The following is a 57,671-nucleotide window of genomic DNA, read 5'->3' as shown; positions in this document are numbered from 1 at the left end:
GACCGCCTTCCTTGTCACCGGCTTTGGACCTATCGCAATGGTCGTCGCGTGCCTTCTGATGCAGGCGCAGCGGCCCGCGCCGAAGACGGGACGCCTCTTGAACTTCGCGCCCGTCTTCGCCAACCGCGAGGCGCTCGGATACATCTTCGGCTACGGCGCTCATTGCTTCGAGCTCTACGGCATCCGCACCTGGCTGGTCGGGTTCTGGACCTTCGTCGTCGCCCACCAAGGCGCGCCGTCATGGTTGAGCCCCGTCGTGCTGAGCTTCTGCTTCGCGGTGATCTCGATGCCGGCCAGCATCCTCGGCAACGAGGCCGCGCTGAAGTTCGGCCGCCATCGCGCGATCAAGGTCGTGATGATCGCGTCGGCCTGCGTCGCGCTCATCATCGGCCTCAACGCGACAGCGCCGGCATGGGTGCTCGCGCTGCTGCTGCTTGCCTATGGCCTGACCGTGCCGGCGGATTCGGGCGCATTGACCGCCGGCATGTCGGCCGCGGCTGTCTCCGAACATCGCGGCGCGACCCTGGCCCTGCATTCGACGGTCGGCTTCGGCCTGTCGGCGGTCGGCGCCTGGGGCACCGGCGCCGCGCTCGACGCAGCCGGCGGCCCGCAGAGCGCGACCGGCTGGCTCTTGGCATTCAGCGTCCTCGCGGCTGGTATCGCGTTGGGTCCATTCGCGCTGCTGTGGGCGCGGAAGGGCCAGTCTGCTCGGGCGCAGTCGATGTGAGGTCGCGCAATTCTATTCGGCAGTGGAAAATCGATCGAGGCGCAATCGATGGCGATGATCGGTGAGAAGGCGAGCGCCTCCCATCACGGCAGCGAGCGTTCCCAATCCCGTCCCGCCGGCGATCAAGAACATGATCAAGAGCTGATACTTGACGGCGTCGATGGGTTCGACGCCTGCAAGGATTTGGCCGGTCATCATCCCCGGCAAAGAGACAAGGCCGATCGCAGCCATGCTGTTCATGATTGGCATGAAGCCGCTTCTCAATGCGTCCCGCAGGACCGGCAGCAACGCCTGATACCGGGTACCGCCAAGAGCAAGGCAAGCTTCGACAGCGGCCCGTTCGCGCACCAGGCTATTCGTCAGCACGTCCAGGCCCAGGCTTATTCCCGTCATGGTGTTGCCCAGGATCATGCCCAACAATGGCAGCGCATAGCGCGGATGATACCACGGATCCGGGCGTAGCTCCGTCAGAAGCGCGAACATCGTGACGGTCCCGGCCGCGAGCAACATGCATCCCGCTCCTAAGCCATAGCTCCAGATACCCGGCAGGCGTCGCTTTTGCCGAGCGACGATTTCCCGTGATGCGAAGAGAACCATGATGAAGGCGGCGAGGGCGGTCCAGAGCGGCGACACCGCGGCGAACAGGAACGTCAGTACGTATCCGACGAGCACCAGCTGAAGCACCATCCGCACGGTGGCGATGGCCAGTTGCTTTTCAAGCTTGAGGCGGAGAGCAAGCGAGAGAGCGCCGTCCATGACGACAAGGAGCGCGGGCAGAATCAAATCGCCGTATGCCAAGTGAATGTAACTCACGGCCGATTTTCCTCGATTCCACCGTCGACATTCATCACAAGGACCCGCGACCCGACGCGGCGGGCCTGGGCGTTGTCGTGAGTGCTCCAAACGACGCTCGTTCCATTCGAAATGCGTTCCGCGATCAAGGATTCCACGGCCGCCGTTGATGCCGAATCGAGGGCCGATGTCGGCTCGTCCAGGAGAAGAACCCGCGACCGCAGCATCAGCGCCCGCACCAGCCCCAGCCGTTGTCGCTCGCCAGTCGAAAGTCTTTGGATCGGCCAGGGACCGCAACTGCACGGCAACCCCAGTCTCGTGACCAATGGTAAGGCATCATCCCAGCCGCTGAAGTGATCTTGCACGGTCTCTGACCACCAGCCCGGCTCGGCAGCGACATAAGTCACTCGCTTGCGCCAGGCCGGGGCGGGCATCGCCTCCCTGAGCGTTCCGTCCAGTTCGACCATTCCTGCGTTGGGATCGAGATCCGCGATCGAGCGAAGGAGCTGGGTCTTGCCTACGCCGGAGGCCCCTTGCAGGGCGACGCATTCGCCGTCCTGCAAGTCGAATGAAACGGAGATGTGCAAGCGCTTGAGCGCGCGGACCGAGAGCATGTGTCAAAGCTTGAGCCGGAGCCGATCGACGACTCGCCTGGCGATCTCCGCCGGCGCCTCGTCCGGATAAGGATGCACCGAGCTGACATTGATCTCGCCGAGTACATAGCTGTCGGTCCCGTCGGGAAGGACCGGGCCAAGCATGAAGTCGGCGTCCCAGATCATTGGCAGGTCATGTCGCGCAATATCCAGCAACGAGGTCAGCTCCGGCGTCCACTCGTCCTCCATCAACCGACGCAGCCGCTGGAAGCGCGGATCTGCGTTGGACGAATAAAGCCGAGGTCCGGCCCCGGAACTGGCGGCCGGCGAGTCCACCAGAGCTTTGACTTTGTGATAGCCGAAGCCGGCGCAGCGATCGCCTGCCATGTAGCAACGTACGACGCCCTCGCTCAGGCGAGGCTGGAATGGTTGGTCGATCACGCTACCGTTCTCGAAATACTCCGCGCAGCGACGGAGAAAATCATCCAGCGTCAGTTCCTCAGGCGCGTCCTTGGTGGCGTCCAGCACCTTTATCATGGAGGAGGTCGGCAGACTCTCGACCTTCCAGACGCCTTGGCCGCCATTGCCCCGGTTGCGCTTGATCACGCGCGGACCAGCGGCGAGCCGCGTCGGCAACTCGGCGCGCATCGCCTCGGCGGTTTGATATAACGTCGTGTCGCTTCCCCAGCCCATCGAGCGGGTACGATACAGTACCTCCTTGGTGCCCATCTTGAGAATGACGTCCGGATGAGCGCTGACCCACACGCCCCGTGCGGCAACGTCGCGCAGCAATGCGTCGAGACCGGCGCGATTTCGACCGTCTTGAATGGGGTTGACCCAGACGAGCACGCCGTCCACCCCGAGCAATTGTTCACGGACGTCCTCGGCGAAACTTTCATCGTAGATCGCCGGGCGCGCCTCGATACCGACGGCGGCGAGGGCTTCGAAAAGCTGTGCGAAGCGGCTGTTTTGCGCCGTCGCGTCCCGCCGCGCGGCAGCGTCGCCTCGCGAGAGGATGGCGACGGTGTGTTGGTGAGAAGGGTGTCGTTCGGTGTCCATGCGCAAGCTCCACGAATGGCGTGCTGCGCAGAGCTTGGACCGAGGCCTCACGGGGAGTCTGCTTTGTCCCCATGCAAAGGAGACTAACGAGCCCGTCCGCGAGTTTCAAGACGTGGCTGGCGCGGTTCCGCGGAGCGGTGAATTCTTCGTGACGTTCGCCGGCGGCTTTGGTGGGCCACCCGAAGCCTACGCCCGTTGACAGCTGCCGCCCTCGGGTTTTTACTTGGGGCTCGGGGATGTGCGATCTCCCCGTGAGGCGACATGCCCAAGCATCGCGTCCTGATCACCAAGGGCGCAGCATGTCATCATACATTCCCTACTTCATCCGGCAGATGGGCTTGATTTTTCGGCTCGGCTCCCGTGCCGACCGCAGCACCGCTGCGCGCGTCGATGCCCGCGCTTTGTCGCGCCTCGTGGGCGTGATGTAGGGGAAAGATCGCGAACCGGACTTCACCTGGGGCGGGTCCGTCGTCGACAGCGGCGACCGGGTCAAACAGCGAAACCAAGCCTAAGGAGTAGCGCGATGAAAAGAATCATCTGGGCCGTGGTCGGCATTGGTGTCTGTCTTCTTGCATTTCGTTTCGGCCCCTTCATCCCGGCATATGCTCAGGATGCCGACTGGCAGAAGGTGGATGAGACCCTGGGGCGCAAGCCCGCCGTCTCGGACGACGTCCGCCGTTACGGCTTTCCCCGCAGCGATCTCTCCGTGACGTTGGATGGGGTTGCGATCAAGCCGGCGCTGGCTCTTGGCGGCTGGATCGCGTTCAAGCCTGCGCATGGCGGTGCCATGGTCATGGGCGACCTCGTGCTGCTCGAGACCGAGATCAATCCCGTCATGGCGAAGATGATCGCGAGCGGACTCGAGATCACAGCCGTGCACAATCATCTGCTGCGTGCAAGCCCGGCAACGTTCTACATGCACGTCGCCGGACACGGCGACCCCGTCAAATTGGCCTCGGCGATCCATGATGGGCTTGCCGAAAGCAAGACCCCGCTGACGGTCACGGCGCCGGCGAACCCGCCGCCCGCCATCGACCTCGACACGGCGAAACTCGACCAGATCATCGGAGTGAACGGGAAAGCGAATGGCGGCGTCTACCAGTTCAACGTGAAGCGGCGCGACCCCGTCACGGAAGACGGCATGCTGCTGACCCCCGTCGCCGCAATGGGCGTTGCGATTGCCATCAATTTCCAACCGACGGGCGCAGGTAAGGCCGCCATCACGGGCGACTTCGTGCTGACGAGTGACGAGGTGAACCCGGTCATCCTGGCGCTGCTGACCCGCGGCGTCCAGGTAACGGCGCTGCACAGCCACATGCTGGACGAACAGCCGCGGCTCTTCTTCATGCACTTCTGGGCCAACGACGACGCCGTCAAGCTCGCGGAGGGCCTCCGTGCGGCACTCGACAAGACGGCGAGCACGAAGGGCTGATGCATGGACAAGCACGTGGACAAGCTCGTGGACAAGCTTGCGCTGGCATCCATGCTGGCTTTGTTCGTGGGAGGGAACGCCATGGCCGAGACCTTGAATTTCGACAACGCTGCTGCCGGAACTTCGCCCGAAGGTTGGACTTTGACGATGACCGGCAAGGGACAGCCGAAATGGACCGTCGAAGCCGAGTCCACGGCGCCAAGCCAGCCGAACGTTCTCAAGCAATCCGGACGGGCGACGTTTCCCCTCGCCATCAAGCGCGATAGCTCCATCCGCGACGGCTTCGTCGAGGTGAAATTCAAGGCCGTTGCCGGCTCCGAGGACCGCGCCGCGGGAGTCATTTGGCGTGCGAAGGATGCCGATAATTACTACGTGGTCCGGGCTAATGCGCTGGAGGACAATGTCGTTCTCTACAAGACGATCAATGGCGTCCGAACATCACTTGAGATCGTGGGTCGCAGAGGCGGCTATGGCGTCGGCGCGCCGGTGTTATCAGGGCAATGGCACGTGCTGCGCTGCGACTTTGCGGGAAGTCGGTTCAAGGTGAGCTATGACGGAAAGCAATTGTTCGAGGTGGAAGACGCCACCCTTCCGGACGCCGGCATGATCGGCCTGTGGACCAAGGCAGATAGCGTGACCCTGTTCGATGATCTGACATATGGTGAGATCAAATAGCGTTTGGTCACCCTTGCCGGAGATTGCCATGAACGTTCGATGCCTGTCGGTCGCGACGGCCCTGCTGATTGCGTCCATCTGTCCGGTACGGGCGGAGGAAGGTCTGGTCGCCTACAAATCACTCGGTCCGGAACTGGCGCTCGATCTTGCGCGCGCTGCGTTGGCGAACTGCCGCACCCGTGGATACCAAATTGCAGTTGCCGTCGTCGATCGCTTCGACGTCACGCAAGTGATGTTGCGCGACCGTTTCGCAGGCCCTCACACGCCCTCGACGGCAGCAGGCAAGGCGTGGACAGCTGCCTCGTTCAAGACCAGCACGACCGAGCTGAATGCGATCAGCCAGCCCGGCATGATGCAGGCGGGCATTCGCAACCTTCCCGGAGCGGTCGTCATCGCCGGAGGACTGATCGTCGAAGCGGGCGGCTCCCTGGTCGGAGCGGTCGGCGTGTCCGGCGCGCCGGGCGGCGACGCGGACGAAGCCTGCGCGAAAGCCGGAATTGACGCCATACGCGACAAGCTGGACTTCTGAGGCGTAAGGATCGCGGTTAAGAAGTCCGTTAGCCTTTTCGCTGGCTTGGCGGCCGTCTGATCCGCAAGGATGAACAGACGCGCCGCCTGTGCACGCTCAGGTGTGGCCGCTCATCGACAGGATATGACGATCACCGATCGTCGCGCCAACCTGAGAAGTAACACCGTCGAGCTTCCCCAACGATTGTTCTCGATAAGCCGATGTCCGCGAGAAGGCGGTCGTCCAGTTCGAGAAGCTCGTCGTATTGGCGGCGTCGTATGATGCCGTCCAGCAGCGCGAGCGTGAGTTTCCAGAACCATCCAGGGTTTGGAGAAGGAACGAAGGCTGCGTTGGATGTGCAGATTGAGCCAGTGGTGCTGTCGCAAGACATGTTTCACCTCCGTAATGGAGCGAAACAACGCTTGGCTCGAAAGCTGGTCGGGCGGTTGTGTTTGACCCGATGGCTCCTGCTATCATGCTCGTCTCTGCCGCACAAGCGATCCGCTGATCTGGAAGCTGGAGGCGATAGGCCGATCGGAGACATTACCGGCGCAATTGATCACCTCGTCGGCGGCGAACAACTGGGCGGGCAGATCAAAGCGGGCACGCGGGCTCATCGTTCGCGCCTTGGCTCGTTTGCTTTCGGTTGCACGCCAATGGCACCGGCGTTGGGGTGACGATCGTCGGCAGGCCCTCGCTGCCTCATGCCGTCGCCCCGCATCCGTCCATCAAATAGGAAAGGCTGAGTTTCATACGCGCTGGCAGCGGCCGGCTCGTGCGATCGTCCGGACGCAGCATCTTGCGCGGTGGCAGAAGTCACAGAAAGTGCCGACATTAACACGATCGCTAATCTCGACATAACGGCCTCCTTGGCGGGGAGCAGGAACGCGCACTGCGATAACTCGGTCGAAATCGTCGAGAAGGAGCTGGGCACCAAGATGGCGGCGAGACTATGCCGAGACCATGCAACCTCGAGAGGGGCCTCTTCGGCTACGCCATCCACCGAGGCAACCCTAGTTCTTCGTCAAGGGCTTGAGTGAGTGTGTACAATCGCACGGCCGCGACTTGAGACGTCTGACTTAACTTACGCGCCTTATTCGGACACCGCGAGAACGGTCAGGCCCCTGGTGCGCTTGTGGGGCGTCTCGAAGTCGATCCGCTGCCCTGGCGATAGGCCGATCAAGGCCGCTCCAACAGGCGTCAGGACCGAGATCCGATTGAGCTCAATGTTTGCCTCATGCGGATACACCAGCACGATCTCTCGGCTCGCACCCGTCTCGTCGTCGCGATAGGTCACTTTCGATCCCATCCTGATCACGCCTCGCAAGTCGTTCTCGTCCGTCACCGTGGCACGTTCCATCTCTCGAGCCAGAAAATGGGCCACTCGCGGAAACAGATCCATGCTCGAATTGGCCAAAGAACTGAGGCGCCGTGATTCGTCCTCAGTGATCTTGATCGGCGGCAACGCCGGCTGTTCTCGCCGGCTCTCGGCTTCGAAATTGCGCATTGGTCGCTCCTATGCTGCAGTTGGTCCGGGATCGTCGTCGCACGGGTTGCCTGACCGCCTCGGCCCTCTCCGGAAGAGTGGGACGACCTTTGAATCCGATGGGGTCAGGCTTTGGACCCTGACGACATTCAGACATCCGGCGACGAAGTACGGCATCTGATCGCCGACCTGCAGTCCGATCAAAGCTGTACCCAGCGGGGTCAACACCGAAATGCAGGCGGGATCCGACCAGCACTCCTCGGGCCAGACCAGTTGCACAGTACGACGCGGAACGCCCCAATTCGTGCAATGGGTGACCCATGATCCGATCGTCACGAAAGGACGGACGTTGTCCGCTTCGTCCGGGACGATATCGGCGCGGTTGATTTCGCCCATGTGGAATATCCCGTCCAAATCTCCTTTTTGGACGGAGAAGCGGGCGAGCTGTTCGAGCCGCGGATAGTCTGATGAGGTCAGTGCGATTTTTGGAAGAGGCAGCACGGCGCACTCCTTCTGCTTCAAGACGACCTATCGAGTGGAGGTCACGAAAGCTGGAAAAGAGCCCGGACGGCGCGAACACCGTCCGGCTAACCGCCTGCTTGGAGGCGGCCGGCGTGAAGACCAAAACGCGCGGTGCGCGCATCAATGTCGATGACGTAAGCCATGATGATCTGATTATAGGAGTTCATTTCCCCGGAAACATTGCGACGAAACCGCACAGCACCTGTGCACGTGAAATATCGAGAGGGGACAAAGGAACTTCGTTGAAGTGAGACGATAGTGCTTCTCCGATCATGGCAACCTGCGCTCAACCCCATAGAATGGGTGGCATCCGACTGAAGAGCGGTAGGATTGGCGAACACCGAGCGGCGAACAGAGCAACGCGCTAGCGACAGATCAGGGCTCCGACGCAAAGAACCAGCATCGTCAGGCTAAGCGCAACGGTAACGAGCGCGCGCTCGGCTTTGCTGGTCAGCTCCTCTTCGCTCACGACAACTCTCCCTGCCGCAAGGTCAACCTGCATGCCTTGACCTTGTTCCCCGCGCTAGCGGGACGCGATGCTTGGTGGCTCCGACCTGATCCATGTACATGCTGCAGGAGGAAGTGCCGCCAACGTGAACCGCTCTCTGCCGCTTGTGTGCACTAGTGCGCCGACGGAAGCTTCCACCAATATCTACGTTCCGACGTCACCGCCCGATCAGCGGCTGTTATCGGTGATGAGAACGCTGCTTGCGCTCCCGCCTCCTCCGGAACGGATCGTGCAGTGAGCCAGCGGCGCAAGTTCAATGAATCGCACGAAGAGGGGCTTGCAGAAATGGCCGCTCGTCTTCGCTCAGCCGCGGAACTGCTCCCGCCAGGGCCAGTGAGAGATGCCGCCCTCAGACGCGCACGCTGGGCCGAAACAAGCTTGTCCCTGGATCATTGGCTCAACTCGCCAGGGCTACAACCACCGACCTGAGGGGGCGCCGCGCTCCAGGCATTCAGGTCATCTTCGGTTTGAGGCACAAGCATGAAAAAACCCGCGGCGGATTGCTCCGCGCGGGTGAACTTTCGATGCTGCCATTCTGCCAGTGTTTTGCCCGACGAGTCAAAGCTGAACAGCGCGACGGGCAGGGATGTATCGGTCCGGCAAACGCCTATTTGGTGCAACAAAAATGGCTAATGATTTCAATGCCAACGCTACTGTGCATGGGGTTGTTTTTCAACTTTTTGTTTTGCGGCTTGCCGAAGCCGCGCCTCAGCGCCGTCCGCGCGGTGCTTCGGCCTTCGCCGGCGGCTCGGTCTGCGGTCCGCAACTCGCGGCCGCAAGCGAGCCTTGCGCCTGCGGCATCAGGCCGGGCTCGGGGGCGAGCGCCTTCATCACGATCAGGCCGGTCGTGCTGGGGGAATCGATGATCAGGCGGTCGGCCGCGGTGATCTCTTCGTCCTCCGGCAGCTCGTTGTGCTGCGGCTCGGTCATCAAATCGAGCTCGATCACCTTCTTGCCGGCGGAGCGATCGTTGATGGCGTAATAGGCGATCTCGTTGCGGGTGTAGAACGACACCGAGGTGTAGGCCTGGCTCACCGGCACGGTGAGCTTGATCGGCCCGTTCGACAGATCGTAGCGGCAGATCGCGAGCGCAAAGGCCGGGTCCATGAATGGCATCGGCGAGGTCTGCGGATCGGCGAGCGGAAGCTGGGTGACGGCGTTGAGCTTCGTCATCGGCGTCAGCCGCGAATAGGCGTCCTGGGTCGCGATCCGCGGCAACGCCAGCACGCTGACGAGATGGACCACGAGGCCCAGCACCACGCCGGCAACGATGGTGAACAGCAGCCGGATCATGAGCAGCCCGCCGTCGTGATGGTGGGCATCGGCGCGTCGCGCTGGGTGCGTGTGGCAACGCCGACCGGGGTGTCGTAGAGCCGCAGCATCAGCGCGTAACGCTCGATGCCGCCGGTCGGCAACCAGTTGCCGGCGCGCGAGCGCGAGGCGATGCGGATCTCGAACGAGCCGTCGGACTGCCGCACGATCTCCTGGCTGGTGAAGCCGTAGCGCTGCAGCGAATTCGGGACGAGATGACCCTTGCGGTCATAAAGCGTCAGCGTCCAGAACCGCGCCGGCGGCGTCACGCCGGAGACCACGACGTCACAGCGGCCGTCGAGCACCTTCTTCTTGTCGTCGGCGGTCGCGGTGAAGGCAACGCCGTCGCCGGTGCCGATCGGCAGCTCGCCGTTGCGCACGATGGTGGCGCGCGAATAGGGATCGACGTCGGCGGTGCCGGTGCGCGGACGCGCGGTCCACGGGCCGATGGTCAGCGCGCCGATCTCGGTGCCGCGCGTCGTCGTCATCCAGGTCGCGCCGACGCCCACAACGGTTGCGAGCAGAAGGGCCGTCAATGTGATCAGGATCAGCCGCACTTGTTTCGATCAGTTCTTGTTTCGATTAGTTCTTGCGCGGGGCGGATGCGTTCGCATTCTCTTCCGCATAGTTCTGCGGGAAGGCGAGCGCGCTCGTGGACGATGCCGGCTTGGCTTGCTTGGGATCGGTGGCGGCTGATTTGGTCGCGGTCCTGGCCGCGTCATCCAGCAGCTTCTCGACGCGCACCAACACGTCGGCGCCGCGCTTGGTCAAGACCGGCGGCGGACCGGGCTTGGTCTCCAGCACCTTCGGCGCCGCATTGGCCTGCGCGTTGGCGATCCGCTCGGGCGGCAGCTTCTGGCCCATGCCGATGCCGGCGATTTCCCGCACCTCGACGCCCTGATGCGCCGCGAGCATGATGTCGTGCCAGGTCTGCGCCGGCAGCGAGCCGCCGGTCATGCGGTTGGTCGGCGAATAGTCGTCATTGCCGTACCAGACCGCGCAGGTGAAATTGCCGGTGTAGCCGACGAACCAGGCATCGCGATACGCATTGGTCGTGCCGGTCTTGCCCGCGGTCGGAATGCCGTCGAGGGCGGCGCGGCGCGCGGTGCCTTCGCTGACGACGTGGCTCATCATGCCGGCCATGTCGGCGGCAACGGAGGCGGGAATTGCCTGGCGCGGCTTCGGCCCGTCGCGGTCCCAGCGCCAGACCGGATCGCCGGCGCCGGTGCGCACTTCCAGCACGGAATGCGGCGTCACCGCCTTGCCGCGGTTGGGGAAGGTCGCATACGCCACCGCGTGCTCGAGCACGGTGACTTCGTCCGAGCCGATCGGCAGCGACGGCGTGTCGGGCAGCGGCGCCTTGAGGCCGAAGCGGCGGGCGACCTCGACGATCTTGGCGCGGCCGATCTTGGCCGGGTTCGGCGCCTTCGGCTGCTCCTTCTGGCCGATCGCGATCGACAGCTTGACCGGCACCACGTTGATCGAACGCGTGATCGCCTGCGTCAGCGTCACCGCGCCGGAATAGGAATGGCCATAGTTCTGCGGGCACCAATTGCCGATGCAGACCGGGCCGTCGACCACGATCGAATTCGGCGTAAAGCCGTTGAGGAGCGCGGTGGTGTAGACGTAAGGCTTGAACGACGAGCCCGGCTGGCGATAGGCGTCGGTGGCGCGGTTGAACTGGCTGGCGCCGTAGTCGCGGCCGCCGACCATGGCGCGAATGCCGCCGTCGAGATCGGAGACGACGGTCGCTGCCTGGGTCGCGTGATAGTCGCGGCCGAACTGGCGCAGCTGGTTCTCGACCGCGTCCTCCGCGGCCTTCTGCACATTGGTGTCGATCGCGAGCCGGACCACGAAGACGCGCTCGGTGTAGGATTTCGGGAAGGTGTCGACCAGCTTGCGCATCTCGTCGAAGGCGTAGTCGAGATAGTAATTCGGCGACGCCTCGTAGCGGCGGTCGACCGCGAAGGCGGGATTGCGGCGGGCGCCGAACACCTGGCCCTCGGTCATGAAGCCGGCGTCGACGAGGTTGTCGAGCACGACGTTGGCGCGGGCGCGGGCGGCGGGTAGGTTGATGTGGGGCGCGTATTTGGTCGGCGCCTTGAACAGGCCGGCGAGCATCGCGGCTTCGGCGAGCGTCACGTCGCGTGCCGATTTGTTGAAGTAGAAATGCGCGGCGCCGTCGACGCCGAAGGTGCCGCCGCCCATATAGGCGCGGTCGAGATACAGCTTGAGGATCTCGTTCTTGGTCAGGCGCCATTCCAGCCAGACCGCGAGGAAGGCTTCGTTGACCTTGCGCTCGATGGTGCGCTCGTTGCTGAGGAACAGGTTCTTGGCGAGCTGCTGGGTGATCGAGGAGCCGCCCTGGCGGACGCCTCCGGCCTGGGCGTTGGTGACGAGCGCGCGCGCGGTGCCGGCGATGTCGATGCCGAAATGCTCGTAGAAGCGGCGGTCCTCGGTCGCGAGCGTCGCCTTGATCAGCACGTCCGGAAAATCTTCCAGCGGGATCGAATCGTTGTGCTTGATGCCGCGGCTGCCGATCGGGTTGCCGTAGCGGTCGAGGAAGGTCACCGCGAGATCGGACTTCTTCAGCCAGTCCTCGTCCGCGGTCTCGCGGAAGGCCGGGATGGCGAGGGTCAGCATCACAACCAGGCCGCCGAGGCCCAGCGTCGCAGCCTCCGACAGCGGTTCGATGAACACCCAGCGCTTCCAACGCCCGACATAGAAGCGGTCCATGAAGGTCGAGTAGCGCTCGTAGAGCTCGCGGATGCCCTTGGCCGAGGAGAACAGCGAGGAGTCGATGCGCGCATCGAGGTCCAGGAAGAAATTCCGGATCCGGGCCTTCCAATGCGGTGGTATGATCTGGCGCACCTAGAACCCTTGCGGCTTGGTTCGAAAGCGTTCAAGCACCCGGCCGGGGCGGCATCGAGACGTCTTGCGGGAGTGTTGCGGCAAACCCAAGGCGCCCGGCCAGCGACGGTGGGGACTTGCTGTTCCTTCTAGCCGAGCAGGGCCTATAAACCAATGGTCACGCTTGCGATTTTGAACAACAGGCCTAATTGACCCCGGTTCATTACGGGCCTCACGCGGGCGTTGCTTGCAGCCCCGCGGCCGCACGCCCTAGATGGCACCAGCCGTAGCTCTTTCGAACTTTTGTTGAGGCGCATGACCGCAGCTCCCAAACGACCTTCAGGCCAGGAAGGATTCTTCTGGAAAACCAAGACGTTGGAAGAGATGTCGGGGCCCGAATGGGAAAGCCTGTGCGACGGCTGCGGCCGCTGCTGCCTGAACAAGCTCGAGGAAGAGGGCACCGGCGACATCTACTTCACCCATGTCGGGTGCAAGCTGCTCGATGGGGTGACCTGCGGCTGCAAGGACTATGCGAATCGTTCCGACAAGGTTCCGGACTGCGTCCGCCTGACGCCGGCCAATGTCCGCACCCTGAACTGGCTGCCGCCGAGCTGTGGCTACAAGCTCGTTGCGGAAGGGCGCGACCTCTATTGGTGGCATCCGCTGGTGTCAGGCGATCCTGACACCGTGCATGAGGCCGGCGTCTCCGTGCGCGGACGGGTCGAAGGCAGCGAGGTGGAGATCCCGGACGATGAGCTCGAGAACCACATCGTGCAGTGGCCGGCGCAGCTGCCGAAACGGGCCCGCCTGAAGCGACGTCCGAAGGACTGATCCGCCTGTAAGATCGAGGTCGCGCCGGAGCGGATGCCCAGCCCCTGGCGCAGCATATTGATACAATCTGAGATTGTGATATGCTGGCGCCGTTTTACGGCTCATTTTTTTCTCTTGCCTTCTGTTTTCAGTCCCCCACCCGGGGGCGTAAATCTTTGGAGAGCCATATGGCAAAGTCGCAAAAGCAGGCGAAGAAATCTCCCGTGGTCAAAGGTCAGGCCCGGCCATTTTGTCAGAACGGCCCGAGAGTCCCGCCGCAGCTCAGTCCGGCTGTCATGGCCGACACCCTTCGCGCACGTGCGATTATCTCGAGCCGATCCAAGTGGGTGAACGGCACGGTCCTGCACTACTGCTTTTTCACCTCGGGTCACTTTGAAGTTCCCAGGCCCCAGGCGGACGCAATACGCAAGGCCTTCGCGAAATGGAAGGCGGTAGGCATCGGCCTCGAATTCCAGGAGGTCTCCCAACTCGCTGAAGCCGAAGTGCGAATTGGCTATTCAGTGCCAGACGGATCGTCGGCCTCGCAGGTTGGCAGGGACGTGCTGCAGGTATCCCAGACCGAGCCGACCACCGTGTACGGTTGGGATCTGACCTCGCAATATGGCAGCGGCACTGCGCTGCACGAACTCGGACACGTGCTTGGCATGGAGCACGAGCATCAAAACCCCTTCGCCGGCATCAAGTGGCATGACGAAGCTGTTTACAAGTCGCTGGGCGCCCCGCCCAACAAGTGGAGCCGCTCGACGACGTTTCACAACATCCTGGAGAAGCTCACCCCGCAGCAGGTACAGGGTTCAACATGGGACCCGGATTCCATCATGGAATACGAGTTTGAGCCGGGGCTGATTGCGGAGCCGAAGCCTTACGAGACCAATGGTCTGGTTCCTCCGGGGACGCTCTCCGCCGGAGACAAGCAGTGGATCCGCCGCTGGTATCCGCCGCTACAGCCGGCCTTGACGACGCTTCAGCCCTTCCATCCGGCCGTGGTCGATCTCGCCGCTGGTCAGCAGATGGACTATGCGATCAAACCCAGCGCCTCACGCAAATATACCATCGAGACCAAAGGGCCGTCTGACGCAACGCTGGTCCTGTTTGAGGAGGTGAACGGAACGCCGCGGTTTCTCGTGGGTGACGATGATAGCGGCGAGGATCGAAACGCGAAGATTTCCTACAAATTGTTCGCCGGCCGAAGCTATATCGCCCGGCTGCGACTGGTGCATCCAGGCCCCTCGGGCAAGACGGCACTGATGTTTTCCTAAAGGTGCCCTGGAACGTCGCAGGGCTGCCAGCAGCGACCGGGGTCCTGCGACTCTCACCTGGGTCCGTACGCCAATCGTCGCGATGGCCCGACTTTGGGATGCACCCATGCGCCGCGGTGCCTGCCTGGGAAGAACTTTGCTGTCTACATTGGACTGCATAGAACGAATCCTTCGCGGCGTTGCGCCGCCTCATGGCTTCCGATCGAGATGAACAAGTTCGAGCGGCAGAGCAGTTCTGCCGACACCCAGACATTGCCAGACGATATCGCCGAGGAATTGTCCCGCCTTCCGAGCGAGGTCTTGAGCGTCGATGACGCTCCTTCGCTCGCGCCGCGGGCGCCGCTATCGCAGGACGAGGTCCGCACCATCGTCATCAGCCTGATGTTGACGATGTTCCTGGCCGCACTGGACCAGACCATCGTTGCCACCGCATTGCCGACCATCGGACGCCAGTTCCACGATGTCTCCAATCTCTCCTGGGTCATCACCGCCTATCTGCTCGCGTCGACCGCGGTCGCGCCGGTGTTCGGCACGCTCAGCGACATCTACGGCCGCCGCGTCATGATCATCATCTCGCTCAGCCTGTTCGTCGCGGGCTCGGTGCTGTGCGCGATCGCGCCGAACCTGCCGATGCTGATTCTTGCACGCGGTCTCCAGGGGCTGGGTGGCGGCGGCATCATGCCGGTGGTGCAGACCGTGATCTCCGACGTCGTGAGCCCACGCGAGCGCGGCCAGTACCAAGCCTATTTCTCCAGCGTCTGGATGGTGGGCGGCATTCTCGGCCCGGTCATCGGCGGCGTGTTCGCCGAGCATCTGCACTGGTCGATGATCTTCTGGATCAATGTGCCGCTCGCGGCCGCGGCGATCGCGCTGCTGCTGCCCCGGATGAAGAAGATCCCGGTGTTCCACCGCAAGCGCAAGGTCGACTGGCTCGGCGGCGTGCTGCTGATGGCCTCCGCCGTCGTCTTCATGCTGGTGCTGACCTGGGGCGGCACGCGCTTCCCGTGGCTCTCGCCGACCGTGCTTGCGATGGTGGGCGGCGCGGTCGCACTCGCGGTCACTTTCGTGTGGCATGCGCGCCGCGCCGACGAACCGTTCCTGCCGCTACCGCTGCTCGGAGGATCGGTTGTGCCGTTCGGGCTGACGGCCGGCGGCTGCGCGCTCGGTGCGATCACGGGCCTCACCGTGCAGCTGCCGCTCTATTACGAGGCGGTCTATCACCTCAGCGCCAGCGAAGCGGGCCTTGCGCTGATTCCGCTCGCGGCGGTCTCGACCGTCGGCGCGGCCGTCGCCGGTCGCACCATGGCGCGCGCCAAGCACTACAAGCGGGTCGCCATCGTCGGAACGTCCTGGGCCGCGCTGTGCGGCCTCGCCCTCACGTTGACGACGTTGCCGCTCTGGGCACTGCTGACACTGATGGCTGCGTTTGCGCTTGGCCTCGGCACTACCTTTCCGGTCTGCGTGGTCTCGGTGCAGAATTCGGTCGCCCGTCCGCAGGTCGGCACCATCACCGGCGCCTTGAACTTCTTCCGCTCGCTGATGTCCTCGTTCACGGTCGCGGCGTTCGCGGCCATCCTGCTCATCGCCCTCGGTGCCGATGTTCCGCTCGCCGGCGAGCATCACGGCGCCGTCAACGCGATCCCCGCCGACGACATGCGGCATGCGTTCCGCTACGTTTTCGGCGCCGCCACCGCGCTGATGGCTGGCGCCGCGCTCTGCTTGATCATGATGGAGGAGCGGCCGCTGGCCGGTCCGTCCACGACGCAACCCGTCGAGATGGCGGAATAAGAACCGCTAGCCGCGGCCTCCGCCCGGAAAGCTGCTGTTTCGCGGCAATCGAATCGTGAACTCGGTGAACGCGCCGGGCTCCGTCGCGACGTCGATGGTGCCGCCGTGCTGCTTGACCACGATATCGTGGCTCATCGACAATCCAAGGCCGGTGCCTTCGCCGGCCGGCTTGGTGGTGAAGAACGGATCGAACATCTTTTCCTTCACCTCGTGCGGAATGCCGGTGCCATTGTCGCGGATGCGGATCTCGATGCTGTCGCCCCGGTCGCGTGTCGCGGCGATCACCACCGGCTCGTAATCGGCGGCGCCGTCATCCGACTTGCGCTTGGCGACCGCGTGGAAACCATTCGAGATCAGGTTTAGCAGCACCCGGGTGATCTCCTGCGGAAACACTTCCGCTTGCCCGGCCGCCGGATCGAGCTCGCGCTTCAGCGTCACGTCGAACTGTGGCTTCTCGGCGCGGGCGCCGTGATAGGCAAGGTTGAGGCTCTCCTCGACCAGTGCGTTGATGTCGCTCAGCCGATGCTCGCCGCCGCCCTCGCGGGAATGCAGCAGCATGTTCTTGACGATGGAGTCGGCGCGCCTGCCATGCTGCACGATTTTCGCGAGATTGTCCTTCAACAGTCCGGTCAGCTCGTCGACCTCGCTGCGGACGTCGTCCGCGAGCGGGACAGGCGCGAGCGCCTCGTTCAGTTCGTCCGTCAGTTCGGCGGAGAGCGATGCAAAATTGTTGACGAAGTTGAGCGGGTTCTTGATCTCGTGCGCAATGCCGGCCGTGAGCTGGCCGAGCGACGCCAGCTTCTCGGTCTGGACCAGCCGGTCTTGGGCTGCGCGCAAATCGTCGAGGGATTTGGCGAGGTCCCGGGTGCGATCCTGCACCTCGTTGAACAGGCGCGTGTTCTCGATGGCGATCACGGCCTGGTCGGCAAAGGTCTTGAGCAGGGCAATCACCTTGTCCGGGAAAGGACCGGCCTCCGGCCGCGTCACTCCGATGGTGCCGATCGCGACGCCGTCGCGCAGCATCGGGATCACGAGGATGCTGCGATAACCTCGCGTCCGCGCCAGCTCTCTCATGGCGTCCGTGAGGTCGGGCTCGTTCTGCATGTCGCTGCGGAATGCGAACTCTCCGCTTCTTGCCACCCGGCTGTGAATGCCGGACGCCGACAGCGGCGCCGGGAACGAGCTGAGCAGCTCTTCGTTGCCGGCTGCGTTGTCGGTGCTGAAGGCGGCCAGGTGCAGCAGGCCGTCGATGACGCGCGTGACGGTGGAGGAATGGCCGCCGACCAGGGACTTGGCGCTATCGGAGATCGCCTGGAACACCGGCGTCACATCCGCGGGCGAGGCCGCGATCACCTTGAGGATGTCGGCGGTCGCGGTCTGCCGTTCCAACGCCTCCCTCGTGGTATTGAACAGGCTGACATTCTTGATCGCGATCACCGCCTGGTCGGCGAAGGTCTGCAGCAGCCGCACATGATGCTCGCCGAACGCGCCGGTCGCGCGCCGCGTGGCGATGATGATTCCGATGGCCTCGCCGTCGCTCATCAAGGGTGCGAACAGCATGCTGCGGTAGCCGCGGGCGCGCGCGATGTCGCGGGCCGCCGGTTCGACCTCGGTGTCGGGCAATTGCGCCGCCGCCCCATTGGCTACGAGCCGGTAGGGCGGGAACTGCGCGAATGGCACCGGGAACGAGGCCTGCAGCACGCGATCGCCGGCCGGATCGGTCGGCGTGAACGCCGCAAGGTGCGCGGCGCCGCCGATGTAGCGCAGCACCGCCGTGGAGAAGCCGCCGATCAGCCGGTTGGCATTGGCGGCGATAGCGTCGAACACCGGCTGTACGTCGGACGGCGAGGCGGCCATCACTTTCAGAATGTCGGCGGTGGCCGTCTGGCGCTCCAGCGTCTCGCGTGTCTCGTTGAACAGGCGCGCATTCTCGATCGCGATCACCGCCTGATCGGCAAAGGTCTGGAGCAGCTGGACGAGGTCGGCTGCGAACGCGCCGGGCTCGGCGCGCGTGACGCTGATCATGCCGACCGGCGTTCCCCGGTTCATCAGCGGCATGAACAGCACGCTGCGGAAGCCGCGCAGCCGCGCGAGGTTCCGGTTCAGCTCCGGGACCTCCGCGGCTTCGCTATCTGGAAACTGGATCGTCTCGCCGCCACGCACCAGTGCGAAGGTCGGAAAGTCGGCAATCTTGCGCGGGAACGACGCCTTGAGCCCTTCGTCCGCCTCGGGGCTGGTTGGTGTGAACGCCACGAGGTGGAGCTCGTCCTCGATGAACTGAAGCACGGTGGCGGAGAAGCCGCCGAGCAAACGCCGGGAGCTGGACGCGATCGCCTCGAAAACCGGCCGGGCATCGGACGGAGAGGCTGCGATGGTGCGCAGAATCCCGGCGCTGGCGCTCTGACGATCGCGCGCAATCGCAAGCTCGCTTCGAAGCTGCGCGTTCTCGGCTGTGGCCGACTGCAACAGGCGCGCGAGTTCCTCGATGTCGTTGGAAGGGGTGGTCATTCGATTTCCGGCCTGATGCCGCGACATGCGCGGCGCCAAGGCGGATTATCACATCTCCTGCAGCCGGAGCCAGCGTCCGCGACAGCGAGCTTTGCTACCGGAATCCGGTCCGCTTCACGTGCCCGGCCGCGACACCTCGGTCTCCTTGCTGGTGATGAATTCCAGCAGCACGGGAACGCCTTCCTGCGTCTTCTGGATGCCGCGCCTGATCGCGGGGATAATGTCCTCAGGTCTTGTCACCCGCTCGCCATAGCCGCCGAAGGCGCGCGCCATCGCGGCGTAGTCGCCGGAAATGTCGGTCGACCGATACTTCTCGGTCGAGACCGGCATCACCTTCAATTCGATCGCCATCGAAAAATTGTTCAGCAGAATCGACATGATCGGGATGCGCTCGCGCACCGCGGTCTCGAAATCCATGCCGGTGAAGCCGATCGCGGCATCGCCCCAGACATTGATGCAGAGCTTGTGGGGCTTGGCGAGTTTTGCGCCCATGGCCAACCCAAGGCCGTAGCCGAGTTGCGTCGTCTTGCCCCAGCCGAGATAGGTGAGGGGCTCGACCGACTTCCAGAACGGCGAGAGCTGGTCTCGCGGGCTGCCGGCATCGTGGGTGATGATGGTGTTGCCGATGTCGACGGTATGCTGCAGGTCCCACAGCACGCGATAAGGACTCAAGGGCGCATCATTGCTGGTGAGCTTCGGCATCCATTTCGCCAGCCACTCCTTGTGCGAGGCCGCGATCTCTGCGGCGACCGCCGAGGCGTCGCGATCCGCGGTGACGGTCTTGCCGATCTCCTCCAGCAGCGCGTCGAGCACGAGCCCGGCATCGCCGACGAGGCCGATCCTGGCTTCGACGTCCTTGTTGAGATGGTTCGGATCGAGTGTGGAGTGGATGATGGTTTTGTCTTTCGGCATCGCGATGCCGAAGCTTGTTTCAGTGAAGGAGCAGCCGATGCCGAAAATGACGTCGGCCTCGGCCAGGAACTTCGGCACCGCGCGCGGCACCGCAAGGCCGCCGGATCCGAGCGAGAGCGGATGCGTTTCCGGAAACGATGATTTGCCCCCAAGGCTGGTCGTCACGGGAATGGCGAGCCGTTCGGCCAGCCGTTTCAGTTGTGGCCACGCCCGCGCGTAGTGCACGCCCTGGCCGGCATAGATCACCGCGCGCTTGGCGTTGACGAGCAGGTGGGCGGCCTCCTTCACATGAACAGGGTCCGCCCCATAGCGGGTGCGCAGCACAGGCGTGTAGTTCAGCGGCTCCGGCACCTCCTCGTTCCACATGTCGGCGGGGATCTCGACGATGACAGGCCCGCCGCGGCCGTTCTTCAGCTTGGTGAAGGCGCGGCGAAAAATGTTGGCGACTTCCGCGGCGAGGATGATCGGCTCGGACGATTTCGAAAACGCCTTCATCGCCTCGCTGGAATTGAAGTTCGGCTCGATATGCGCAAGCCTGCGCTGATAGCCCATCGGCAGCACCAGCACGGGAACGGATTCGCCGTAGCATTGCGCGACGCCGCCCATCGCGTTCTCCGCGCCGGGCCCATGCTGCATGCAGAACGCGCCGATCGAGCGTCCCGACGTCACCCGCGAGATCGCATCCGCCATGTGGATGCCGACGCGCTCCTGCCGCACCATCACGGGCCTGATATCGGCCTTCGCTGCATGCTCGATCAGATGGTTGACCGGATAACCGCAGAGGATCTCGATCCCCTCGCGCTTCATGATTTCCGCAATCGCAGTGCCGAGCTTCATGGCGTCTCTCTCCCTGGGCAGGCCGGTTGGTCCGGCTGATTAGGGGAGAGAGGATCAGGAAATTGGCGGAGGGTAAAGCGTGAGCGCGTGAGAGCTGCGGTAGGTCAGCTATGCAGCGGGCTGCCGTAGCCCGGATGGAGCGCAGCGCAATCCGGGGCCGTGCCACCGGATATCCCCGCGATGAATTTCGCCGCGCTCCATCCGCTACGACCGCTACTTGCAGCTTTGGCAGATCCTCAGCTTGCGTTTCAATGCCTCGTCTTCTTGATCGATCAATTGCTCAGCGGCGCCTTTAGCACCCGGGTCGGCCCTGGAGCCCGTCGCCGTGCGTGATCTCACAGGCGGGACCATCTGATGCGATGTGTCGTTGTCGTCGCCAGTGCCTACGCTGAAGCCATCGTAGTCGGCGGCCGGGTTCGGCGCCGATGGTAGCCCGCCGATCACCGGCGGCGAAGCTTCTCTGATGGATGCCGCCGGCGGAGGTCTGGAATTTTTGGCGCCCGCGTGCGGCGGCGATCCATTGGGCGGAGAAAGCGAAACCGGCGGTGCGGCCGAAGTCTGTCCTCTCGCGCCGTGCTGCGACCAGACACCGACAACGACGAGGCTGAAAGCCAAGAGCATCACGCTTCTCATCCGCATCCTTGCAGCTGGTTGGTCGATTGACAGTATGAAGGGTATCAGGACCCGCATGGTCGTGAAAGCGCCGCAGCCGGGATTTCGCAGCCGGGAGTATGGTTCACAAAGCGTGACCGGCCCGCCGCGCACTCTCCAGCCGCAATGTCAAAGAGGAATTTAACGCTTGGGCCCTAACTTGCGCTCGCCATGAGTGACCAGGTCGTCCACAGCGAGGTTCAACCGTTTTCGGCGCGCGCGGCGCTCCCCTGGCTGGTGGGCCTCGGCATCTATCTCCTGCTGCTGGTCGCCGGGCCGCGGCTGCTCAGCGATCCCGACACCTATTCCCACATCGAACTCGGACGCTGGATCGTCGCTCACGGCACCCTGCCGACGAGCGACCCGTTTTCGTTTTCGAGGCATGGCTCGCCCTGGATCACCTTCGAATGGCTCTCGGAGATCATCTACGCCGGCGCCTACACTCTGGCCGGCTGGCCAGGCGTCGTCGCCATCGCCGCGGCGGCGATAGCGCTGGCCTTTGGCCTGTTCACGTTCTTCCTGCTGCGCGAGCTGTCGCCGACCCAGACGCTGCTCATGGTGATCGCGGCCGTCATCCTATTGGCGCCGCATATGCTGGCGCGGCCACATGTGCTGGTGCTGCCGCTGATGGTGATCTGGGCGGGCGCGCTGGTGCGCTGCATGGACCGTCGGGAGCCGCCGCCATATTGGGCCCTGCCGCTGTTGATCGTCTGGGCCAATCTGCATGGCAGCGGGGTGCTGGCGCTCGGACTGATCGGCCCCGCGGTGCTGGAAGCGTTGCTGGGCGAGGGACGACGCGAATGGCCGCGCGTGATCCTGCGCTGGCTGCCTTTCACGCTGCTCGCCATCGCAGCGTCCTGCCTGACTCCCCATGGGCCGGAGCCGCTGCTGATGCCGTTGACGACACTTGGCCTCGGCCCGGCTCTTAATTGGATCGCGGAATGGCGGCCGCAGGATTTCGGCCATATGCGAGGTTTCGAGTTGCTGCTGCTGGCGGGTCTCTTCGCCCTCACGCGCGGCAGGATGAGGTTGCCGGTCCTGCGGGCGCTGGTGCTGATCGGCCTGCTCCATTTCGCGCTGGCACAAGTCCGCAACGCGGATCTGCTGGCGCTGCTGGCGCCGCTCTATCTGGCGGCTCCGCTGGGCCGGACCTTCGGCGGGCCGAGCGGCGGTGGTACGGCCGGCGCGTCGCGCGGCCTGAGCTTGGCCGCTCTGGGTGTGTTGATCGTGGCGAGTGGGGTGGCGCTGGCCCGTGACATGCGGCCGGCTCCGGTCATCACGCCCCATTCCGCAATCGCCGAGGCCAATCTCGCCAAGGCGGGGCGTGTGCTCAACGACTATTCCTTCGGTGGTTATCTGATCTTTGCCGGCATTCCCACCTTCATCGATGGTCGTGCCGAACTCTATGGCGGCGCGTTCATCGACCGCTACAATCGTGCGCTGACGCTGCTCGATCTCGGCGACTTCCTCCGGTTGCTCGACGACTACAACATCGATGCGACGCTCCTCGAGCCGCAAACACCGGCCATAGCGATGCTCGACCGGCTGCCCCAGTGGCAGCGCGTCTACAGCGACGATGTGGCGGTCGTTCACAAGCGGCGGGATGCGCCGCAAAGATAAGCCAGGGCGTATCTAACCCGAGGCGTCGCCATCCGGGCAACAACTCCGGTCAGGCGGGCCATCGAGTCACTCGTTGGCGGCGCGGACCGCGGGTGCAGTGACCGATTCGTTGCGGTCGAAACCGGCTCGCGTCTGCACCACATAGAGCGGACGGCGTTTCACTTCGGCGTGGATGCGCCCGACATAAAGTCCGACGATCCCCGTCATCAGCATGTTCATTCCACACAGCAGCGACAGCAGCACGACGGTCGACGACCAGCCGGTCACGAGATGACTGTCGTTGCTGAGCCACATCAGGACCACCCAGCCGCCGTAGAGCATCGCCAGGCCGGAGACCGTCAGGCCGCACCAGATGGCCAGGCGCAGGGGCAGGTCGGAAAAGCCCAGCGCGGCGTTCATCGCGAGCCGCACCATCTTGAACAGCGGATATTTGGTCTCGCCTGCTGCTCGCTCGAGGCGGTGGAAGGTGACCTCGGCCTGCCGGAAGCCGAGCCAGGCGATCATGCCGCGTACGAAGCGGTCCTGCTCCGGCATCTGACGAAGCGCGTCGAGCACCTTGCGATCGATCAGGCGGAAGTCGCCGACATCGGCAGGGATGCCGACCGACGACATCCTGCCGAGAACCCGATAGAACAGATGCGCGGTCGCACGCTTGAACCGGCTTTCGCCGTCGCGCGACAGGCGGCGGGCGTGCACGATGTCGTTGCCGTCCCGCCACTTTGCGATCAATTGCTCGATCACTTCCGGCGGATCCTGTAGATCCGCATCCATGACGATGATCGCTTCACCCTGCGCGGCATCCATACCGGCGGTGATGGCGATCTGGTGCCCGAAATTGCGTGACAGGCCGATATAGCGGAAACGGGGATCGCGCGCGGCAAGCGCGCGTAGCACGATCGAACTGGAATCGCTGCTGCCGTCGTCGACGAAGATTGCCTCGGCCGGCCCGTCGAGGCGGGACAGGACCAGGTCGAGCCGGCGCAGCAGCACCGGCAACACGGCTTCCTCGTTGAACACGGGGATGACGAGGCTGTAGCGAATCGACTGGAGACTGGCCGCCATGCGATGTCCATTCAATGCAGGAGCAGTCTACAGCGGCGGTGGTTAAGGTGGACTTGCTGCGATTGCTGAGGGCCGGATCGGGCAGCCCGAAGCCCTGGGCGGAGCGGGGCGGTGATGTCCGATTAACCACGCTGGGCGGCCGGAACGCCGGTCTTGGTGCTGCTGCGGATCTTGTAGAGAACATAACGCTCCGATGCGTCCAGCGTCTCCAGCAGACCCGGCAGCGGGTTCGGCGTCGGCGCTCCAAGCACGTAGAGATAGTCGAAATCCTGGTACCAGGTGCGGATCGATGGCGGGATATCCGTCGTCGGCTGGCTCGTCGCGATCGCCGTGAGCAGACCTGACGGCACCAGCCCGCCGTCGCGGATGGCAAGGCGGCGCTCGGCCTCGCCGACCCGCACGGGCTGCTTGCCCACTTCCGTGAATAAATTGGCCACGAACGCGTCGGCATAGTGAACGGCCAGCGTAGGCGCATAAAACATCGGATATGAGGTGAGGTCGGCGAAGGGCGGGTCTCCATTGTCGTCCGTGCTGGCGACCAGGATGCGCGAGCCGCGATCGATTTTGTGGAATGACGCGACGATGGCCGCATAGTCGGTGCGGTAAGGCAGCCACACCGCGAGCACGACGGCGAGGTTGATCAGGATGACGCTACTGATCGCGGCGAGCGCTGCCATTCTCCATGCCCGGCTGGGTAGCGTCAGCGAGCAGAAGGCAGGCAGGATCAGAGCCGCAGCGGGAATCACGCGCAGGTCGACGAACGAGGTTCCGAACAGCTTCGAGGGAATGACGACGTAGAGCAGTGCGAAGCCGATCGCGAGCCAGATTCCGGCTGCTTCGAGCTTGAGGACGCCGCGTCTTGCGGCGAAGAACAGCGAGATCATCAGCGTAAGCCCGGTCGCCGCCGCGACCGTCAAATTGTAGCCGTTCATGATGCGCAACGGCCAGATGGGCTTGAATCCGAAGAACCAGTTCGTTCCTTCGGTTCCGATCGATCCCGCCGTCATGCGCATGATCCCAAACAGGGCAAGCGCCGGTATGGCCAACGCGGCGAGCCGCGCGGCGGCGACACCGTACGATATTCGCCCATGGCGGATGCGCGAGAGCTCGTAAACGCCAAGCGTCGCGCCATAGATGCCGAGGGAGAAGAAATGCGCCGTAAACAGCGCAGCGACGAAGACCATGTTGACGACGAAACGCAGTGGCCATGGGCGTTCCGCGAGCATCAGATAGAGCGCGATGCCGCAGAGAGCGAGGCCCAGTCCGAACTCGAAATTCACGAAGCCCCAGCTGAACGGCAGACAGTAAAGGAAAGCGAGCGCCGCAAAGCCGGCGAGATGGACCCGTCCCTTCCGGGCCCATTCGAGCAAAAGCGCGCCTCCGACGATCAGCAATTGGCTCAGGAGCAGAAACAGCCGCGTGGCGTTCTCGACGCTGATCAGCCGCGCCATTTGCGGGACCAGCAGATCCATTCCAAGGTTGGGATAGAATGCCCAGGCCACTTCGTAATACGGATTGGCATTGGGAGTGCCGTTCTGGCTCAAAATGTACATCCGGGCGAGGTGATTGGGATAGTCGACCATCGCGGGGATAGGGGTCAGCAGCACCGGAAGAAACGATAGGGCCGCCAGGACAGCAAGAACGGTGATCGCCACCGATCGGTCCGAGCCAAGACGAGCCCGGATTGTCGAGGTCGGCTTGTCGGAAGGAATCATGTCATCGGGCCGCTGGAGTTTGAGCTTACGCTCTACGACGGCGCAACCGCACGACACAACGCCATAATGTGAACTTCGCGAAAATCAAGCTGGGGTCGCGCCGCATCGGAAGGAGGAGCCCGTCATCCGGCGTGCTGCACGCGGACTCGTGCTGATGAGATTGCGGCGCGCCGGCTATGCCGGCTACTTCACCGCCGCGCTGATCGAGTTGAACTTGCCGCTCAGGAGTGCGCCGCCCGTGTTGTTCACGGCCGTGATGATCGCGAGCGCGATGCCCGTGGCGATCAGACAATACTCGATGGCGGTGGCACCATTTTCATTGGCAAGAAATGACTTGAGCAAAGTCATCGTCAACTCCTGTTCATCCGTCCAACCTAGGCTGGTGCCGTTTTCGGAATGGTAAATTGATTCACTAATTTTTCGCGGGCGCGTCAAAACGCAGGTGGGTGGTCCTCACCTGCCGTTTGATATGGTGTCATCGATTGACTTAAGGTTTCGTCACCCAATTCGGACGCATTTGGCGATGTCGTCATCCCGTCTCAGGACGAGATCTGACGTTCCGGCGCGATCTTGCCGGGGCGTTTCAGCACCGCTGCCAGGCGTCCGACCAGATAGCTCACCGCGCACGGCTGCGCCCGCGCGGGGCTGCCGGCGAGGCTTTCTTCCTCGGCGGCGTCGTTGACGATGCCGATGTAGTTCTTTCTGGCGTCCTGCTGCTGCACGAGCCTGCAAATCCCGGGTTCATTCGAGGGGCGACCATGCTGCGCAGAGCGAGAAGCGTCGGTTAATTTTGTCTTCCGTAGGATTACGTGCCGCCCCCGCGACTGCGGGCAGACGCTGAAAGCGCGGGCTTGGCTTAACGGATTGTTGAGCCTGTTCTCGACCGGGGTGCAAAGCTCAGTCGCGCCGAGCGTCCGCATTCAGCGCCCGCAACACCGCGATGCGGGCGAACATCGTCCAGCCGCCGCCGGTCTCGGCCGCGTTGATCAGGGTTTCGATCGCGGTCTGCCAGTGGCTGGCATGCTGCGTATCCTCGGGCAGTCGCATGATGTGATCGGCAGCTTCTTGCAGCGTCCGCAGCTTGCGCCCGCCACGTAACGAAATGGGGTCGTCGAACGCAGTCGACCAGGGCATGTCAGGTCGGCCGATCGACGAGGGGAGGCATCACGGCGTCGTCGCTATGCGATGGTTCTAGCCGGCCTTCTTCGCCCGCGCCGGCGCGCGCACTGGCTTGTCGGCCTTCTTGGGAGCGGCTTTCGCAGCAGCGTCCTTGCCGCCCTTGCCCGCGATCGGCAGCAGCATCTCGCGCTGGCCTTCGACGCGCTTCTTCGGCTTCTTGCCCTTGACGGCGTCCTTGCTCACGTCCTTGGCCACCTTCGCCGCGGGGCTTGCGTCCTTCTCGTTCGCGATGCTCTTCTTCAGCGCGTCCATGAGGTTGATGACGTTGCCGCCGGTCTTGGGCGCGGCCTTTGCTGCGATGGGCGCGCCGCTGCGCTTCTTGTTGATGAGGTCGATCAGCGCGGTCTCGTAATGGTCCTCGAACAGCTCGGGCTCGAACGCGCCGGACTTCTTCTCGACGATGTGCTTAGCAAGGTCGAGCATGTCCTTGGTCAGCTTCACGTCCTGGATGTCGTCGAAATAGTCCTTCTCGCCGCGCACCTCATAGGGGTAGCGCAGCAGCGTCCCCATCAAGCCGCTCCCGAGCGGCTCCAGCGCGATGATGTGCTCGCGGTTGGTCAGCACCACGCGGCCAATCGCGACCTTGTCCATGCTCCGGATCGTCTCGCGGATCACCGCAAAGGCGTCATGGCCGACCTTGCCATCGGGCACGAGATAATAGGGGCGGATCAGATAGCGGCTGTCGATGTCGGTCTTCGGTACGAACTCGTCGATCTCGATCGTGTGGGTGGAGTCCAGCGCGATGTCGTCGAGCTCGTCCTTGGTGACCTCGATATAGGTGTCGGTGTCGACCTTGTAGCCCTTGACGATGTCCTCCGAGGTCACCTCGTCACCGGTCTCGGCGTCGACCTTGAGGTACTTGATCCGGTGGCCGGTTTTGCGGTTGATCTGGTTGAACGAGACCTTCTCCGTATCCGAAGTGGCCGGATAGAGCGCGACCGGGCAGGTCACGAGCGACAAACGCAGAAAACCCTTCCAATTGGCGCGGGGGGCCATGGGCTACTCCAAACGCAACGGGGACAGAAGACGAAGATACCATCGGGGAACAACGAATCATAGCAAGGCGGATCGCTGAATCTTGCAACTGCGTTAACCGGCCGCCCGGTGCCCGGTTGCAACCTGATCAGGCCGCAAACGCCGGAACATCATATCCCATCATGCGTTGGCACGAGACATTCCGCCGCGAGCAGTCGCGGCCATGCGACGCGACAGCCAGAATTGAGGTCACCATGGCAACCACGCGAGACCAACGTCAGATCGTGGAAACTCCGACCGAGGCGCGCCAGGGCGAGCCTGGGCCGTCGGTGGCGGCGCTGCTCGCCATATCGACCGGGCTTGCGATCCTGATCCTCGCGGTCATCTGGTTCGTGTTCTTCCGGACCTGATCGGCAGATCGAGCGGACGGTTCGCACCTTCCGACTCGCCGCGTACCGCGGCACATTGCGCCCGCCAGGCCGCCGGTTCGTCCGGTGGCCTGGCGGGCGCAATGCGTTTTGCGCGAACTGGTTGGATATGACCAAAAAGTAACGCGGCCGGTTCCCCGTGTTCATATTCAGTTCACGCCGGAATTGCTCATCTGTGCGGGTGTTCATGCGGCCTAGTTCTGGAGAGAAGCGTGCGCCTGCTCGTCGTTGAGGACGACCCCGATCTCAATCGCCAGCTCACCAAGGCGCTGACCGACGCCGGCTATGTCGTCGATCGCGCCTTCGACGGGGAGGAGGGGCATTATCTCGGTGACAACGAGCCCTACGATGCCGTGGTGCTCGACATCGGCCTGCCGAAGAAGGACGGCATCTCGGTCCTGGAAGCCTGGCGGCGCAACGGCCGCACCATGCCGGTCCTCATCCTCACCGCGCGCGACCGCTGGAGCGACAAGGTCCAGGGCTTTGATGCCGGCGCCGACGACTACGTTGCAAAGCCGTTCCACCTGGAGGAGGTGCTGGCGCGCATCCGCGCGCTGCTGCGCCGCTCCACCGGCCATGCCCAAAGCGAGCTGAGCTGCGGCCCCGTCACGCTCGATACCAGGACCGGCCGGGTCAGCGTATCGGGCAATCCCATCAAGATGACGTCGCACGAATATCGGCTTCTGGCCTACCTGATGCATCATTCGGGGCGCGTCGTGTCCCGCACCGAGCTGGTCGAGCATCTCTACGACCAGGACTTCGACCGCGACTCCAACACCATCGAGGTCTTCGTCGGCCGCATCCGCAAGAAGCTCGACGTCGACATCATCCAGACTGTCCGCGGCCTCGGCTATCTCCTGACCCCGCCGCCCCCCGGCGCTTGAATCGTGGTGTCTCGAACGGTCTTGTCTAGACGTATCTTGGCTTGACGGGCGGCCCGGCAGAGGCCTTGTTCGGGTCATGAGTTCCGACGCCATGCCACCCCGCGCCTCCGGGATCATTCCGATGCCCGCCAGCTCGCTCGCGAACCGCCTGTTCCTGTCGGCGACCGCGTGGCTCGTGGTGATCCTGGCCATCACCGGCGTAGTGCTGTCGTCGGTCTACAAGAACGCCACCGAGCGCGCCTTCGATCGCCGGCTCAATCTCTATCTCCGCACATTGATCGCCGAGGTTGCCACCCCCGACGAGCCCCCGGACCGCCAGTTCCAGTCGCTCGGCGAGCCTCTGTTCGAACTGCCGTTGTCCGGCTGGTACTGGCAGATCACGCGGACCGACACCGAAAAGCCGGAGGTGCGCTCGTCGCGCTCGCTCTGGGACAAGAAGCTGCCGAAGCTGGAAGAGCAGGGCACCGAGCTTACCGCCGCGGGCATCCGGATCGCTTATGTCGACGGTCCCGAGGGACAGAACCTGCGCATGGTGGAGCGGCCGGTCGATCTCGGCGCGGACGGCAAATTTCTCGTCAGTGTCGCCGGCGACGACACCGAGATTTTCGACGAGACGCGCAGTTTCGATTACTATCTCGGCGGCACCTTTACCGCGCTCGGCATCGTGTTGCTGCTGACCACCGTGTTCCAGGTCCGCTTCGGTCTCGCGCCGCTCAAGCGCATCTCCGAATCCATCGCCGACATCCGGTCCGGGAGGGCGGAGCGGCTCGAGGGCGAGTTCCCGGTCGAGATCGCGCCGCTGGCGCGCGAGACCAACGCGCTGATCGACGCCAATCGCGAGATCGTCGAGCGCGCCCGCACCCATGTCGGAAACCTCGCCCACGCCATCAAGACGCCGCTCTCGGTCATCGTGAACGAGGCTGGCGCGCATGCCGCCGATCCGTTCGCGGCAAAGGTGATGGAGCAGGCCGACGTGATGCGCGACCAGGTCGCCCATCATCTCGAGCGCGCGCGCATCGCGGCGCGGGTCTCGGTCGTCGCGACGGTGACGGAGGTTGCACCGGCCATCGAGGCATTGCGGCGGACCATGGAGAAGATCCACCGCGGCCGCGGCATCGTGGTCGAGGCCGAGGCCGATCCGTCGGCGAAATTTCGCGGCGAGCGGCAGGATCTGGAGGAGATGGTCGGCAATCTCGTCGACAACGCCTGCAAATGGGCGGCCTCGCGGGTCTTCATCGAAGTTCTGGTGGAGGCGCCGCATCAGGCGAGCGCCGGTCCGCGGCTGCATATCATCGTCGACGACGACGGCCGCGGCCTATCGGAGGCCGAGCGTACCCAGGTCTCACGGCGCGGCCAGCGGCTCGACGAGTCCAAGCCCGGATCGGGGCTGGGGCTGTCGATCGTGACCGAGCTCGCTGCGCTCTACGGCGGCAGCCTCTCACTCGGCCGCGCGCCGACCGGGGGCTTGCGGGCGGAGCTGGTCCTCCCCGGAATATAATCCCTTGTTCCGACGCGACTATTTGACCTGCAGCAGCACACCGATCCGGACGAAACCAGGGGTATTCGGAGCGACTTCCTAAACGGCTTCTTAAGCGGGCCCACCTATGATCGAGCAGGACGGATCCCACGTCCGCCATTTTACCGTTCATTACCCGGGCGCATGAGCCAGACATCGATCGAGCGGCTGAGGGAATATCTCGCGCAGCTCCCGCCGCAGGCGCAGGCACTGCTGATGCGGGAGTTCGAGCGCGCGCTCGAGCGCGGCCAGGACACGGCCGTCGCGATCCTCGTGCTCGACCAGCTGCGCAAGATTGTCCGCAAGACGGAAGCCGACGCGGCCCCACCGCCGCGTACGGACGACCTGTCGCGGCTGCTGTTCCAGGTGTTGGAACCCTTCCTGGTCGAAGCAGGCGTCCCGATCCGGGCCGGGCAGATCCGCCGCTCCTCGCTGGCTCCGATCTGGCAATGGCTCGGCCGCGACGGTGCTCCGGCCAAGCTGAGCGAATTCGAGGCGGCGCTGGCACGCATGCCGGCCGACAGCGCAGGGCAGGTCGAAGCGCTGGCCTCGAAGCTCCAGGCGGTCGCCGCGGATGCCATCTTCGAGCTGACGGGACCGGGCGGGGGTGACAAATCGCGTGCGCTCGCACGCGTTGGTCCGCCCAACGTGATCGAGGATCTCTATTCGACCGGGGCGGTGCTCGCGGTCCGCGACGCCATCGCCACCTTGAACGAGAAGCTGCCGCGCTCTTTGCGCGCCTTCGGCGATGCTCAGATCGCCTCGGTGACTGCCGCGCTCAACATTCCCGTCCTCCAGACACCGCAGATGCTGCCCTTCGCGCTCTCCATCGTCGTGCAGCGGATGACCGCGCCGTGGCAGATCATCCGCCTCGCCATCAAGATTGCCGCGTCCGACGACGAGATCCGTGTCGCGGCAACGCCCTATGGCGTCGCCGTCACGATGGCGCTGCATGATCTGTCTTGCGTGGCCGCCATCCTGCGCATGGACATCAAGCGCGGCCATTTCGACAATGTCGCCGGCAGTCTCAAGACGCTGCACGACGGCGTCCGGGGCCTGCGTACCGAGCTCGACCTGCGCAACGATTCCGCTTGGGGCAAGCAGTTGACCTCGATCCGGGCCGACATCTCCAACGCGCTGCAATCCGAGATCGACAGTGTTCCCGGCCGCGTCCGCCGCATCCTGCGCCAGCGCGCCGAGAAGGACATTCCGCCGGGCGCGCGGATCGACAGCACCGAGGTCGAGGAAACCGTGGCGCTGATCGATTTCGTCGCGACCTGTCGCAACTATGCGAGCGAGCTTGCGATCAACGAGGTGACACTGCGCACCTATTCCGACCTCCAGCAATATGTCGAGCGTTCAACCGAGCAGCTGGTGCAGTCGCTGCGCGGCGCCGATCACAAGGTCCGCACCTATCGGCAGCAGCAGGTGCAGGCCGCGATCCGCTTCTGCCAGGTGCTGTTCGGCGATGATTATGCCTCGCTGATGAGCCGCGCCGCGGAGAACGCGGCCACGGGCGAGCGCAAATCGTCGCGCGCGAGCTGATCCAGGCGCATATTTCAGTAGTCACAATTTCAGGTTGACGGTGCCCATGTCGGGCCCTACGGTCGCCGTGCAAATTTTGATATTTCTATCTGTGGGCGCATGAAATCCGTTATCAGTTCCATCGAAATCGAGAATCGCGTCGTCGTTGCCAAATATCAAAGGCTGATGGTCGGCGCGAAGGTGGTGCTGGTCGAGAAGGCAAGCGGTCGGCAGCTTCCTGAGACCGTCACCAGGGTTGCATCGCCCGTTCCGGTCGGGGCGTTGCGCATCAGATTGCCCGACGCTATCGAGCCGGGAACATACTTCCTGAAGGCCTTCAACGGGCATGGCGAGGACGCCGCCCAAAGCGCGGACTTCGAGATCAGCTAAGCCGTTGGATTTTCACCATTTCGGGACCGTGCGCGGTCGCGCCGAATTGACAATTGTCAATTGCCGCATCGTCCGGCCGTGGTGTAAAGCCACCTGTGGGCGCGGCTTGCGCGCTGCCGGAAGCTTGCCAGATGACGCTATGGTTCGTGTTCGCGCTGATGACGGTCGCGGCGATCTTCGCCGTGCTTTTGCCGCTCGGCCGTAGCGGACGCACGCAAAATCAGGGCAGCGAGGTCGCGGTCTACAAGGACCAACTCGCCGAGATCGAGCGTGATCTTGCCGGAGGGCTGATCGCAGCGCCCGAAGCGGAGGCCGCGCGCGTCGAGGTCAGCCGCAGGCTGCTCGCGGCGGCCGGCAGCGAGCCCGCAACGGCACCGAATTCCAGCCTCAAATGGCGCCGCGCAGCGGCCGTGCTGGCTCTTGCCGGCCTGCCGCTGGTTGCGATCAGCGTCTATGTCCCGCTCGGCTCGCCTAGGCTTCAGGATTTTCCACTGGCGCAGCGGGAGCGCGGATCCGGGTCCGGCATGGCGCAGTCGCTCGAGAATCTGGTCGTCCAGGTCGAGCAACATCTGGAAAAGAATCCGACCGACGGGCGCGGCTGGAACGTGATCGCGCCCGTGCTGGAGAGGCTTGGCCGCTTCGACGACGCCGTGCGCGCCTATCGTAACTCGCTCACCTACAATGGCGAGAGCGCGGAGCGCCGGTCCGATCTCGGCGAAGCGATCTCGGCCGCCGCCGGTGGCGTCGTGACCGCCGAGGCCAAGACCGAGTTCGAGCGCGCGCGGGCGCTCAGCGCCGACGACCCCAAGGCGAACTATTTTCTCGGTCTCGCCGCCGAGCAGGACGGCCGCAAGGACGATGCCGCCAATATCTGGCGCGCGCTGCTGGCGAAAGCGCCGGCGGATGCGCCGTGGCGCCCTCTGGTGCAGACCTCGCTCGCCCGGGTCGGCGGCGGTGGCGCGACGATGCCGGCGCTGTCGGATGAAACCCTCGCAGCTTCCAAGGACATGAAAGAGGGCGATCGCAACGCGATGGTTCGCGGCATGGTCGAGCGGCTCGCCACGCGCCTCAAGCAGAACGGCGACGACGTCGAGGGTTGGCTGCGCCTGGTGCGCGCCTATCTCGTGATGGGGGATCGCGACAAGGCGGTGGGGGCATCGACCGATGCCCGCCAGGCAGTTGCCAACGATGCAGCGCGGTTGCGCCAGCTCGATGAAGGCCTCAAGACACTCGGGCTCGACGGATGACGATGTCACGACGAGACGGGCAGGGAATGGATACGCCATGACGCGCAAGCAGCGACGTATGACCATCATCGGCGGCTCGCTTGCCGTGCTCGCGCTCGCCGCCGCGCTGGTGCTCAACGCACTGCGCGACTCCATCGTGTTCTTCTCGACGCCGACCATGGTCGCCGAGAAGCACGTTGCGCCCGGCAAGCGGTTTCGCCTCGGCGGCCTGGTGCAGCCCGGCTCGCTCCAGCGCGGCGACAATCTCGCAGTGACCTTCGAGGTCGCCGACGGCGGCGCCAAGCTTCCGGTCGCCTTCAAGGGCATTTTGCCCGACCTGTTCCGGGAAGGGCAGGGCGTCGTCGCCGAAGGCGCGCTCGACGCCGATGGCGTGTTCAAGGCCGACACCGTGCTCGCCAAGCACGACGAAACCTACATGCCCAAGGACGTCGCCGATACCCTGAAGAAGCAGGGGCACTGGAAGGATGATTACGGTGCCAAAGCTTCCGATGGCGTCAAGGCTTCAGATAGCGTCAAGCCTGGGGCCACGACCGCACAGGGCAATCCGCAGGGAGCAGTGCGGTGATCGCGGAGTCAGGACATTATGCACTGGTGCTGGCGCTCGGACTGGCACTGATCCAGTCCATCGTGCCCCTGATCGGCGCGCGACTGCGCGATGACGCGCTGATGAATGTGGCGCGGTCCACCGCGTTGGCGCAGCTTCTGTTCGTCGGTGCGTCGTTCATCGCATTGGTGATGCTGCACGTAGAGTCGGATTTCTCAGTTGCCAACGTCTACGAGAATTCCCACTCCATGAAGCCGCTGCTCTACAAGATCACCGGCGTGTGGGGAAACCATGAAGGTTCGATGCTCTTGTGGGTGTCGATCCTCGCGCTGTTCGGCGGATTGGTCGCGGCCTTCGGCAATAATCTGCCGCTGTCGCTGCGCGCGCATGTGCTGGCCGTACAGGCGTGGATCGCCAGCGCCTTCTATCTCTTCATCCTGGTGACCTCTAATCCGTTTCTGCGCATCGCCAACCCGCCGATCGAGGGACGCGATCTCAATCCGGTGCTTCAGGACATCGGTCTCGCCGTGCATCCGCCAATGCTCTATCTCGGCTATGTCGGCTTCTCGATCTCGTTCTCCTTCGCGATCGCGGCGTTGCTGGAGGGGCGGATCGATGCCGCGTGGGCGCGCTGGGTGCGGCCGTGGACGCTGGTCGCCTGGATCTTCCTGACGCTCGGCATCGCCATGGGCTCGTACTGGGCCTATTACGAACTGGGTTGGGGCGGCTGGTGGTTCTGGGACCCGGTCGAGAACGCCTCGCTGATGCCGTGGCTTGCAGGAACCGCGCTGCTGCATTCTGCTTTGGTGATGGAGAAGCGCAACGCGCTGAAGGTCTGGACCATTCTCCTGTCGATCCTGACCTTCTCGCTATCGCTGCTCGGCACCTTCCTGGTGCGCTCGGGCGTCATCACCTCGGTGCATGCCTTCGCGACCGATCCAACCCGCGGCGTGTTCATTCTCCTGATTCTCTGCCTGTTCATCGGGGGCAGCCTGTCGCTGTTCGCGGGGCGCGCGACCTCGTTGAAGCAAGGCGGCTTGTTTGCGCCGATCTCGCGCGAAGGTGCGCTGGTGCTGAACAATTTGCTGCTCACGGTCGCCTGCGCGGTGGTGCTGTTCGGCACGCTCTATCCGCTGGCGATGGAGATGCTCGCCGACTTCAAGATGTCGGTCGGTGCTCCGTTCTACAATCTCACCTTCGCCCCGCTGTTCACGCTGTTGCTGCTCGCCGTGCCGTTCGGGCCGATGCTGGCATGGAAACGCGGCGATCTGCTTGGCGTCACCCAACGTCTCCTCGCGGCCGGCGTTGCCGGGCTTGTCGCCGTTGCCATGGTTTGGGGCTGGGCGCTCGGCGGCAGCGCGCTGGCGCCATTGGCGATCGGACTTGGCGTCTTCGTCATTGCCGGCGCCGCGACGGATCTGGCCGAACGAACCGGCTTGTTCCGCCTGCCGTTCGCGACGACGCTGCATCGTGCCCGCGGTCTGCCGCGCTCGGCCTGGGGCTCGGTATTTGCGCATGCCGGCCTCGGCGTCGCGCTGATCGGAATCGTCTGCGAGACCACCTGGAACAGCGAATATATCGCCACGATGAAGCAGAACGACGTCGCCCATGTCGCCGGCTATGACGTCAAGCTGGACGGCCTGTTTCAGCGCCAAGGGCCGAACTTCCACGAGATGATCGCCGAGTTCAACGTCAGCAGTGACGGCGAGAAGCTCAGCGTGATGACGCCGTCCAAGCGCAGCTTCACCACCCGCGGCTCCTCGACTACCGAGGCCGCGCTGCTGACGCGTGGCGCCAGCCAGCTCTACATCTCGCTCGGCGACGCCACTGCCGAGGGCGCCATTGCCGTGCGCATCTATCACAAGCCGCTGGTGCTGCTGATCTGGTGGGGGCCGGTGCTGATGGCGTTCGGCGGCGTGCTGTCGCTGTCGGACCGGCGCCTGCGGGTGGGTGCGCCAAAACCGGCGCGGGCAAAGCAGCGCCTGCAGCCGGCGGAGTGATCTGATGCGCCGAATGATGGTCGCGTTCATCGCGCTGGTGCTGCTGGCCTTGCCTGCGGCGCATGCCGTGCAGCCCGACGAGATCATGTCGGACCCTGCAAAGGAGTCGCGTGCACGCGACTTGTCGCGCGAGCTGCGCTGCATGGTCTGCCAGAACCAGTCGATCGACGATTCCGATGCGCCGCTCGCGCGCGATTTGCGGCTCCTGGTGCGCGAGCGCATCGCGGCCGGCGACAGCAATTCGCAAGTGCTCGATTTCCTGGTTGCGCGCTACGGCGAGTTCGTGCTGCTCAAGCCGCGCTTCGAGCGCCAGAACATGCTGCTGTGGCTGCTCGCGCCGCTGCTGCTGCTTGGCGGCGGCCTGGCGCTATGGCTGCAAATCCGCCGGCGCTCGCGAAATGGTGCAGACCTACCGGCTCCGCCGCTCACGCCCGACGAGGAAGCGCGGCTCGCCGCATTGATGGCGGATGAAGCCAAGTCTCACTAGCTACGTTGCTGCGCGCAGAAGCCGGCGCTGCGCGGGCGTTCCCGGAACTTCGTTAAGTTCCTACAGGTTCAGTGCTTTCGGCCGCGATAAACTGCCGCATCCGCATTCTGCGTTCATTACAAAAGTTTAACCCCGCCGCCAGCGCACGGTAAGGCGGCAGCCCCCATCTTCAGGTCCGTAAGGTGCCGCCGTCAGGCGCCAAATGGATTTCAAGGCCCTGGAGATCTCTGCATGACCGACCGTTCCGACCTCTCGAACCTTCCGTCCTACCGGCAGCCCCGCCGGTCCGTTTTCTCGGCCCGCAAGATCGCGCTGATGGCCTCGGTTGTCGCCGGCCTCGGCGCCGCCGTCTACGGCTTCGGCACGTCGACCTCGCCGGCCGACCTGTTCTCGAGCCCGGCGCATGCACAGGTCAACAACGAGGTCCGCAAGGTCGAACGCCCAATTGGTTTCGCCGACATCGTCGAGCGCGTGAAACCGTCGGTGATCTCGGTGAAGGTCAACATCAAGGAAAAGACCGCGAGCAATGACGACGGCGATGACGCGCAGTCGCCGTTCCAGCCGGGCTCGCCGATGGAGCGATTCTTCCGCCGCTTCGGCGGTCCGGATGGCATCCCGGGCCTCAAGGGTGGCGGCGGTCGTGGCCGCGTCGTGCAGGGCCAGGGCTCCGGCTTCTTCATCTCGGCTGATGGCTTCGCCGTGACCAACAACCACGTGGTCGACGGCGCCGACAAGGTCGAGGTCACGACCGACGACGGCAAGACCTACACCGCCAAGGTGATAGGTACCGACCAGCGCACCGACCTCGCCTTGATCAAGGTCGAGGGAAGCTCGAACTTCCCGTTCGCGAAGCTTGCCGACGGCAAGCCGCGGATCGGCGACTGGGTGCTCGCGGTCGGCAACCCGTTCGGCCTCGGCGGCACCGTGACTGCCGGCATCGTTTCGGCCAGCGGCCGCGACATCGGCAACGGCCCCTACGATGATTTCATCCAGATCGACGCGCCCGTGAACAAGGGCAATTCCGGCGGTCCGGCCTTCGACACCAACGGTGAGGTGATGGGCGTCAACACCGCGATCTACTCGCCTTCCGGCGGCAGCGTCGGCATCGCGTTCTCGATCCCCGCCAGCACCGTGAAGAGCGTGGTGGCGCAGCTCAAGGACAAGGGCTCGGTCAGCCGCGGTTGGATCGGCGTGCAGATTCAGCCGGTGACATCCGACATCGCCGACAGCCTTGGCATGAAGAAGGCCGAAGGCGCGCTGGTTGCCGAGCCGCAGGCGAATGGTCCGGCGGCCAAGGCCGGCATCGAGTCCGGTGACGTGATCACGTCGGTCAACGGCGAATCGGTCAAGGACGCCCGCGAGCTCGCCCGCACCATTGGCGGCCTGGCGCCCGGCGCGACCGTGAAGCTCAACGTGCTGCACAAGGGCCAGGACAAGGTCGTGAACCTCACCCTCGGCCAGCTGCCGAACACGATCGAGGCCAAGGCCGACATCGACAAGGACAGCGGCAAGGGCGCGAGCCGCGGCACCGACGTGCCCAAGCTCGGCATGACCGTGGCGCCCGCCGATTCCGTGGCCGGCGCCGGCAAGGAAGGCGTCGTGATCACCGAAGTCGATCCAAAGAGCGCCGCAGCCGAGCGCGGCTTCAAGGAAGGTGACGTGATTCTCGAAGTCGGCGGCAAGAGCGTGAGCACCGCCGGTGAAGTCCGCGACGCCATCAACACGGCGCGGACCGACAACAAGAACAGCGTCCTGATGCGGGTGAAGAGCGGCGGCCAGTCGCGCTTCGTCGCCGTGCCCATCGCCAAGGGTTAACCAAGGGCCAGGCCTCAGGAGGCCTCCGAGATGAAGGGTGTCGCCGGCATCAGTCGCCCCCGCCGACGGCGCCCTTCGGGGGAGCAGCGCAACGTTTGCTTCCCCTGTCTACCTTCCGGTGGAATACGCCCCCCTCCGTCGGAAGGCCTAGGGCGGTGAAGTCCCCCCAGCTTCACCGCCCGCCTTTTTCTCGATGCCAGAGTCTCTCACTCGGCTTGCATGCGATTGCCGCTCGCGCCATGTTTAGAGAAGGTTCACTCCCTTGACCGTTGCCGAACGCACGATGCGCCTCCTCATCATCGAAGACGACCGCGAATCCGCCGACTACCTCGTGAAGGCGTTTCGCGAGGTCGGGCACATTGCCGACCACGCCGCCGACGGCGAGGAAGGCCTCGCCATGGCCGAGAACGGCGACTACGACGTGCTGGTGGTTGACCGCATGCTGCCCAAGCGCGACGGCCTGTCGGTGATCGGCGCGCTCCGCGACAAGGACGATTCGACGCCGGTGCTGATTCTCTCCGCGCTCGGCCAGGTCGACGATCGCATCAAGGGCTTGCGCGCCGGCGGCGACGACTATCTGCCGAAACCCTATTCCTTCGCCGAGCTGTTGGCCCGGGTCGAGGTGCTGTCGCGCCGCCGCGGCGGTCCGGCCGAGGACACACTGTACCGCGTCGGCGATCTCGAGCTCGACCGGCTCTCCCATCGTGTCGCGCGCGGCAAGGACGAGCTGACGCTGCAGCCGCGCGAATTCCGCCTGCTCGAATATCTGATGAAGCATGCGGGCCAGGTGGTGACCCGCACCATGCTGCTGGAGAACGTCTGGGACTATCATTTCGATCCGCAGACCAACGTGATCGATGTGCACATTTCACGGCTGCGTTCCAAGATCGACAAGGGTTTTGAGCGGCCGCTGCTGCACACGATCCGCGGCGCGGGATACATGATCCGTGACGGCATTCGGTAAACTCGTCCGCACCACGGCATTCCGGCTGACGCTGGTCTATTTGCTGTTGTTCGCGATGTTCGCGGCCTCGCTGCTGGCCTATTTCGCCTGGAATACGCGGCGGCTGATCACCGAGGAAATCACGCAGACGGTCAATGCCGAGACCTCGGAGATCAACGAGATCTACGGCCGCCGCGGCTTGGTCGGCCTCGTGCGCGCGATTGAGTACCGGGCGCTGCGGCCGGGGGCCAACCTCTACCTCGTGACCACGCCGACCGGGCAGGCGATCGCCGGCAATGTCGGCTCGCTGGCGCCCGGCGTGATGGCGACGCGCGGCTGGTCGGAGACGGCGTATCGGCGCATCGAGGATGCGGACGAGCGCGACCATCGCGCCCTGGTGCGCGTCACCGAGCTCGAGAATGGCTTCCGGCTTCTGATCGGGCGCGACCTCGCCGAGCGGCGGCGCCTGTTCGGCATCGTCGCCAAGGCCGCGCAATGGTCGGTGCTGATCGTCGTGGTGCTTGGCCTGGGCGGCGGGATCTTCGTCGCGCGCAGGGTGCTCAGGCGCATCGACGCGATGAGCGGCACCGCCCATCGCATCATGACCGGCGATCTCAGCGAGCGCCTGCCGGTAGGACGCAGCGGTGACGAGCTCGACCGCCTCGCCGAAAACCTCAATGCCATGCTGGAGCGCATCGAGGCACTGATGGCGGGGCTGAAGGAGGTCTCCGACAACATCGCCCACGATCTCAAGACGCCGCTGACACGCTTGCGCAACCGCGCCGAGGAGGCGCTGGCGAAATCAGGCAGCGAGGCCGATTACCGCGCCGCGCTGGAGCGGACCATCGAGGAATCCGATGGCCTGATCCGCACCTTCAACGCGCTGCTGATGATCGCGCGCGCCGAGTCCGGGCAGGCGCGCGGCAACATGGACGATTTCGACGCGGCCGATGTCGCACACGGCATCCACGAGCTCTACGAGCCACTGGCTGAAGACGACGGCATGACCTTGAAGGTCAGGTGCGAGCCGACGCCGGTTTACGCCAACCGCGAGTTGATCAGCCAGGCCCTCGCCAATCTTGTCGAGAATGCGATCAAATACGGCAAGCCGGTCGCGCTAACAGGTGGAACCGTGGTCAGCCTCGATTCAAGGCAGATCACGATCGAGGCGAAACGCGAGGGCGACCAGGTGCTGCTCAGCGTCACCGATCGCGGCCCCGGTATCCCCGAGGCCGACCGCAAGCATGCCGTCGAGCGATTCGTGCGGCTGGAAGCCAGCCGCACGCTGCCTGGATCCGGCCTCGGCCTCAGTCTCGCCTCCGCGGTCGCGACATTGCATGGCGGTGAGTTGAGGTTGGGTGACGCCCAGCCCGGGCTTGTCGCCACGCTGGTGCTGCCGGCGCGCGCGGGGGCCAGCGACAGGGTTGCTCCGCCAATGCAGGATGTGCCACAGAAGGTGGCATGAACCATTCCGCGCCGGGAAACGCGGACAAGCATGGTGAGAGACTCGCCGCACGCTTCGCGGAGGCTCCCCATATTGCCGCTTCCGTCACCGACCAAGGACGTTTTGAAAGCTGGCTGGCCGAGCTCGAGCCCGCGCAATTCACCCGTCTTGAAGCGCTGCTGGCTCACCGCTTCGCGCGCGACGTCCTGGCCGGCATCGCGGAATTCTCGCCTTATCTGTTCGAGCTGCTGCGCGCTGATCCGCAGCGCCTGATCCGGCTGCTGGAATGCGAACCGGATGCGCATCTCGCCACGCTGGTCGCGGAGGCGAACGGCGCGGTGCTCGCGGCATCCGACGAAGCCGAGGTGATGCGGCTGCTGCGCCGCATGAAGGCGGAGGCCGCGCTCCTGATCGCACTGTGCGACATCGGCGGGGTCTGGCCGGTGATGCGGGTGACCGCAGCGCTCACCGATGTCGCAGTGTCCTCGGTGCGGGCGGCGCTTCAGTACCTGCTGCGGCAGGAAGCCGCACGCGGCAAGCTCTCGCCGCCCAATCCCGAGGCGCCGGAGGAGGGCTGCGGGCTGATCGTGCTTGCGATGGGCAAGATGGGCGCAGGCGAGCTGAACTATTCCAGCGACATCGATCTCATCGTGTTTTTCGATCCCGACAATACGACGCTGGCCGCGGATATCGAACCCCAGCCATTCTTCGTGAGGATGACGCAGGGGATGGCACGTATTCTCCAGCAGCGTACCTATGACGGCTACGTCTTCCGCGTCGATCTGCGCCTGCGTCCCGATCCATCCTCGACGCAGGTGGCGATTTCGCGCGATGCCGCGCTGAACTATTATGAGCGGGAAGGGCGTACCTGGGAGCGCGCCGCGATGATCAAGGCGCGCGCCTGCGCCGGCGATCCCAGGGCGGGCGAGGCGCTGCTCGCGGAGATCGCGCCCTTCGTCTGGCGCAAGCATCTCGACTTCGCCGCGCTTGCCGACGTTCACGACATGAAGCGGCAGATGCAGACCTATCGCGGCCAGAGTGAGGTCGCGGTCGAAGGGCATAACGTGAAGGTCGGGCGCGGCGGAATCCGCGAGATCGAGTTCTTCGCCCAGACCCAGCAATTGATCGCCGGCGGGCGGCATCCCGAATTGCGCGTGCGGCCGACGCTCGCCGCACTCGGCGTGCTTGCTTCCAGCAATTGGATCACGATTGCGGCGCGTGACGAGCTGACCACGGCGTACCAATTCTTGCGCCGGGTCGAGCATCGGCTCCAGATGATCGCAGACGAGCAGACCCACACGCTGCCCGAGGACAAGGAGGCGGTCGAGCGTTTCGCCTGGTTCTTCGGCTATCCGGATCGCGAGGCTTTTGCCCGCGACCTCTTGCGCCAGCTCGAGATCGTCCAGGGTCACTACGAAAAACTGTTCGAGGGCGACGATCCGACCGGCACGGCCAAGCTGCCGGCGCTCGACTACAGTGCGGGTCCCGACGATCCGCGGCTGCTTCAGTATCTGGCCACGCTCGGCTTCAAGAAGCCTGCCGCCGTCGCGCAGACCGTGCGTGACTGGATCACCGGCGAGTACCGCGTGTTCCGCGTCGAGGCGACGCGAAACGCTTTCGTCGAATTCGTGCCGGCCCTGATCGACGGTCTCGCTCATGCCGAGGAGCCGGATCGGGCCGTCGTGGCGTTCGACCATTTCCTTGGGGCGCTCCAGCGCGGCGGCCGGCTGATCACGCTGCTCGGCCAGAACCGCGATCTCGTCGCGCTCGTGGCCCTGGTGCTGGGCGCAGCGCCCCGGCTCGGCGAGATGCTGGCGCGGCAGCCGCAGCTCATGGACGGCCTGATCGATCCGCGCTTCTTCGGCGCCATGCCCGACCGGCAGGAATTGTCGGGGCGGCTCGCGACCACCGTGCAGGATGCCGGCTCTTACGAAGAGTTCCTCGACCGCCTGCGTCTGTTCGGGCAGGAGAGCCTGTTCCTGATCGGCACGCGCATTCTCTCCGGCACCGTCTCGGCGCAGCAGGCGAGCACGGCCTTTGCCGACGTTGCCGAGGGCATCGTCCATACCGTGCATGGTCTCGTCGCCGACCGCTTCGCTGCCCAGCATGGCCGGATCAGGGGGCAGGAGAGCGCAATCATCGCGATGGGCCGGCTCGGCAGTCGCGAGATGACCGCGTCGTCCGATCTCGACCTGATCCTGCTTTACGATTTCGACAGCGACAATCCGGACTCCGACGGTGCGAAGTCACTGCAAGGTGCGCATTACTTCGCCCGCTTCACCCAGCGCCTGATCAGCGCGTTCACGACGCGCACCAATTACGGAGTGCTCTACGAGATCGACATGCGGCTGCGCCCCTCGGGGCGCGCCGGCCCTGTGGCCTCGAGCCTCGTCTCGTTCGCGGACTACCAGGCCAACGAGGCCTGGACCTGGGAGCACATGGCGCTGACCCGCGCGCGCGTCGTGTCGGCTTCGCCCGAATTCCGGGAACGGATCGAGCGCGTCATCCGCGATGTCCTGACCCGTCGCCGCGATCCCGCAATCACCGCCAACGATGTTGCCGACATGCGGCGTGCGATTGCCCAGGAGAAGGGCGAGGCCGATTGCTGGGATCTCAAATATGCCGCCGGCGGCATGGTCGACATCGACTTCATCGCGCAATATCTCCAACTCGTGCATGCGCACGAAAAACCGGAGATTCTCGACGTCGGCACCACGCAGGTGCTGGACAATGCATGCAGGCTCGGCGTGCTCGCGCAATCGGAGACCGAGATATTGCGTGCCGCGGCGCGGCTCTATCACGACCTGACGCAGATCCTGCGGCTCTGCGTCAGCGACCGGTTCAAGCCCGAGACCGCCGGCACCGACCTCTTGCGCGTGATGGCACGCGCCGGCGACGCGCCGCATTTCTCCTCGCTGGAGGCGCGCGTGAAGGAGACGCAGAGCGAGGTGCGGCGTGTCTTCAGGGCGCTGCTGGAAGGGACGTCGTCGGCTTCAGCGAGGTGAGCGCCTCCCGCACATTCGGCTCCAGGCCCTCGCCGCCGGCGTCGAGATGGGCGAAGATCGCGCGCTTCATCCGCGGGTCCCAGAATTTCTTGATGTGGTCGGCGATCCCCGGCACGGCCTTGTCGTGGCCCTGGCTCCGAAAGAACGTGCCGATCTGGTTGGCCATGTAGATCAGGCGGTCAGGCGACATCGGCAACCTCCGTGGCATGGCGGGCGACAACCCGGCCGCCATGCGAAAACACTTCGAACCCGTCCTGGCGGGCAATGGCAATCAGCGTGATGCCGGCGGCCTCCGCGGTGCGCACCGCAAGCGCAGTCGGCGCAGAGACGGCGACCATCACCGGCGCGCCGATGGTGGCGGTCTTCTGCACCATCTCGACCGAGACGCGGCTCGTCAGCAGCACGATGCCGCCGCTTGCAGCCGTGCGGCTGCGCGCCAGCGATCCGGCGAGCTTGTCGAGCGCGTTGTGGCGGCCGACGTCCTCGCGCAACGCGACGATACCGCCGGCAGGCGTCCAGAACGCGGCGGCGTGAACGGCGCGGGTCTGCAGATTGATCGATTGCAGCGGTGCGATGGCTTGCATCGCCGCCATGACCTGCTCGGGCGTAAACGTCTGTCCCTGCGGCACGACGGCTGCTGGCCTCACCGCTGCGGCAATCGAGTCGATGCCGCAGATGCCGCAGCCGGTCGGACCGGCGATGTGGCGGCGGCGCTCGCTGATGCGCGCGGCATTGTCGGGCGCCAACCACATGCGCAGCTCGATGCCGTCGTCGAGACGGACGATTTCGAGCGACTTGATGTCATCGACGGATTTGATGATGCCTTCGTCCAGGCTGAAGCCGACCGCGAAATCTTCGAGGTTCTGCGGCGTTCCCATCATGACGGCGTAGGTGCCGCCATTGTAGGTCAACGCCAGCGGCGTCTCCTCCGGGATCAGCCGCGCTCCTTCCGACGCGACACCGTCGCGCCAGCTCTCGCGGTCGATGGCCTGGACCGGCACGTGCATGCCGCTACTCCGCGGCCTCGGCCGGCGCGATGCGGCGGGAATGCCGCGCCTGCGCGTCGTAGGCCTTCTGCCAGTCGGACGGGCCGTTCGACGGCGAGATCTGCACCGCCGTGACCTTGTATTCGGGGCAGTTGGTCGCCCAGTCCGAATAGTCGGTCGTGATGACGTTGGCCTGCGTGTCCGGATGGTGGAACGTGGTGTAGACGACGCCCGGCGCGACGCGATCGGTGATCTCCGCACGCAGCGTGGTCTCGCCGGCGCGGCTCTTCAGCCGCACCCAGTCCCCGTCGCGCACGCCGCGCTGTTCGGCATCGTGTGGATGGATCTCCAGCCGGTCTTCGGCATGCCAGACCACGTTTTCGGTGCGCCGGGTCTGCGCGCCGACATTGTACTGGCTGAGGATGCGGCCTGTGGTGAGCAGCAGCGGATAGCGCGGGCCGGTGCGTTCGTCGGTCGCGACATATTCGGTGACGACGAACTTGCCCTTGCCGCGGACGAAGCCGTCGATATGCATCACCGGCGTGCCCTCGGGCGCCTTGTCGTTGCAGGGCCACTGCACCGAGCCGAGCTCGTCGAGCTTGGCATAGGAGACGCCGGCGAAGGTCGGGGTCAGCGCCGCGATCTCGTCCATGATCTCGGAAGGATGGCTGTAGGTCATCTCGAAGCCCATGGCCTTGGCGAGGCCGATGGTGACCTCCCAGTCGGCGAGGCCGTTCTTCGGCATCATCACCTTGCGGACGCGCTGGATGCGGCGCTCGGCATTGGTGAAGGTGCCGTCCTTCTCGAGGAAGCTGGAGCCAGGCAGGAACACATGGGCGTAGTTCGCGGTCTCGTTTAGGAAGAGGTCGTGGACGATCACGCATTCCATCGCCGATAGTGCCGCCACCACATGCTTGGTGTTGGGATCGGATTGCAGGATGTCCTCGCCCTGCACGTAGATCCCCATGAACGTGCCTTCGACCGCGGCGTCGAACATGTTGGGAATGCGCAGGCCCGGCTCGGGGTTGAGCTTGACGTTCCACAGCGCCTCGAACTGGTCCCGCACGGCATCGCCCGAGATGTGGCGATAGCCGGGCAGCTCGTGCGGGAACGAGCCCATATCGCAGGAGCCCTGCACGTTGTTCTGGCCGCGCAGCGGGTTCACGCCGACGCCGGGGCGACCAATATTGCCCGTGGCCATCGCGAGGTTGGCGATCGCGATCACGGTGGTCGAACCCTGGCTGTGCTCGGTGACGCCGAGACCGTAGTAGATCGCGCCGTTGCCGCCGGTGGCGTAGACGCGCGCTGCCTCTCGCAGATCCTTCGGATCGACGCCGGTGAGGATGGCGGTGGCCTCCGGGCTGTTGTTCGGCCGGGCGACGAAGGCCGCCCATTCCTCGAACTCGCTCCAGTCGCAGCGTTCGCGCACGAAGGCTTCGTCGACGAGACCTTCGGTGACGATCACATGCGCCAGTGCCGTCATCACCGCAACGTTGGTGCCGGGCATCAGCGGCAGGTGCAGCGCCTTCACATGCGGCGATTCCACCATCTCGGTGCGACGCGGATCGATCACGATCAGCTTGGCGCCCTGGCGCAGCCGCTTCTTCAGGCGGGAGGCGAACACCGGGTGGGCCGAAGCGGGGTTGGCGCCGATGATGACGACGACGTCGGTGTCCTCGACCGAGTCGAAATCCTGCGTGCCGGCAGAGGTGCCGAACGTGGTCGAGAGGCCATAACCGGTCGGGGAGTGGCAGACGCGGGCGCAGGTGTCGACGTTGTTGTTGCCGAAGCCGGCGCGGATCAGCTTCTGCACCAGATAGGTCTCTTCATTGGTGCAGCGGGACGATGTGATGCCACCGATGGCGTCGCGGCCGTATTTCTTCTGGATGCCGCGCATCCTGTCGGCGGCAAACGAGAAGGCCTCGTCCCACGACACTTCGCGCCAGGGATCCTCGATCCGCTCGCGGATCATCGGGTTGAGGATGCGTTCCTTGTGGTTGGTGTACCCCCAGGCGAAGCGGCCCTTGACGCAGGAATGGCCGCGATTGGCCTTGCCGTCCTTGTACGGCACCATGCGGACGACTTCCTCGCGGCGCATCTCGGCTTTGAAGGCGCAACCGACACCGCAATAGGCGCAGGTGGTGACGACCGAGTGTTCGGGCTGGCCGACCTCGATCACGGATTTCTCGGTCAGCGTCGCAGTCGGGCAGGCCTGCACGCAGGCGCCGCAGGAGACGCATTCGGAGCCGAGGAAGCTCTCGCTCATGCCGGGCGACACGCGGCTGTCGAAGCCGCGGCCGGAAATCGTCAGCGCGAAGGTGCCCTGCACCTCCTCGCAGGCGCGGACGCAGCGCGAGCAGACGATGCACTTGGAGGGATCGTAGGTGAAGTACGGGTTGGACTCGTCCTTCGGCATCCAGGCGGCGTTGATCTCGCCGTTGGACTTGCCGGGTGTCTTGGCGAAGACGTGGTTCTCGCCCTCATAGCCGTAACGGACGTCGCGCAGGCCCACGGCGCCGGCCATGTCCTGCAACTCGCAATCACCGTTGGCACCGCAGGTGAGGCAGTCGAGCGGATGGTCGGAGATGTAGAGCTCCATCACGCCCTTGCGCAGCTTCTTGAGCCGTTCGCTCTGGGTGTGAACGACGAGACCGGGCATCACTGGCGTGGTGCACGAGGCTGGCGTTCCGGCGCGGCCCTCGATCTCGACGACGCAAAGGCGGCACGAGCCGAATGCGTCGACCATGTCGGTCGCGCAGAGTTTTGGGATCTGGTGGCCGGCGTCCATCGCCGCCCGCATGATCGAGGTGCCCTCGGGCACCGTGACCTGGTTGCCGTCGATGGTCAGCGTCACCATCGTTTCCGATTTCGAGCGCGGCGTGCCGAAGTCGATTTCTTCGATCAGAGACATTGTCGTTCTCCTATTCCGCGGCCTGAAGCGTGGTCGGGGCCGGGACGAAATCCTCCCGGAAGTGCTTCAGTGCGCTGAGCACGGGGTAGGGCGTGAAGCCGCCGAGCGCGCAGAGCGAGCCGAATTTCATGGTGTTGCAGAGGTCTTCGACGAGTGCGAGGTGTTCACTCACGCGCTCGCCGTTGATGATCTTCTCGATCGTCTCGACGCCGCGGGTCGAGCCGATCCGGCATGGCGTGCACTTGCCGCAGGATTCTATGGCGCAGAATTCCATGGCGAAACGCGCCTGCTTGCGCATGTCGACGCTGTCGTCGAACACGACGATACCGCCATGGCCGATCAGGCCGTCGCGCGCGGCGAAGGCCTCGTAGTCGAACGGCGTGTCGAACAGCGCGCGCGGGAAGTAGGCGCCCAGGGGGCCTCCGACCTGTACCGCGCGGATCGGGCGGCCCGTGAACGTGCCGCCGCCGATGTCATCGACGAGCTCGCCGAGCGTCACGCCGAACGCCGTCTCGAACAGCCCGCCGTGACGGATGTTGCCGGCGAGCTGGATCGGCATCGTACCGCGCGAGCGGCCCATGCCGAAATCGGCATAGGTCTTGGCGCCTTCGGCCAGGATGAAGGGGATGGCGGCGAACGACAGCACGTTGTTGATGACGGTCGGCTTGCCGAACAGGCCGTGATGGGCGGGCAGTGGCGGCTTTGCGCGCACGAGGCCGCGGCGGCCTTCGAGGCTTTCCAGCAGCGAGGTCTCTTCGCCGCAAACGTAAGCGCCGGCGCCGACGCGCACCTCGAGATCGAAGCTGTGCGTGGAACCACCGATGTTCGCGCCGAGATAGCCGCTGCGCTTCGCAGCCAGGATGGCCGCGTTCATCGCCTCGACCGCGTGCGGATATTCGCTGCGGATATAGATGTAACCCTTGGTCGCGCCGACGGTGAGGCCGGCGGTCGTCATGCCCTCGATGACGAGAAAGGGATCGCCTTCCATGATCATGCGGTCGGCGAAGGTGCCGCTGTCGCCTTCGTCGGCGTTGCAGACGATGAACTTGCGATCCGCTTTCGCCTGCGCGACCGTCTTCCACTTGATGCCGGTCGGGAAGCCTGCGCCACCGCGGCCGCGCAGGCCGGACGCCGTCACTTCATTGAGGATGGCTTCCGAGCCGAGTGACAGCGCGCGTTCGAGGCCCTTGTAGCCGCCATGGGCGCGGTAGTCGTCGAGCGAGCGCGGGTCGATCACGCCGCAGCGCGCGAAGGTCAAGCGGGTCTGGCGCTTGAGCCAGGGGATCTCGTCGGTGGCCCCGAGCCGCAGCAGATGTGGCGTATTGCTCGCGAGGGCGTCGAGTAGGGAGGACACATCGGTCTCGGTCACAGGGCCGAACGCGATCCGGCCCTGCGGTGTCGCGACCTCGACCAGCGGCTCGAGCCAATACAAGCCGCGCGAGCCGGTCCTGACGATCTCGACAGCAATGCCACGCTTGGCTGCAGCCTGCTCCAGCGCAAGCGCGACCTCGTCGGCGCCGACCGCAAGCGCGCCCGCGTCGCGAGAGACATATAGACGGATGCTCATCGTTGCGCCTCCGCAACGAGCGCATCGATACGCTTTTCATCGAGCCGGCCGATCAGCCGGCCGTCGAGCATCGCGGAGGGCGCGGTCGCGCACAATCCGAGGCAGTAGATCGGCTCCAGCGTGACACGGTCGTCGGCCGTGGTGTGGCCGAGCGATACGCCGAGCTTCGCCTCCGCACGTGCCGCCAGCGCGTCGCCGCCCGCCGCCTGACAGGCCTCCGCGCGGCAGAGCTTCAGCACATGGCGGCCGGCCGGCTTGTGGCGGAAGTCATGATAGAACGTGAACACGCCATGCACTTCGGCGCGAGACAGATTGAGAGCCTGCGCCACGATGGGAATGGCTGCCGCCGGCACATAGCCGAACGCCTCCTGGAGTGCGTGCAGGATCACCAGCGTCGCGCCTTCCTGCTCGCTGTGTTCGGCGATGATCTCGGCGCCGCGCGTTTCGTCCCAAGGCTCAAAAACCGCTGTCATTCTTCGTTCTCAACCAGAGCGTCTGCTGATCGCAAACTATTTGGAATCGTTCGAAGATCAATAAAGCTGTCTCATGCTGCGATTGCGGATTCCGATCGATTTGCGATGGCAATCACTCGATCTGAAATTGCAATTGAAGCCGTCCGCCGGGCGGTTTTTGCGTGTTGAACGGGGGCGAGCATGCTAGCTTGCATGCCACCACACAATTCGAGGGGATGACCGGTTGCTCGACAAGCTTGAACTGTTGCTGGCGCTGGCGAAGGAGCGGCATTTCGGCCGGGCCGCCGAGGTGTGCGGCGTGACGCAACCGACGATGTCGACCGGGCTGAAGCAGCTCGAGGAGATCCTCGGCGTGATGCTGGTTCAGCGCGGCTCCCGCTTCCAGGGTTTCACGCCGGAAGGCGAGCGGGCGCTCGATTGGGCGCGGCGGATTGTGGGTGATGCTCGCGCGATGCGTGACGAGATCAACGGGCTGAAGCATCAGCTCTCCGGCGAGATCCGTATTGCTGCGATCCCGACCGTGCTGGGCATGGTCGCTGCGCTGACGACGCCGTTCCGCGCCAGGCATCCTGAGGTGCGTTTCAGTATCCGCTCCACGACCTCATCCGAGGTGCTTGGATTGCTCGAGAATCTCGAGGTGGATGCGGGGCTGACCTATATCGAGAACGAGCCGATCGGGAAGGTGCGCACCATCCCGCTCTACAGCGAGAGCTATCGTCTGCTCACCGCGCCGGATGGAATGTTCGGCGATCGCGAGACGGTGACGTGGCAGGAGGTCGGACAAGTGCCGCTGTGCCTGCTGACGCCCGACATGCAGAACCGCCGCATCATCGACCGCGCATTACGTTCGGTCGGCGCCGAGGCGACGCCGACCTTGACCTCGAATTCGCTGCTCGTGCTGTTCACGCATGTGAAGACGGGGCGCTGGGCCAGCGTGATGCCGGCCAAGCTCGCCGAGACGCTCGGCCTGTCCGATACCGTGCGGTCGATCCCGATCATCGATCCCGATGTCAATTACAGCATCGGCATGGTGATCCCGCAGCGTGATCCGATGACGCCGCTGATCGCGGCGCTGGTCAATGTCGCGCGGGAAGTCGCGCCGTCGCTGCAATCTTAGGGTTCAGGCCGCGGCCGATATTCCTGACGCCGATTTGATCGCGTCGCGGGGCAGGGTGACGCGCACGACGGTGCCGACCTCGAGCTTGGAGCGCAGCCGCATCGAGCCGCCATGAAGCTGCGCCAGCGAGCGGGCGATCGCCAGCCCCAGTCCCGAGCCATGATAGGTCTTGGTGAGCTGGCTCTCGACCTGCTCGAACGGGCGGCCGAGCCGCGCCAGCGAATGCGGCGCGATGCCGATGCCGGTGTCGGCGATCATCAGCACGATCCTGTCGTCGAGCTGCCGGCTGCGCACCACGATGCGTCCGCCGTCGGGCGTGAACTTCACGGCGTTGGAGAGCAAATTGACGATGATCTGCTTGGTGGCGCGCCGGTCGGCGACGACGGAGATGGATTTTGCGATGTCGGCGTCGAGCGTCAGGTGCTTGTCCTGTGCGCGGCCGGTGACGACCCGCAGGGATTCCGCCAGCGTCTGCGCCAGGTCGAGCTCTTCCATGTCGAGCTTCATGCGGCCGGCCTCGATCTTGGACATGTCGAGGATGTCGTTGATGACTTCGAGCAGGTAATGCCCGCTGGTCAGGATGTCGTGGCAGTATTCCTGGTACTTCTCCGAGCCGAGTTCGCCGAACATGCCCGAGCCCATGATCTCGGAGAAGCCGATGATCGCGTTCAGCGGCGTGCGCAGCTCGTGGCTCATATTGGCGAGGAATTTCGACTTGGTCTGGTTGGCTTCCTCGGCGCGGGTCTTCTCGCGCTGGTATTTTTCGGCGAGGTCGGCGAGTTCGCCCGCCTGGCGCTCCAGGGCTGCCTGCGAGCGCTTGAGGTCGATGACGGTGGCGCGCAGGCGTAGATCGTTGTCGACCAGCTTCTGCTCGTGCTCCTTGATGCGGGTGATGTCGGTGCCGACCGAGACGTAGCCGCCGTCCTTGGTGCGGCGCTCGCTGATGTGCAACCAGCTGCCGTCGTCGAGCTGCGCCTCGAAGGTGCGCGCGCCGGGGCCCTGGCTCGCCGTCTCGTTGTGCCGGGTGCGGACCTCGGGCATGCGGCCGACCTCGAGCACGGTCTCGTAGGAGGTGCCGGGGATGACGGCGCTGTCGGGCAGCTTGTGCAGGCGCTGGAAGTGCGAATTGCAGAGCACCAGGCGGTCGCTGGCGTCCCACAGCACGAAGGCTTCGGGAATGGTCTCGATGGCGTCGCGCAGGCGCAAATCGGCTTCGACAGTTCGCTCGGCGAGGCTCTTCTGCTCGGTGATGTCGACGGCGATCCCGATCAGGTGAACACTGGAGTCCGTCGCGCCGCTGGTCTTTTCGCAGCGGACGCGCAGCCAGATCCAGTGGCCGTCGACATGCTGCATGCGGAAGGTCTGGTCGATGTGGTCGATCTTCTCGGAGATGAGCTGGTCGGCGATCTCGAACAGGTCGATGTCGTCGGACTTCACCAGCGCGTTGACCTCGCCGAAGGTGAGGAGCTCGTTGCGGCCGTCGAGGCCGAGCATCGAAAACATCGACTGCGACCAGAAGATGCGGCCGCGCGACAGGTCCCAGTCCCACAGCCCGCAGCGACCGCGGTTGAGCGCGGTGTCGATCCGGCCGCGCACGGCGTCGTTGATCAAATCGCCCTCGCGGGCACGGGTGGACTGCCAGTGGAAGGCGAAGCCGAGGATCAGGACCACGAAGCCGGTGGTGGCCGACAGCGTCACCGACAGCGCGGCGTCCGAGCCCCAGATCGGCTCGTTGCGCTCCTGGATCACGGTGACGAAGCCGGGCAGCGACTTGATCTGCCGCGCGGTCGCCATCGCGGCGTTGCCGTTCGGCAGCGTCAGGTCGGAGATGTTGCCGTCGTGCGGCGGCGCCGCCATCAGTTGCGCCGTCGTGATTGCGTCGAGCAGGCGATCGTTGCCCGCGGGATCGCCGTCGACCGGGATGCGGGCGAGGATGCGGCGGTCGAGTCCAGCCGAGGTGACGATGACGTGCCGGCCCGAGGCGGTGCCCCAGGATGGAATGAGGTCAGGCAGCAGCGCCGGCAGGCTCTCGATGTTCTTCAGCCGCTCCTGTCGCGCCGAGGTGAGGCGGTCGATGCGCTCGGCGAGCAGGTCGGCGAGCGCCGAGATGTCGTGGCGGATCACCAGCCGCTTCTGGCGCGTCTGGTCGACGACCTGTACGAACGCGCCGAGGCAGATCGTGATCAGGAACGCGATGATGAGCGTCGGCACGGCACGGCGCAGCGCAGGCTCCGCGATCAGGAGCCGATGATAGGCAGGTTTCGCGATCGATTGCGCCAATCCTTTGATCGAATCGGATTGGACGCACGCGTTCGCGGCGTCTGCACGCGACATGCCTAAAGCCCCCTGGAACCTGCTTGCAACTTGATTTTGGAAGCAGCCCCACATCGCTTCCGAATCATGGTCGATTTGAATCCAGATTTCGCGGGCTGTCGAGAGTCAACGAATCGTTAACGCGAATTTATTCTTATCCAACGCGCAGTTTGTGCGTCGCGCGTCCGCAAACTTACGTGCGCGGCGAGTCCGAAACGAGAACGTGTGACTCCTCGCACATTCTCTGTCACGCACGCGGCGGTTCGGCGTGACTGATGACGCGCTTCACGCTCGGGAACGCGCGCCGCAACGCGCGCTCGATCGCGTCGACATGCTCGTGCACCCTGATCACGCTCATCGACGGCTCGGCGCGGCAGTGGAAGTTGACGATCTCGCCGGCGTCGGTGTTGCGGACGCGGACATTGTGGATGTCGTGGATCTCGCCGCCGGCGGCATATTCCGTCAGGGCGGCGGCGATGGCCTGCACCCGTTCCGGTGCGGCATCGACCCCGAACGGCAGCTCCGGTTCCAGCGGCTCGATGTGGACGTCGACCTCGACGTCCGCGCCGAACTCTTCCTGGATGTTGCGTTCCAGCGTGTTGGCGACGTCGTGGGCGGCGTCGAGCTGCATCCCGGCGTCGACCTCGAGGTCGATGCTGACGATCAGCTTGGCGCCGAGATCGTGCACGGTGACGTGGTGGATGGCGAGGCCCGAATTGTGGGCGATGACCATGATGCGGTCGCGCACGGTCTCATTGTCGCGCGCCACGGGGACTGCGGTGAAGGTGAGGTCGGTATCGCCGAAGGCCTTTTCGACCGCTGCTTGCGCGCTGCGCTTGATGTCCTCGACCCGGTCGATGGGATAAGTCCGCGGCACCTTTGCAATCGTGTCGATGAACGTGGTGGCGCCGACCATGCGCACGCGGAGCCGCTCGACGCCAATCACACCCGGCACGCTGCGGATCGCAGCCGTGGCCGTCTCATGCGCGCCTTCGGGGGCGCGGTCGACCAGCGTCTGCACGGTCGAGCCGGCCATGCGCAGGCCGAGCAAGGCGATCATCACGGCCACCGCGGCGGCGGCGGCCGCGTCGCCCCACCAGAAGCCGAGACCGGCGAGGATCAGGCCCACGATCACGGCGAACGAGCCCATCACGTCGGAGGCGAAATGCAGCGCATCGGCGGCGAGCGCCTGGCTCCTGGTCTCCCGCGCGGCACGGTGCAGGGCACGGGCGCGCCAGAGATTGACGACGATGTCGATCACCAGCACCACGAACGGCACGGCCGAAATGGTCGGCGGTGCGGTTCCCTCGCGCAGCCGGCTGTAGGACTCGACCAGGATGCCGCCGGCGAGCACGTAGAGCAGGGCCGTGACGCCCAGTGCCGAGACGCTTTCGAGCTTGCCGTGGCCGTAATGATGCTCCTCGTCCGCCGGCTTGTCGGACACCCGCACCACCGCCCAGGTGATGATGGTGGCGACCAGGTCGATCGAGGAATGCAGCGCCTCGGAAATCAGCGCCAGCGAGCCGATCGCGATCCCGACCGCAAACTTGGCCGCCGCCATGCCGCCACTGGCGAAGATCGAGATCGCTGCGACCGAGGTCTTGTTGTGTTGGGAGCTCATGGCGGGGGATGTAGCAGGCCGCGGGTGAACATCAAGCGACGATCCACAGGCGTAGACGCTAGTGAGTTGCAGGAGCGGGATCCCCCTGGTTTTGTAGGGTGGGCAAAGGCGCGGAGCGCCGTGCCCACCATCTTTCGGGGACGCTGACGCATGGTGGGCACGCTTCGCTTTGCCCACCCTACTCGACCTAGGTCTTTGGCCCCAGGAATGTTACGGCACCGTCACGACGATCTTGCCCAGGTGCTTGTTCGCCTCCATGTGCTCGAACGCCTTGTCGATGTCGTCGAAGGCAAACACCTTGTCGATCGGCAGCTGCAGTTTTCGCGACTCGACCGCGCCCCATATGTCCTTGCGGACCTCCTCAAAAATCTCGCGGACCTCCTCGATGCTGCGGGTGCGGAAGGTGACGCCGACATAGTCGATGCGGCGCGCCGCGTGCAGGTCGAAGTTGAAATCGGCATGGGTGCCGCCGAGCCGGCCGACATTGACGATGCGACCCTTGACCTTGGTCGCCGCGAGGTTCTGGCTTGCGACCTTGCCCGAGACCTGGTCGACGATGAGATCGACACCTTCGCCGTTCGTCGCCTTCAGCACCTCGTCGACCCATGCGGGGTCGGAGGAATCGACCGCGAGGTCGGCGCCATACTCCTTCAGCCGGCCGCGGCGGGTGGCATCAGTCGAGGAGCCGATCACGAGTCTCGCGCCCTTGAGCTTCGCAATCTGCATCGCCATCAGGCCGACGCCGGAGCTTGCGCCCTGGATCAGCACGGCTTGCCCGGGCTGCACGCCGCCGATGGTGACGACGGCGTTGTGCATGGTCGCGAGCGCGACGGGCAGGGTGGCGGCTTCCTCGAAATTCATGTTCGAGGGCGCGCGGAACAGCCGGCCGTGATCGGCCAGCGCATATTCGGCAAACGCCGCGCCGCCCGAGCCCATGATGCGGTCGCCGACCTTGACGCCCTTGGCATCCGGTCCGAGTGCGGCGACTTCGCCGGCCCATTCCATGCCGAGCACGGTGCCGGCACCGCCGGCCGCGCCGTGGGCGTGGCCCTTGCGCATGCCGGTGTCGGCGCGATTGAGGCCACAGGCGCGGACCCGGACCAGCACCTGGGTGCCTTCAGGCTTTGGTTGAGCGATGTCGGAAATTGTAGCGCCACCAGGGCCGTAGACATAAGCCTTCATGAATTGCTCTCGCTTCTTGCAGTGATTACTCCGCAGCCTGCGCTGTCGGATGAACGATCATGCCTTCGAGCCGGCTGCAGATGATAGCCTCCGCTTCGCGCACGATGCGGGAGATCAGTTCGGCGCAGGTCGGGATGTCCTGGATCAAACCCTGGACCTGGCCCGCCGACCAGATGCCTTCGTCCGAGTTGCCGGTCGCGTAGACCATCTTGCCGCGGGCGCCTGCGACGAGCTCGCGGATATCCTCGAACTTGGCGCCTTCCTTCTCCATCGCGACGACCTTGGTCGAGATCTCGTTCCTGGCGACGCGGGAGGTGTTGCGCATGGTGCGGAAGATCAGCTCGGTCTCGCGCTCGTCATTGGCGACGATCTTCTCCTTGATGAGCTGATGAATGGGGCTCTCTTTGGTCGCCATGAAGCGGGTGCCCATGTTGATGCCTTCGGCGCCCAGCGCCAGTGCGGCGACGAGGCCGCGGGCGTCGGCAAAGCCGCCGGAGGCGATCATCGGGATCTTGATCTTGTTGGCGGCGGCCGGGATCAGGATCAGGCCGGGGGTGTCGTCCTCGCCGGGATGGCCGGCGCATTCGAACCCGTCGATCGAGATGGCGTCGACGCCCATGCGCTCGGCCGAGAGCCCGTGACGGACGCTGGTGCATTTGTGCACGACCTTGACGCCGTGCTTCCTGAACTCGTCGACATGCTCCTGCGGCTTGTTGCCGGCGGTTTCGACCACCTTGATGCCGCTCTCGATGATGGCGGCGCGATATTCGGCATAAGGCGGCGGCTTGATCGCGGGCAGGATGGTGAGGTTGACGCCAAACGGCTTGTCGGTGAGATCGCGGCAGCGGGCGATCTCCTTCCTGAGGTCCTCCGGTGTCGGCTGGGTCAGCGCCGTGATGAAGCCGAGCGCTCCGGCATTGGCAACGGCGGCGACCAGCTCGGCGCGCCCGACCCATTGCATGCCGCCCTGGACGATCGGGTGCTCGACACCGACGAGCTTGGTGAACCGTGTCTGCAGCATGATCTGTTTCCTCCGCCTGTGTGGCGCTCTGTTATCGTTTGATGGCGGCAGGATGCCGCCCGGGTCAGGAAAAGTCTATTGGGAGGGCGTGCGGTGGAGGCGGGGCGATCATGCGGGGAGTGGGGGGATTCCGCAGGGCGGATAATTGAGGTGGTAGCACCGGGTGGCGCGAGGGTTTTTGTGCGCCGCTGCTTCAACACCGACGGAGGATGAGGAGCTTTCGGAGACCGTCAACTTGCATTTCCGTCGCAAGGCATGCCTCCGCCCTCTCGCGGCGCATTCGCCCGAGCTTTGCCTGATCGCATCGCCCTCGTCGTGACAAGGGCGCAGGGAAGGCCGGGCGCCGGCTGGTACCCGCAAGTCCGTGCGCCAAAGGAATGCACACGGGGTGGACCACAGGTTCGCCGGATCGCCCGGCCTTCCCTGCGCGATGGTTTTAACGTGTCCTTCGTG

General features: G+C 64.7%; 51 protein-coding genes (1 of these 51 running past the window's edge). 23 read left to right on the top strand and 28 right to left on the bottom strand.

The window, feature by feature from the left end:
* Nucleotides 1–727: the 3' portion of an MFS transporter gene (locus AC0L20_RS25095; protein ID WP_473293532.1), read on the top strand. Its footprint begins 455 nt before the window's first position; the window shows 727 of its 1,182 coding nt (coding positions 456–1,182); its start codon lies off the left edge, out of view; its stop codon occupies nt 725–727.
* Between the two features lie 12 nt (nt 728–739).
* Here AC0L20_RS25095 and AC0L20_RS25090 read toward each other — a convergent pair whose 3' ends face one another.
* From AC0L20_RS25090 to AC0L20_RS25080, 3 genes are read right to left on the bottom strand one after another with little or no spacing between them, the layout of a single operon-like run.
* Nucleotides 740–1,540, bottom strand: coding sequence for an ABC transporter permease (locus AC0L20_RS25090; protein WP_473293390.1), 801 nt, complete (start codon nt 1,538–1,540; stop codon nt 740–742).
* Nucleotides 1,537–2,133, bottom strand: coding sequence for an ABC transporter ATP-binding protein (locus AC0L20_RS25085; RefSeq protein WP_473293388.1), 597 nt, complete (start codon nt 2,131–2,133; stop codon nt 1,537–1,539). The genes AC0L20_RS25090 and AC0L20_RS25085 overlap by 4 nt, the downstream gene beginning before the upstream one ends.
* A 3-nt stretch (nt 2,134–2,136) precedes the next feature.
* Complete coding sequence (locus tag AC0L20_RS25080) at nt 2,137–3,171, bottom strand: Cj0069 family protein (RefSeq protein ID WP_473293386.1); 1,035 nt, start codon at nt 3,169–3,171, stop codon at nt 2,137–2,139.
* A 299-nt stretch (nt 3,172–3,470) separates the two neighbouring features.
* On the opposite strand from AC0L20_RS25080, the gene AC0L20_RS25075 reads away from it, so the two are divergent.
* The 4 genes from AC0L20_RS25075 to AC0L20_RS25060 all read left to right on the top strand — a co-directional run bounded on the left by AC0L20_RS25075 (nt 3,471) and on the right by AC0L20_RS25060 (nt 5,807).
* Nucleotides 3,471–3,599: a hypothetical protein gene (locus tag AC0L20_RS25075; RefSeq protein WP_473293382.1), complete on the top strand. Its 129-nt coding sequence runs from the start codon at nt 3,471–3,473 to the stop codon at nt 3,597–3,599.
* A gap of 95 nt (nt 3,600–3,694) precedes the next feature.
* A complete protein-coding gene (locus AC0L20_RS25070) occupies nt 3,695–4,603 on the top strand; it encodes a DUF1259 domain-containing protein (protein ID WP_473293378.1) in 909 nt (302 codons plus the stop codon).
* A gap of 27 nt (nt 4,604–4,630) precedes the next feature.
* Nucleotides 4,631–5,278: a hypothetical protein gene (locus tag AC0L20_RS25065; protein WP_473293374.1), complete on the top strand. Its 648-nt coding sequence runs from the start codon at nt 4,631–4,633 to the stop codon at nt 5,276–5,278.
* A 28-nt stretch (nt 5,279–5,306) separates the two neighbouring features.
* The gene (locus AC0L20_RS25060) at nt 5,307–5,807 is read left to right on the top strand and encodes a GlcG/HbpS family heme-binding protein (RefSeq protein WP_473293372.1); all 501 of its coding nucleotides are present in this window, start codon (nt 5,307–5,309) and stop codon (nt 5,805–5,807) included.
* 130 nt (nt 5,808–5,937) lie between these two features.
* On the opposite strand, the gene AC0L20_RS25055 is transcribed toward AC0L20_RS25060, so the two are convergent.
* The 7 genes from AC0L20_RS25055 to AC0L20_RS25025 all read right to left on the bottom strand — a co-directional run bounded on the left by AC0L20_RS25055 (nt 5,938) and on the right by AC0L20_RS25025 (nt 12,484).
* Nucleotides 5,938–6,177 (bottom strand): YjiS-like domain-containing protein, encoded by a 240-nt coding sequence (locus tag AC0L20_RS25055; RefSeq protein ID WP_473293369.1) that lies wholly within the window; start codon nt 6,175–6,177, stop codon nt 5,938–5,940.
* A gap of 82 nt (nt 6,178–6,259) precedes the next feature.
* Nucleotides 6,260–6,403 (bottom strand): hypothetical protein, encoded by a 144-nt coding sequence (locus AC0L20_RS25050; protein ID WP_473293368.1) that lies wholly within the window; start codon nt 6,401–6,403, stop codon nt 6,260–6,262.
* 476 nt (nt 6,404–6,879) lie between these two features.
* Nucleotides 6,880–7,293, bottom strand: a complete 414-nt coding sequence (gene rnk, locus AC0L20_RS25045) for a nucleoside diphosphate kinase regulator (RefSeq protein WP_473293366.1) — start codon at nt 7,291–7,293, stop codon at nt 6,880–6,882.
* A gap of 9 nt (nt 7,294–7,302) precedes the next feature.
* Nucleotides 7,303–7,794, bottom strand: coding sequence for a GreA/GreB family elongation factor (locus AC0L20_RS25040; protein WP_473293364.1), 492 nt, complete (start codon nt 7,792–7,794; stop codon nt 7,303–7,305).
* A 1,216-nt stretch (nt 7,795–9,010) separates the two neighbouring features.
* Nucleotides 9,011–9,595, bottom strand: a complete 585-nt coding sequence (locus AC0L20_RS25035) for a DUF1254 domain-containing protein (protein WP_106942444.1) — start codon at nt 9,593–9,595, stop codon at nt 9,011–9,013.
* Nucleotides 9,592–10,170, bottom strand: a complete 579-nt coding sequence (locus AC0L20_RS25030) for a DUF1214 domain-containing protein (protein ID WP_007593444.1) — start codon at nt 10,168–10,170, stop codon at nt 9,592–9,594. The genes AC0L20_RS25035 and AC0L20_RS25030 overlap by 4 nt, the downstream gene beginning before the upstream one ends.
* A gap of 25 nt (nt 10,171–10,195) precedes the next feature.
* The gene (locus AC0L20_RS25025) at nt 10,196–12,484 is read right to left on the bottom strand and encodes a transglycosylase domain-containing protein (protein WP_027516951.1); all 2,289 of its coding nucleotides are present in this window, start codon (nt 12,482–12,484) and stop codon (nt 10,196–10,198) included.
* A gap of 294 nt (nt 12,485–12,778) precedes the next feature.
* On the opposite strand from AC0L20_RS25025, the gene AC0L20_RS25020 reads away from it, so the two are divergent.
* From AC0L20_RS25020 to AC0L20_RS25010, 3 genes are all read left to right on the top strand, one after another.
* Complete coding sequence (locus tag AC0L20_RS25020; protein WP_063993066.1) at nt 12,779–13,294, top strand: YcgN family cysteine cluster protein; 516 nt, start codon at nt 12,779–12,781, stop codon at nt 13,292–13,294.
* A gap of 80 nt (nt 13,295–13,374) precedes the next feature.
* Nucleotides 13,375–14,553 (top strand): M12 family metallopeptidase, encoded by a 1,179-nt coding sequence (locus AC0L20_RS25015; protein WP_473293362.1) that lies wholly within the window; start codon nt 13,375–13,377, stop codon nt 14,551–14,553.
* A 207-nt stretch (nt 14,554–14,760) separates the two neighbouring features.
* Nucleotides 14,761–16,341: an MDR family MFS transporter gene (locus AC0L20_RS25010; protein ID WP_473293360.1), complete on the top strand. Its 1,581-nt coding sequence runs from the start codon at nt 14,761–14,763 to the stop codon at nt 16,339–16,341.
* 6 nt (nt 16,342–16,347) lie between these two features.
* Here AC0L20_RS25010 and AC0L20_RS25005 read toward each other — a convergent pair whose 3' ends face one another.
* The 3 genes from AC0L20_RS25005 to AC0L20_RS24995 form a co-directional block, all read right to left on the bottom strand.
* Nucleotides 16,348–18,849, bottom strand: coding sequence for a GAF domain-containing sensor histidine kinase (locus tag AC0L20_RS25005; protein WP_473293359.1), 2,502 nt, complete (start codon nt 18,847–18,849; stop codon nt 16,348–16,350).
* Nucleotides 18,850–18,963: 114 nt separating this feature from the next.
* The gene (locus AC0L20_RS25000; protein WP_473293531.1) at nt 18,964–20,619 is read right to left on the bottom strand and encodes a thiamine pyrophosphate-requiring protein; all 1,656 of its coding nucleotides are present in this window, start codon (nt 20,617–20,619) and stop codon (nt 18,964–18,966) included.
* Between the two features lie 192 nt (nt 20,620–20,811).
* Entirely contained in the window at nt 20,812–21,231 is a 420-nt protein-coding gene (locus tag AC0L20_RS24995) for a hypothetical protein (protein ID WP_473293356.1), read from the bottom strand.
* A 189-nt stretch (nt 21,232–21,420) separates the two neighbouring features.
* Here AC0L20_RS24995 and AC0L20_RS24990 point away from each other — a divergent pair, with 189 nt between their 5' ends.
* On the top strand, nt 21,421–22,869 hold the full coding sequence (locus AC0L20_RS24990; protein WP_473293352.1) for a hypothetical protein: 1,449 nt from the start codon (nt 21,421–21,423) through the stop codon (nt 22,867–22,869).
* Between the two features lie 66 nt (nt 22,870–22,935).
* Here the strand turns inward: AC0L20_RS24990 and AC0L20_RS24985 are convergent, their stop codons facing one another.
* From AC0L20_RS24985 to ku, 6 genes are all read right to left on the bottom strand, one after another.
* Complete coding sequence (locus AC0L20_RS24985; protein WP_473293349.1) at nt 22,936–23,931, bottom strand: glycosyltransferase family 2 protein; 996 nt, start codon at nt 23,929–23,931, stop codon at nt 22,936–22,938.
* A 122-nt stretch (nt 23,932–24,053) separates the two neighbouring features.
* Complete coding sequence (locus tag AC0L20_RS24980) at nt 24,054–25,646, bottom strand: hypothetical protein (RefSeq protein ID WP_473293347.1); 1,593 nt, start codon at nt 25,644–25,646, stop codon at nt 24,054–24,056.
* A 183-nt stretch (nt 25,647–25,829) separates the two neighbouring features.
* A complete protein-coding gene (locus AC0L20_RS24975) occupies nt 25,830–25,994 on the bottom strand; it encodes a Flp family type IVb pilin (protein ID WP_456765145.1) in 165 nt (54 codons plus the stop codon).
* A 191-nt stretch (nt 25,995–26,185) separates the two neighbouring features.
* A complete protein-coding gene (locus tag AC0L20_RS24970) occupies nt 26,186–26,368 on the bottom strand; it encodes a hypothetical protein (RefSeq protein WP_473293345.1) in 183 nt (60 codons plus the stop codon).
* 175 nt (nt 26,369–26,543) lie between these two features.
* Entirely contained in the window at nt 26,544–26,780 is a 237-nt protein-coding gene (locus AC0L20_RS24965) for a hypothetical protein (RefSeq protein ID WP_473293343.1), read from the bottom strand.
* 57 nt (nt 26,781–26,837) lie between these two features.
* A complete protein-coding gene (ku, locus tag AC0L20_RS24960) occupies nt 26,838–27,821 on the bottom strand; it encodes a non-homologous end joining protein Ku (RefSeq protein ID WP_473293341.1) in 984 nt (327 codons plus the stop codon).
* 233 nt (nt 27,822–28,054) lie between these two features.
* On the opposite strand from ku, the gene AC0L20_RS24955 reads away from it, so the two are divergent.
* The 13 genes from AC0L20_RS24955 (at nt 28,055) to AC0L20_RS24895 (ending at nt 44,027) form a co-directional block, all read left to right on the top strand.
* Nucleotides 28,055–28,210, top strand: a complete 156-nt coding sequence (locus AC0L20_RS24955) for a hypothetical protein (protein WP_007593402.1) — start codon at nt 28,055–28,057, stop codon at nt 28,208–28,210.
* A gap of 230 nt (nt 28,211–28,440) precedes the next feature.
* Nucleotides 28,441–29,112 carry a response regulator transcription factor gene (locus tag AC0L20_RS24950; RefSeq protein WP_027569117.1) on the top strand — a complete coding sequence of 224 codons (672 nt, stop codon included), beginning with the start codon at nt 28,441–28,443 and terminating at the stop codon, nt 29,110–29,112.
* Between the two features lie 121 nt (nt 29,113–29,233).
* Nucleotides 29,234–30,610: an ATP-binding protein gene (locus tag AC0L20_RS24945; protein ID WP_473293338.1), complete on the top strand. Its 1,377-nt coding sequence runs from the start codon at nt 29,234–29,236 to the stop codon at nt 30,608–30,610.
* A 162-nt stretch (nt 30,611–30,772) separates the two neighbouring features.
* On the top strand, nt 30,773–32,173 hold the full coding sequence (locus tag AC0L20_RS24940; RefSeq protein ID WP_473293336.1) for a hypothetical protein: 1,401 nt from the start codon (nt 30,773–30,775) through the stop codon (nt 32,171–32,173).
* Nucleotides 32,174–32,272: 99 nt separating this feature from the next.
* On the top strand, nt 32,273–32,542 hold the full coding sequence (locus tag AC0L20_RS24935; protein ID WP_456765139.1) for a hypothetical protein: 270 nt from the start codon (nt 32,273–32,275) through the stop codon (nt 32,540–32,542).
* A gap of 131 nt (nt 32,543–32,673) precedes the next feature.
* Complete coding sequence (ccmI, locus tag AC0L20_RS24930; protein ID WP_473293333.1) at nt 32,674–33,789, top strand: c-type cytochrome biogenesis protein CcmI; 1,116 nt, start codon at nt 32,674–32,676, stop codon at nt 33,787–33,789.
* 37 nt (nt 33,790–33,826) lie between these two features.
* Entirely contained in the window at nt 33,827–34,354 is a 528-nt protein-coding gene (ccmE, locus tag AC0L20_RS24925) for a cytochrome c maturation protein CcmE (protein ID WP_473293330.1), read from the top strand.
* Complete coding sequence (locus AC0L20_RS24920; RefSeq protein WP_473293327.1) at nt 34,351–36,333, top strand: heme lyase CcmF/NrfE family subunit; 1,983 nt, start codon at nt 34,351–34,353, stop codon at nt 36,331–36,333. Before ccmE ends, AC0L20_RS24920 begins: the two co-directional genes overlap by 4 nt.
* A 4-nt stretch (nt 36,334–36,337) precedes the next feature.
* Entirely contained in the window at nt 36,338–36,820 is a 483-nt protein-coding gene (locus AC0L20_RS24915; protein WP_473293325.1) for a cytochrome c-type biogenesis protein, read from the top strand.
* 231 nt (nt 36,821–37,051) lie between these two features.
* The gene (locus AC0L20_RS24910; RefSeq protein ID WP_456765134.1) at nt 37,052–38,635 is read left to right on the top strand and encodes a Do family serine endopeptidase; all 1,584 of its coding nucleotides are present in this window, start codon (nt 37,052–37,054) and stop codon (nt 38,633–38,635) included.
* Between the two features lie 283 nt (nt 38,636–38,918).
* A complete protein-coding gene (locus AC0L20_RS24905; protein ID WP_035969420.1) occupies nt 38,919–39,599 on the top strand; it encodes a response regulator transcription factor in 681 nt (226 codons plus the stop codon).
* A complete protein-coding gene (locus tag AC0L20_RS24900; RefSeq protein WP_473293322.1) occupies nt 39,583–41,043 on the top strand; it encodes a sensor histidine kinase in 1,461 nt (486 codons plus the stop codon). The genes AC0L20_RS24905 and AC0L20_RS24900 overlap by 17 nt, the downstream gene beginning before the upstream one ends.
* Nucleotides 41,040–44,027: a bifunctional [glutamine synthetase] adenylyltransferase/[glutamine synthetase]-adenylyl-L-tyrosine phosphorylase gene (locus AC0L20_RS24895; protein WP_473293320.1), complete on the top strand. Its 2,988-nt coding sequence runs from the start codon at nt 41,040–41,042 to the stop codon at nt 44,025–44,027. Before AC0L20_RS24900 ends, AC0L20_RS24895 begins: the two co-directional genes overlap by 4 nt.
* On the opposite strand, the gene AC0L20_RS24890 is transcribed toward AC0L20_RS24895, so the two are convergent.
* The 5 genes from AC0L20_RS24890 to AC0L20_RS24870 are packed head-to-tail and all read right to left on the bottom strand — an operon-like array spanning nt 43,984 to nt 49,964.
* Nucleotides 43,984–44,217: a formate dehydrogenase subunit delta gene (locus AC0L20_RS24890; RefSeq protein ID WP_473293318.1), complete on the bottom strand. Its 234-nt coding sequence runs from the start codon at nt 44,215–44,217 to the stop codon at nt 43,984–43,986. The genes AC0L20_RS24895 and AC0L20_RS24890 overlap by 44 nt on opposite strands.
* Nucleotides 44,207–45,034 (bottom strand): formate dehydrogenase accessory sulfurtransferase FdhD, encoded by an 828-nt coding sequence (gene fdhD, locus AC0L20_RS24885; protein ID WP_473293316.1) that lies wholly within the window; start codon nt 45,032–45,034, stop codon nt 44,207–44,209. The genes AC0L20_RS24890 and fdhD overlap by 11 nt, the downstream gene beginning before the upstream one ends.
* Nucleotides 45,035–45,038: 4 nt before the next feature.
* Nucleotides 45,039–47,924: a formate dehydrogenase subunit alpha gene (fdhF, locus tag AC0L20_RS24880; protein ID WP_473293314.1), complete on the bottom strand. Its 2,886-nt coding sequence runs from the start codon at nt 47,922–47,924 to the stop codon at nt 45,039–45,041.
* Nucleotides 47,925–47,934: 10 nt separating this feature from the next.
* Entirely contained in the window at nt 47,935–49,491 is a 1,557-nt protein-coding gene (locus tag AC0L20_RS24875; RefSeq protein WP_473293312.1) for a formate dehydrogenase beta subunit, read from the bottom strand.
* Nucleotides 49,488–49,964 (bottom strand): formate dehydrogenase subunit gamma, encoded by a 477-nt coding sequence (locus tag AC0L20_RS24870; protein ID WP_473293308.1) that lies wholly within the window; start codon nt 49,962–49,964, stop codon nt 49,488–49,490. The genes AC0L20_RS24875 and AC0L20_RS24870 overlap by 4 nt, the downstream gene beginning before the upstream one ends.
* A gap of 223 nt (nt 49,965–50,187) precedes the next feature.
* Here AC0L20_RS24870 and AC0L20_RS24865 point away from each other — a divergent pair, with 223 nt between their 5' ends.
* On the top strand, nt 50,188–51,081 hold the full coding sequence (locus AC0L20_RS24865; RefSeq protein WP_473293305.1) for a LysR family transcriptional regulator: 894 nt from the start codon (nt 50,188–50,190) through the stop codon (nt 51,079–51,081).
* A 3-nt stretch (nt 51,082–51,084) separates the two neighbouring features.
* Here AC0L20_RS24865 and AC0L20_RS24860 read toward each other — a convergent pair whose 3' ends face one another.
* The 4 genes from AC0L20_RS24860 to AC0L20_RS24845 form a co-directional block, all read right to left on the bottom strand.
* The gene (locus AC0L20_RS24860; protein ID WP_473293303.1) at nt 51,085–53,415 is read right to left on the bottom strand and encodes a PAS domain-containing sensor histidine kinase; all 2,331 of its coding nucleotides are present in this window, start codon (nt 53,413–53,415) and stop codon (nt 51,085–51,087) included.
* Between the two features lie 226 nt (nt 53,416–53,641).
* A complete protein-coding gene (locus tag AC0L20_RS24855; RefSeq protein ID WP_473293301.1) occupies nt 53,642–55,015 on the bottom strand; it encodes a cation diffusion facilitator family transporter in 1,374 nt (457 codons plus the stop codon).
* 210 nt (nt 55,016–55,225) lie between these two features.
* Nucleotides 55,226–56,197: a zinc-binding dehydrogenase gene (locus AC0L20_RS24850; RefSeq protein WP_473293299.1), complete on the bottom strand. Its 972-nt coding sequence runs from the start codon at nt 56,195–56,197 to the stop codon at nt 55,226–55,228.
* A 25-nt stretch (nt 56,198–56,222) separates the two neighbouring features.
* Nucleotides 56,223–57,218, bottom strand: coding sequence for an NAD(P)H-dependent flavin oxidoreductase (locus AC0L20_RS24845; protein WP_473293295.1), 996 nt, complete (start codon nt 57,216–57,218; stop codon nt 56,223–56,225).
* Between the last annotated feature and the right edge of the window lie 453 nt (nt 57,219–57,671).

The sequence above is a fragment of the Bradyrhizobium sp. Kon58 genome (assembly GCF_055807455.1).
This window is presented reverse-complemented; position numbering and strand designations above follow the sequence as displayed.

Bases quoted from the DNA above. Each gene is read 5' to 3' on its own strand.
- rnk (WP_473293366.1), bottom strand. From the start codon at position 7,293: ATGCGCAATTTCGAAGCCGAGAGCCGGCGAGAACAGCCGGCGTTGCCG.
- AC0L20_RS25050 (WP_473293368.1), bottom strand. From the start codon at position 6,403: ATGAGCCCGCGTGCCCGCTTTGATCTGCCCGCCCAGTTGTTCGCCGCC.
- AC0L20_RS25035 (WP_106942444.1), bottom strand. From the start codon at position 9,595: ATGATCCGGCTGCTGTTCACCATCGTTGCCGGCGTGGTGCTGGGCCTC.
- AC0L20_RS24870 (WP_473293308.1), bottom strand. From the start codon at position 49,964: ATGACAGCGGTTTTTGAGCCTTGGGACGAAACGCGCGGCGCCGAGATC.
- AC0L20_RS24995 (WP_473293356.1), bottom strand. From the start codon at position 21,231: ATGAGAAGCGTGATGCTCTTGGCTTTCAGCCTCGTCGTTGTCGGTGTC.
- AC0L20_RS25005 (WP_473293359.1), bottom strand. From the start codon at position 18,849: ATGACCACCCCTTCCAACGACATCGAGGAACTCGCGCGCCTGTTGCAG.
- AC0L20_RS24945 (WP_473293338.1), top strand. From the start codon at position 29,234: ATGCCCGCCAGCTCGCTCGCGAACCGCCTGTTCCTGTCGGCGACCGCG.
- AC0L20_RS24910 (WP_456765134.1), top strand. From the start codon at position 37,052: ATGACCGACCGTTCCGACCTCTCGAACCTTCCGTCCTACCGGCAGCCC.
- AC0L20_RS24850 (WP_473293299.1), bottom strand. From the start codon at position 56,197: ATGAAGGCTTATGTCTACGGCCCTGGTGGCGCTACAATTTCCGACATC.
- ccmI (WP_473293333.1), top strand. From the start codon at position 32,674: ATGACGCTATGGTTCGTGTTCGCGCTGATGACGGTCGCGGCGATCTTC.
- AC0L20_RS25055 (WP_473293369.1), bottom strand. From the start codon at position 6,177: ATGTCTTGCGACAGCACCACTGGCTCAATCTGCACATCCAACGCAGCC.
- AC0L20_RS25070 (WP_473293378.1), top strand. From the start codon at position 3,695: ATGAAAAGAATCATCTGGGCCGTGGTCGGCATTGGTGTCTGTCTTCTT.
- AC0L20_RS24905 (WP_035969420.1), top strand. From the start codon at position 38,919: ATGCGCCTCCTCATCATCGAAGACGACCGCGAATCCGCCGACTACCTC.
- AC0L20_RS25060 (WP_473293372.1), top strand. From the start codon at position 5,307: ATGAACGTTCGATGCCTGTCGGTCGCGACGGCCCTGCTGATTGCGTCC.
- AC0L20_RS25020 (WP_063993066.1), top strand. From the start codon at position 12,779: ATGACCGCAGCTCCCAAACGACCTTCAGGCCAGGAAGGATTCTTCTGG.
- ku (WP_473293341.1), bottom strand. From the start codon at position 27,821: ATGGCCCCCCGCGCCAATTGGAAGGGTTTTCTGCGTTTGTCGCTCGTG.
- AC0L20_RS25015 (WP_473293362.1), top strand. From the start codon at position 13,375: ATGCTGGCGCCGTTTTACGGCTCATTTTTTTCTCTTGCCTTCTGTTTT.
- fdhD (WP_473293316.1), bottom strand. From the start codon at position 45,034: ATGCACGTGCCGGTCCAGGCCATCGACCGCGAGAGCTGGCGCGACGGT.
- AC0L20_RS25085 (WP_473293388.1), bottom strand. From the start codon at position 2,133: ATGCTCTCGGTCCGCGCGCTCAAGCGCTTGCACATCTCCGTTTCATTC.
- AC0L20_RS24955 (WP_007593402.1), top strand. From the start codon at position 28,055: ATGGCAACCACGCGAGACCAACGTCAGATCGTGGAAACTCCGACCGAG.
- AC0L20_RS24875 (WP_473293312.1), bottom strand. From the start codon at position 49,491: ATGAGCATCCGTCTATATGTCTCTCGCGACGCGGGCGCGCTTGCGGTC.
- AC0L20_RS24990 (WP_473293352.1), top strand. From the start codon at position 21,421: ATGAGTGACCAGGTCGTCCACAGCGAGGTTCAACCGTTTTCGGCGCGC.
- AC0L20_RS25010 (WP_473293360.1), top strand. From the start codon at position 14,761: ATGAACAAGTTCGAGCGGCAGAGCAGTTCTGCCGACACCCAGACATTG.
- AC0L20_RS24980 (WP_473293347.1), bottom strand. From the start codon at position 25,646: ATGATTCCTTCCGACAAGCCGACCTCGACAATCCGGGCTCGTCTTGGC.
- AC0L20_RS24935 (WP_456765139.1), top strand. From the start codon at position 32,273: ATGAAATCCGTTATCAGTTCCATCGAAATCGAGAATCGCGTCGTCGTT.
- AC0L20_RS24965 (WP_473293343.1), bottom strand. From the start codon at position 26,780: ATGCCCTGGTCGACTGCGTTCGACGACCCCATTTCGTTACGTGGCGGG.
- AC0L20_RS24890 (WP_473293318.1), bottom strand. From the start codon at position 44,217: ATGTCGCCTGACCGCCTGATCTACATGGCCAACCAGATCGGCACGTTC.
- AC0L20_RS24915 (WP_473293325.1), top strand. From the start codon at position 36,338: ATGCGCCGAATGATGGTCGCGTTCATCGCGCTGGTGCTGCTGGCCTTG.
- ccmE (WP_473293330.1), top strand. From the start codon at position 33,827: ATGACGCGCAAGCAGCGACGTATGACCATCATCGGCGGCTCGCTTGCC.
- fdhF (WP_473293314.1), bottom strand. From the start codon at position 47,924: ATGTCTCTGATCGAAGAAATCGACTTCGGCACGCCGCGCTCGAAATCG.
- AC0L20_RS25080 (WP_473293386.1), bottom strand. From the start codon at position 3,171: ATGGACACCGAACGACACCCTTCTCACCAACACACCGTCGCCATCCTC.
- AC0L20_RS24855 (WP_473293301.1), bottom strand. From the start codon at position 55,015: ATGAGCTCCCAACACAACAAGACCTCGGTCGCAGCGATCTCGATCTTC.
- AC0L20_RS24895 (WP_473293320.1), top strand. From the start codon at position 41,040: ATGAACCATTCCGCGCCGGGAAACGCGGACAAGCATGGTGAGAGACTC.
- AC0L20_RS24845 (WP_473293295.1), bottom strand. From the start codon at position 57,218: ATGCTGCAGACACGGTTCACCAAGCTCGTCGGTGTCGAGCACCCGATC.
- AC0L20_RS24985 (WP_473293349.1), bottom strand. From the start codon at position 23,931: ATGGCGGCCAGTCTCCAGTCGATTCGCTACAGCCTCGTCATCCCCGTG.
- AC0L20_RS24975 (WP_456765145.1), bottom strand. From the start codon at position 25,994: ATGACTTTGCTCAAGTCATTTCTTGCCAATGAAAATGGTGCCACCGCC.
- AC0L20_RS25075 (WP_473293382.1), top strand. From the start codon at position 3,471: ATGTCATCATACATTCCCTACTTCATCCGGCAGATGGGCTTGATTTTT.
- AC0L20_RS24940 (WP_473293336.1), top strand. From the start codon at position 30,773: ATGAGCCAGACATCGATCGAGCGGCTGAGGGAATATCTCGCGCAGCTC.
- AC0L20_RS24860 (WP_473293303.1), bottom strand. From the start codon at position 53,415: ATGTCGCGTGCAGACGCCGCGAACGCGTGCGTCCAATCCGATTCGATC.